This is a genomic window from Geovibrio thiophilus (assembly GCF_004087915.1).
Lineage (GTDB): Bacteria > Chrysiogenota > Deferribacteres > Deferribacterales > Geovibrionaceae > Geovibrio > Geovibrio thiophilus.
In genome coordinates, this window is sequence record NZ_CP035108.1 from 2,241,935 (window position 1) to 2,299,605 (window position 57,671).

At 48.3% G+C, this 57,671-nt stretch carries 43 protein-coding genes, 2 tRNA genes and 3 rRNA genes (2 of these 48 running past the window's edge); 20 read left to right on the plus strand and 28 right to left on the minus strand.

All coding sequences use genetic code 11. The features are described 5' to 3' along the window. Positions 1 to 1,233, minus strand: the 5' portion of a protein-coding gene (locus tag EP073_RS10425; RefSeq protein WP_164885340.1) for a LuxR C-terminal-related transcriptional regulator. The gene continues 423 nt to the left of window position 1, outside the view; only the first 1,233 of its 1,656 coding nucleotides appear in the window; it begins with the start codon at positions 1,231 to 1,233; the stop codon falls past the left edge of the window. A 196-nt stretch (positions 1,234 to 1,429) separates the two neighbouring features. Further along, the gene (locus tag EP073_RS10430) at positions 1,430 to 2,317 is read right to left on the minus strand and encodes a LysR substrate-binding domain-containing protein (protein WP_128467091.1); all 888 of its coding nucleotides are present in this window, start codon (positions 2,315 to 2,317) and stop codon (positions 1,430 to 1,432) included. A 94-nt stretch (positions 2,318 to 2,411) separates the two neighbouring features. On the opposite strand from EP073_RS10430, the gene EP073_RS10435 reads away from it, so the two are divergent. The 4 genes from EP073_RS10435 to EP073_RS10450 all read left to right on the plus strand — a co-directional run bounded on the left by EP073_RS10435 (position 2,412) and on the right by EP073_RS10450 (position 8,459). After that, complete coding sequence (locus tag EP073_RS10435) at positions 2,412 to 3,410, plus strand: YeiH family protein (RefSeq protein WP_128467092.1); 999 nt, start codon at positions 2,412 to 2,414, stop codon at positions 3,408 to 3,410. Positions 3,411 to 3,630: 220 nt separating this feature from the next. Then, complete coding sequence (locus tag EP073_RS10440; protein ID WP_128467093.1) at positions 3,631 to 6,120, plus strand: ATP-binding protein; 2,490 nt, start codon at positions 3,631 to 3,633, stop codon at positions 6,118 to 6,120. A 4-nt stretch (positions 6,121 to 6,124) separates the two neighbouring features. Further along, on the plus strand, positions 6,125 to 7,342 hold the full coding sequence (locus EP073_RS10445) for a response regulator (RefSeq protein WP_128467094.1): 1,218 nt from the start codon (positions 6,125 to 6,127) through the stop codon (positions 7,340 to 7,342). Beyond that, positions 7,335 to 8,459, plus strand: coding sequence for an HD domain-containing phosphohydrolase (locus EP073_RS10450; protein ID WP_164885341.1), 1,125 nt, complete (start codon positions 7,335 to 7,337; stop codon positions 8,457 to 8,459). The genes EP073_RS10445 and EP073_RS10450 overlap by 8 nt, the downstream gene beginning before the upstream one ends. Before the next feature lie 62 nt (positions 8,460 to 8,521). On the opposite strand, the gene EP073_RS10455 is transcribed toward EP073_RS10450, so the two are convergent. Then, positions 8,522 to 10,174, minus strand: a complete 1,653-nt coding sequence (locus EP073_RS10455; protein ID WP_128467096.1) for an AMP-binding protein — start codon at positions 10,172 to 10,174, stop codon at positions 8,522 to 8,524. A 120-nt stretch (positions 10,175 to 10,294) separates the two neighbouring features. Further along, positions 10,295 to 11,602 carry an MFS transporter gene (locus tag EP073_RS10460; RefSeq protein ID WP_128467097.1) on the minus strand — a complete coding sequence of 436 codons (1,308 nt, stop codon included), beginning with the start codon at positions 11,600 to 11,602 and terminating at the stop codon, positions 10,295 to 10,297. Between the two features lie 179 nt (positions 11,603 to 11,781). On the opposite strand from EP073_RS10460, the gene EP073_RS10465 reads away from it, so the two are divergent. The 6 genes from EP073_RS10465 to EP073_RS10490 all read left to right on the plus strand — a co-directional run bounded on the left by EP073_RS10465 (position 11,782) and on the right by EP073_RS10490 (position 15,946). Then, positions 11,782 to 13,332 (plus strand): sensor domain-containing diguanylate cyclase, encoded by a 1,551-nt coding sequence (locus EP073_RS10465; RefSeq protein WP_128467098.1) that lies wholly within the window; start codon positions 11,782 to 11,784, stop codon positions 13,330 to 13,332. Positions 13,333 to 13,380: 48 nt separating this feature from the next. After that, positions 13,381 to 13,725, plus strand: coding sequence for a hypothetical protein (locus EP073_RS10470; RefSeq protein ID WP_128467099.1), 345 nt, complete (start codon positions 13,381 to 13,383; stop codon positions 13,723 to 13,725). A gap of 64 nt (positions 13,726 to 13,789) precedes the next feature. Next, positions 13,790 to 14,272 carry an RNA polymerase sigma factor gene (locus tag EP073_RS10475; protein WP_128467100.1) on the plus strand — a complete coding sequence of 161 codons (483 nt, stop codon included), beginning with the start codon at positions 13,790 to 13,792 and terminating at the stop codon, positions 14,270 to 14,272. Next, complete coding sequence (locus EP073_RS10480) at positions 14,269 to 14,838, plus strand: glycogen-binding domain-containing protein (RefSeq protein ID WP_128467101.1); 570 nt, start codon at positions 14,269 to 14,271, stop codon at positions 14,836 to 14,838. The genes EP073_RS10475 and EP073_RS10480 overlap by 4 nt, the downstream gene beginning before the upstream one ends. After that, positions 14,835 to 15,149 carry a hypothetical protein gene (locus EP073_RS10485; protein WP_128467102.1) on the plus strand — a complete coding sequence of 105 codons (315 nt, stop codon included), beginning with the start codon at positions 14,835 to 14,837 and terminating at the stop codon, positions 15,147 to 15,149. Before EP073_RS10480 ends, EP073_RS10485 begins: the two co-directional genes overlap by 4 nt. Then, positions 15,146 to 15,946, plus strand: coding sequence for a hypothetical protein (locus EP073_RS10490; protein ID WP_128467103.1), 801 nt, complete (start codon positions 15,146 to 15,148; stop codon positions 15,944 to 15,946). Before EP073_RS10485 ends, EP073_RS10490 begins: the two co-directional genes overlap by 4 nt. A gap of 313 nt (positions 15,947 to 16,259) precedes the next feature. On the opposite strand, the gene EP073_RS10495 is transcribed toward EP073_RS10490, so the two are convergent. From EP073_RS10495 to EP073_RS10505, 3 genes are read right to left on the minus strand one after another with little or no spacing between them, the layout of a single operon-like run. Next, positions 16,260 to 17,048 (minus strand): ABC transporter ATP-binding protein, encoded by a 789-nt coding sequence (locus EP073_RS10495; protein WP_128467104.1) that lies wholly within the window; start codon positions 17,046 to 17,048, stop codon positions 16,260 to 16,262. Further along, positions 17,045 to 17,938 (minus strand): ABC transporter permease, encoded by an 894-nt coding sequence (locus EP073_RS10500; RefSeq protein WP_128467105.1) that lies wholly within the window; start codon positions 17,936 to 17,938, stop codon positions 17,045 to 17,047. Before EP073_RS10500 ends, EP073_RS10495 begins: the two co-directional genes overlap by 4 nt. Further along, on the minus strand, positions 17,935 to 18,897 hold the full coding sequence (locus EP073_RS10505) for an ABC transporter substrate-binding protein (RefSeq protein WP_128467106.1): 963 nt from the start codon (positions 18,895 to 18,897) through the stop codon (positions 17,935 to 17,937). Before EP073_RS10505 ends, EP073_RS10500 begins: the two co-directional genes overlap by 4 nt. 129 nt (positions 18,898 to 19,026) lie before the next feature. On the opposite strand from EP073_RS10505, the gene EP073_RS10510 reads away from it, so the two are divergent. Genes EP073_RS10510 through EP073_RS10520 form a run of 3 tightly spaced genes read left to right on the plus strand, consistent with a single transcriptional unit; the run spans position 19,027 to position 21,468 of the window. Then, complete coding sequence (locus EP073_RS10510) at positions 19,027 to 19,551, plus strand: aminodeoxychorismate/anthranilate synthase component II (protein ID WP_128467107.1); 525 nt, start codon at positions 19,027 to 19,029, stop codon at positions 19,549 to 19,551. Beyond that, on the plus strand, positions 19,535 to 20,710 hold the full coding sequence (locus tag EP073_RS10515) for a chorismate-binding protein (protein ID WP_128467108.1): 1,176 nt from the start codon (positions 19,535 to 19,537) through the stop codon (positions 20,708 to 20,710). Before EP073_RS10510 ends, EP073_RS10515 begins: the two co-directional genes overlap by 17 nt. Beyond that, positions 20,707 to 21,468: an aminotransferase class IV gene (locus EP073_RS10520; RefSeq protein ID WP_128467109.1), complete on the plus strand. Its 762-nt coding sequence runs from the start codon at positions 20,707 to 20,709 to the stop codon at positions 21,466 to 21,468. Before EP073_RS10515 ends, EP073_RS10520 begins: the two co-directional genes overlap by 4 nt. Here EP073_RS10520 and EP073_RS10525 read toward each other — a convergent pair. After that, entirely contained in the window at positions 21,465 to 22,517 is a 1,053-nt protein-coding gene (locus EP073_RS10525; RefSeq protein ID WP_128467110.1) for a hypothetical protein, read from the minus strand. The genes EP073_RS10520 and EP073_RS10525 overlap by 4 nt on opposite strands. Positions 22,518 to 22,844: 327 nt before the next feature. Here EP073_RS10525 and EP073_RS10530 point away from each other — a divergent pair, with 327 nt between their 5' ends. From EP073_RS10530 to EP073_RS10540, 3 genes are all read left to right on the plus strand, one after another. Next, a complete protein-coding gene (locus EP073_RS10530; RefSeq protein ID WP_128467111.1) occupies positions 22,845 to 23,885 on the plus strand; it encodes a cytochrome-c peroxidase in 1,041 nt (346 codons plus the stop codon). Between the two features lie 184 nt (positions 23,886 to 24,069). Further along, positions 24,070 to 27,462, plus strand: coding sequence for a chemotaxis protein CheB (locus EP073_RS10535; protein WP_128467112.1), 3,393 nt, complete (start codon positions 24,070 to 24,072; stop codon positions 27,460 to 27,462). A 63-nt stretch (positions 27,463 to 27,525) separates the two neighbouring features. Then, a complete protein-coding gene (locus EP073_RS10540; protein WP_128467113.1) occupies positions 27,526 to 28,383 on the plus strand; it encodes an epoxyqueuosine reductase in 858 nt (285 codons plus the stop codon). On the opposite strand, the gene phnE (EP073_RS10545) is transcribed toward EP073_RS10540, so the two are convergent. From phnE (EP073_RS10545) to phnD, 4 genes are all read right to left on the minus strand, one after another. Then, positions 28,376 to 29,191, minus strand: a complete 816-nt coding sequence (phnE, locus tag EP073_RS10545) for a phosphonate ABC transporter, permease protein PhnE (protein ID WP_128467114.1) — start codon at positions 29,189 to 29,191, stop codon at positions 28,376 to 28,378. The two genes, EP073_RS10540 and phnE (EP073_RS10545), sit on opposite strands and share 8 nt — an antisense overlap. Position 29,192: 1 nt before the next feature. Continuing rightward, positions 29,193 to 30,002, minus strand: a complete 810-nt coding sequence (phnE, locus tag EP073_RS10550; protein ID WP_128467115.1) for a phosphonate ABC transporter, permease protein PhnE — start codon at positions 30,000 to 30,002, stop codon at positions 29,193 to 29,195. Between the two features lie 3 nt (positions 30,003 to 30,005). Next, positions 30,006 to 30,839, minus strand: a complete 834-nt coding sequence (gene phnC, locus EP073_RS10555; protein ID WP_128467116.1) for a phosphonate ABC transporter ATP-binding protein — start codon at positions 30,837 to 30,839, stop codon at positions 30,006 to 30,008. Positions 30,840 to 30,908: 69 nt separating this feature from the next. Then, positions 30,909 to 31,874, minus strand: coding sequence for a phosphate/phosphite/phosphonate ABC transporter substrate-binding protein (phnD, locus tag EP073_RS10560; protein ID WP_128467117.1), 966 nt, complete (start codon positions 31,872 to 31,874; stop codon positions 30,909 to 30,911). Positions 31,875 to 32,065: 191 nt separating this feature from the next. Here phnD and EP073_RS10565 point away from each other — a divergent pair, with 191 nt between their 5' ends. Further along, on the plus strand, positions 32,066 to 32,683 hold the full coding sequence (locus EP073_RS10565; RefSeq protein ID WP_128467118.1) for a class I SAM-dependent methyltransferase: 618 nt from the start codon (positions 32,066 to 32,068) through the stop codon (positions 32,681 to 32,683). Positions 32,684 to 32,969: 286 nt separating this feature from the next. On the opposite strand, the gene EP073_RS10570 is transcribed toward EP073_RS10565, so the two are convergent. The 4 genes from EP073_RS10570 to EP073_RS10585 all read right to left on the minus strand — a co-directional run bounded on the left by EP073_RS10570 (position 32,970) and on the right by EP073_RS10585 (position 38,982). Beyond that, positions 32,970 to 34,679, minus strand: a complete 1,710-nt coding sequence (locus EP073_RS10570) for a GMC family oxidoreductase (protein ID WP_128467119.1) — start codon at positions 34,677 to 34,679, stop codon at positions 32,970 to 32,972. An 18-nt stretch (positions 34,680 to 34,697) separates the two neighbouring features. Then, positions 34,698 to 35,438 carry a gluconate 2-dehydrogenase subunit 3 family protein gene (locus EP073_RS10575; protein WP_128467120.1) on the minus strand — a complete coding sequence of 247 codons (741 nt, stop codon included), beginning with the start codon at positions 35,436 to 35,438 and terminating at the stop codon, positions 34,698 to 34,700. A gap of 299 nt (positions 35,439 to 35,737) precedes the next feature. Then, positions 35,738 to 37,087 carry a sigma-54-dependent transcriptional regulator gene (locus tag EP073_RS10580; RefSeq protein ID WP_128467121.1) on the minus strand — a complete coding sequence of 450 codons (1,350 nt, stop codon included), beginning with the start codon at positions 37,085 to 37,087 and terminating at the stop codon, positions 35,738 to 35,740. Continuing rightward, entirely contained in the window at positions 37,084 to 38,982 is a 1,899-nt protein-coding gene (locus tag EP073_RS10585; protein WP_164885342.1) for an ATP-binding protein, read from the minus strand. The genes EP073_RS10580 and EP073_RS10585 overlap by 4 nt, the downstream gene beginning before the upstream one ends. Positions 38,983 to 39,160: 178 nt before the next feature. On the opposite strand from EP073_RS10585, the gene EP073_RS10590 reads away from it, so the two are divergent. Together EP073_RS10590 and EP073_RS10595 are read left to right on the plus strand one after the other, a co-directional pair. Beyond that, positions 39,161 to 39,721 carry a cytochrome c3 family protein gene (locus tag EP073_RS10590; RefSeq protein ID WP_128467123.1) on the plus strand — a complete coding sequence of 187 codons (561 nt, stop codon included), beginning with the start codon at positions 39,161 to 39,163 and terminating at the stop codon, positions 39,719 to 39,721. Next, positions 39,700 to 41,490: an FAD-dependent oxidoreductase gene (locus EP073_RS10595; protein ID WP_241653993.1), complete on the plus strand. Its 1,791-nt coding sequence runs from the start codon at positions 39,700 to 39,702 to the stop codon at positions 41,488 to 41,490. The genes EP073_RS10590 and EP073_RS10595 overlap by 22 nt, the downstream gene beginning before the upstream one ends. A 570-nt stretch (positions 41,491 to 42,060) precedes the next feature. Here EP073_RS10595 and rrf read toward each other — a convergent pair. The 12 genes from rrf to pheS form a co-directional block, all read right to left on the minus strand. Further along, positions 42,061 to 42,178: ribosomal RNA gene (gene rrf, locus EP073_RS10600) — 5S ribosomal RNA — on the minus strand. Positions 42,179 to 42,257: 79 nt separating this feature from the next. Further along, positions 42,258 to 45,148, minus strand: a 23S ribosomal RNA gene (locus tag EP073_RS10605). 424 nt (positions 45,149 to 45,572) lie between these two features. Continuing rightward, positions 45,573 to 45,645, minus strand: a tRNA-Ala gene (locus EP073_RS10610). A 62-nt stretch (positions 45,646 to 45,707) separates the two neighbouring features. After that, a tRNA-Ile gene (locus tag EP073_RS10615) sits at positions 45,708 to 45,781 on the minus strand. 300 nt (positions 45,782 to 46,081) lie between these two features. Continuing rightward, positions 46,082 to 47,633 (minus strand): 16S ribosomal RNA (locus tag EP073_RS10620). Together the 16S, 23S and 5S rRNA genes with 2 tRNA genes alongside form the textbook arrangement of a ribosomal RNA operon. Before the next feature lie 428 nt (positions 47,634 to 48,061). Next, positions 48,062 to 49,123, minus strand: a complete 1,062-nt coding sequence (gene aroC, locus EP073_RS10625; protein ID WP_128467124.1) for a chorismate synthase — start codon at positions 49,121 to 49,123, stop codon at positions 48,062 to 48,064. Positions 49,124 to 49,133: 10 nt separating this feature from the next. Beyond that, a complete protein-coding gene (gene crcB / locus EP073_RS10630; RefSeq protein WP_128467816.1) occupies positions 49,134 to 49,502 on the minus strand; it encodes a fluoride efflux transporter CrcB in 369 nt (122 codons plus the stop codon). Between the two features lie 385 nt (positions 49,503 to 49,887). Beyond that, positions 49,888 to 50,742 (minus strand): tRNA (adenine-N1)-methyltransferase, encoded by an 855-nt coding sequence (locus tag EP073_RS10640; protein ID WP_128467126.1) that lies wholly within the window; start codon positions 50,740 to 50,742, stop codon positions 49,888 to 49,890. Continuing rightward, positions 50,739 to 51,632: a PP-loop family protein gene (locus EP073_RS10645; RefSeq protein ID WP_128467127.1), complete on the minus strand. Its 894-nt coding sequence runs from the start codon at positions 51,630 to 51,632 to the stop codon at positions 50,739 to 50,741. The genes EP073_RS10640 and EP073_RS10645 overlap by 4 nt, the downstream gene beginning before the upstream one ends. Continuing rightward, positions 51,632 to 51,823, minus strand: coding sequence for a MoaD/ThiS family protein (locus tag EP073_RS10650; RefSeq protein ID WP_128467128.1), 192 nt, complete (start codon positions 51,821 to 51,823; stop codon positions 51,632 to 51,634). Before EP073_RS10650 ends, EP073_RS10645 begins: the two co-directional genes overlap by 1 nt. Before the next feature lie 320 nt (positions 51,824 to 52,143). Further along, positions 52,144 to 54,519: a phenylalanine--tRNA ligase subunit beta gene (gene pheT / locus EP073_RS10655; protein ID WP_128467129.1), complete on the minus strand. Its 2,376-nt coding sequence runs from the start codon at positions 54,517 to 54,519 to the stop codon at positions 52,144 to 52,146. A 294-nt stretch (positions 54,520 to 54,813) separates the two neighbouring features. Further along, positions 54,814 to 55,830, minus strand: a complete 1,017-nt coding sequence (pheS, locus tag EP073_RS10660; RefSeq protein ID WP_128467130.1) for a phenylalanine--tRNA ligase subunit alpha — start codon at positions 55,828 to 55,830, stop codon at positions 54,814 to 54,816. A 214-nt stretch (positions 55,831 to 56,044) separates the two neighbouring features. Here pheS and EP073_RS10665 point away from each other — a divergent pair, with 214 nt between their 5' ends. Then, on the plus strand, positions 56,045 to 57,671 hold the 5' portion of the coding sequence (locus EP073_RS10665; protein WP_128467131.1) for a metallophosphoesterase family protein. 284 nt of this gene lie beyond the right edge of the window; the window shows 1,627 of its 1,911 coding nt (coding positions 1–1,627); it begins with the start codon at positions 56,045 to 56,047; the stop codon falls past the right edge of the window.

Consider the following 57,671-nt stretch of genomic DNA (forward strand, 5'->3'; position numbering starts at 1 on the left):
GTTCTTTTCCTCCACATGCTTCTTCTCATCCACAAGCTCCCGCTCCATATCCTTGAGAAACGATATATCGCGGACTATCAGAGAGTAGTAGACTTTTTCATCCACATCAAACCTGTTGAGCGTCACAAGCGCTGAAAATCTGCCGCTCATTCCGGTCATCTCCATTTCTCCGTCCCAAGTTTCGGATTCCTTAAGCTGGCGGGTTATACTGAAGAGTATTTTCTGATTTCCAGTAAGGAAAAGATCAGTAACGTTGTTTATACATGACTGGCTGTCCTTGACTCCGAACATAAAACAGGCTTTTTTGTTGACCTTAACCAGCCTGTTTTCAAAATCAAATATGATTATTCCGTCACCGGCGGAGGAGAAAACCGATTCAAAGAATTTTTTTGAGCCTTCCAGCTCTTCCATTCTCCGTATAACTTCTTCCTCAAGGTATTTTCTTTCATCCACCATGCCCGTTATATTATGGAAGATGAACATGTATTCGATGACACCCGTATTTGCGTTGCCCAAAGGTACAAGTCTCACGGAGAAATACTGCCCGTCCATGAGGATTTCGTGTCTGGCTTCGCCGTATTTTCTTATGAATGACTGAAGATCTCTTTCGTTTATACCCAAAAACTCCATAACATTGTATCCGGAGGGATCTTCACCGAAGGCGTATTTCGCCCTGAAATTTGAATCTGTGATTATGCCGTTTTCACCGAAAAAAATGATTATACTGCCGTCTGCTTCCATGATTTTTTCATATCTGCTCTGAGCTATGGTGAGTCTTCTGTTGGCATCCATGAGCGCTGTGTTCATAGTCCTGCTTCCGGCGTTGGTCCACTCTGCAACTACAGCCTGCTCAAGCAGATCTGCCTTTTTTCTGAAATGCCGCAGAAACTCGGCAGACGCACATTCAAGACCTGCAACCGATTCAAAGCATCCGAAGGTGATTTTAAGCATTCCGAGAAAAGCGTTAAGCGCAACACCTTCAGCGCGGAGAGATGAAGCAGTTTTCAGTATGTCCGAATAAACAGGGTTGGTGTATGAACCGCCCGCAGCGAGAGTGTTTTCAGATGCTGCGGGAGAATCGAAATAGTCAAGCAGTTCGTTTATGTATCTCAGACGTTCGGAAATCTTCTTTGAAGCATGTTCCGGATAGCCGGCTGCAAAAAACGCTTTTTCAAGCTCCGCCATAATTTTTTCCGATTCGCTGAGGATGAAGTCTTTTAAGTTGAATTCCATATTAACCGGTACGCTCCGCATATATAATAAAAACGGTTCAAAGCCCTTTAATGTCAACTGTCAATCTGTGGTCAGACATTTTTACGAAAAAAATTGAAAAAATATCCGAACTAAAATATTATAAAAATATCAACATAGAAAGGACAAGCTTTAGCAACTTGTTCTCTCTCCCCTTACATACAAAACAGCCGGGCACTTAATCGGGGTACCCGGCTGTTTTTATGTCCTCTTTTAAACAGTAATCTATGAAGGCTTTCATGGAAGCCGTAAGGTATTTATCTTTTCTGATGATGATGTTCAGGCTTCTTGAAAAGTCAGCGTTTCTGAAATGAACACGCCGGAAAACTCCGCGGCTTATCTCGCCGCTTACCGCGAGCTCCGACAGACAGCCTATCCCGAGCCCTGCTTCTACAGCCTTTTTGATGGCTTCGGTGTGCCCCAGTTCCATTTTAATTTTAAATCCTATGCCGGCCTTTGACATTGCTGCCTCAAAAACCTCTCTGGTTCCCGAGCCCTTTTCACGCATGATCCATGCGGACTTATCAGATTTATAGCTTTCTTCAATAAAACTCTTCGGAGAAAAAACCGTAAGCCTGTCTTTACGCCAAAAAAACTCCGTTAATTCTTCTTCATTTACAGGCCCTTCGGTAAAGCCAAGGTCAAGATCATGCTCCAGAACGCCTCTGGCTATGACGGCAGTATTCGCCACCTCCATCACAGCCTCCGTATCCGGAAACTTCTCCGCGAAGCCGCCTATGACAAACGGCATAAGATAATTGCCTATTGTTGTGCTGGCGCCTATTCTGAGCCTGCCCTTCACTTTTCCGTCACTCCTGAAGTTCTCAACCTCACTTGCCGCCTCAAATGCCTTTCTGGCATAAGGAAGAAGCTTTTTACCCGCGTCATTCAGAAAAATCTTTCTGGAAGACCTGTCGAAAAGCCTTTCATTCACAGCGTCCTCAAACTGGCTCAGAGCCATGCTCACCGCAGACTGAGAGATTCTCAGAAACTCCGCGGCCCTGCCGACGTGGGAGAACTGAGCAACGCTGAGAAACACTTCAATCTGCCGCAATGTGATATTCATTCAATTTTCCTTATCAAAATAATCAAATCATTATATTTTACTTATATGTATTTCCGGCTATATTTCAAGCATAATCTTCTGCACGGAGCATACAATGAAAACAATCACAAGTGAAGGATTCATAAAAGGTGTCGGCTTCACAGCCTTGTTAAGCACGGCAGCATATATCGCTGCGGAAATTCCGCCGGTAAAAAACGCGGGGCTCTCACCGGTGGTGATAGCCATAATTTTGGGAATGCTCGCGGGCAATACCGCAGGCAGATTCATTCCTGCATCGTGGAACGGCGGATTTGCCTTCTGCCAGAAAAAAATATTAAGGCTGGCGGTGATTCTGTTCGGATTCCGCATAACATTCACTCAGATAGCGGAGATAGGCGCAGCAGGCATAGCGGCGGATGTGATAATGCTCACCTCAACCTTCGCCGTGGGGATAATGATCGCAAAAGTCCTCAAAATGGACAGAGACACAGCGATTCTCTGCGCGGCGGGAAGCTCAATATGCGGCGCTGCCGCGGTGATGGCGGCAGAAGCGGTTATTAAGCCTGAGGCTCACAAAACTGCCGCGGCAGTAGGTACAGTGGTTCTCTTCGGCACCCTTGCCATGTTCCTTTACCCGTTGTTTTTCGGCTTTTCGGGCATGAACTCAGGTGAATTCGGCATATACATAGGCTCGACTATACATGAGGTAGCGCAGGCGGTGGCAGCCGGAGAAGCCGTTCAGTCCCCTGAAACCGCAGTGATTACAAAGCTCGGGAGGGTGATGCTTCTGGCGCCATTTCTCCTGCTTCTCAGCGCAATGATAAACAGAGAAAAAAGCGGTTCAAAAATACAGATTCCGTGGTTTGCGTTCATGTTTGCGGCGGCGGCGGCTTTTCATACATTTGTCAGCCTTCCGCAGGGGCTTATCAATGCCGTCAATACGGCAGACACTTTCATGCTTGCCGCTTCAATGGCAGCACTGGGCATAGAGACAAGGACAGATAAAATAAAAAGTGTCGGTGCCGCTCCGCTGATATGTGCAGCCGTTATGTTCATATGGCTGTCGCTGGGCGGGTATTTTATAAATCTGTATCTGTTTAAAACAATCGGATAAAAATGCACCCAATGTGACGGAATACATCTTCTGCCGACTCTTAATATATTGATAATCAGGCTTTTTATGATGCCTGCGAAACTGTTTGTTTACATGCCGTGCCGATTTCGCCTTGAAAATTCCATGTATTTCAGTAGAATATGGATGTTGCTGCTAAAAAAAACACAATACGGATTTAGAAGCAGTCTAGCGGTCATTTACCGTTTTCAGGCGGTGTGCAGTGGTCAATGAATACAAACTCGCCGTGTTCACGGATGCGGCAGGGAAAAATGATTTTATCTCTCTGATAAGAGAGGCAGGCTTTGAGCCTGACAACATCTTTTCGTCGGTCGGTGAAATTGAGCGGATTTTCAGGAAAACTCTGCCTTATATTATTATCTACCATTACACATCATGCAGTTCAAAGGAAAGCCTCGCCGAAGTTCTCAATTTCTGCGAACACCGCTCTTTGCCTGTAGTTGTTGCCGACAGCTGCGGAAAATACCCCATCCCGGGGGAGCTGGAAATTAACCCGAACTACTATATACGCCTGCCCATGACGGCGGATGTGCTAAAGGTTCATCTCGGGCTTGCCTTCTCCGCCATAAACAGGGAAAAGCTCCACGAAAGTCACAAAAACAAGCTCCAGCTTGCCATACAGATTCTTGAGCTTCTCAACCAGCAGGAATCGTTCAAAAATATCACAAGCGACATTCTCTTTATTGTAAAGGAATATACAGGCTATGACGAAGTCGCCATCAGGGTTCTGGATAATGAGGGCTTCTCCTTTTTTGAATCAGTAAACCCCGAGGACACTCTCAGCAGCAGATGTGAGGTTGCCAGCGAAAATGAGCAGGGAACCCCGCCGGACAGCCGCTGCTCATCCTGTATCTGTGAAATAGTGCTGAACAAAAGGCAGGAGCTGAAAGGCTACCCGTTCATGACATACGGCGGCAGCTTCTGGAGCAACGATCTGCCGGAAACTGTAAAGGAATACAATGACATTTTTGCGAGTCTCGGTCTTCTGCACATAGATCTCAACAGCAAATACCGCTCCCTCGCGCTCATTCCGCTCTCCGCTCAGGACAAGGTGATCGGCGCTATGCAGATCTGCTCCAGAGACAAAGGAACCTTCACCGAAGAGATCATCCGCTTCTTCGAGCGCATAAGCGTGAGTATCGGCATCACCCTGTCAAATAAGAAAATGCAGATGAAGCTGGAGGAGAGCGAAAGGCTCCTCACCAAGTCACAGAACATCGCCAAAGTGGGAAGCTGGATTCATAAAATCGGCACGGACACCTACCACATGTCTGCGGAAGCGATGAACATAACCGAATTTACAACAAATTTCGTTGCTCTGGAAAACCTCCTCAAGATTGTACACGAAGAGGACAGATCCAAGCTTCTGGAAAGAAGGGATAAGAGCAGACAGGATTTTCAGCCCTATTCGATAGATGTGCGCTTCGTGCTCAGGGATTCTGTCAAATACGTAAATATCTCCGCCGAGCCGGTTTTCATCAACGGCAAGTTCACCGAGATCAACGGCATTATTCAGGACATAACAGAGCGCACTCTCGCCGTGCTGGAGCTTGATGAGAACAGACTCTTCCTTGACTCCATACTCACAGGAATTCAGGCGGCTATAGTCCTTGTTGATCCTGACACTCAGACGATAGTCTATTCCAACTCCACCGCAGACAAGCTCCTTAAGAAGGGCGTAGGTCCTCTCATGGGGAAAAACTGCGAACAGTTTATATGCAGCACAAGAGACACACCCGACACTCACACAGACTATATAATAACTCTGGACGACAATACCTTCATACCTGTCAGCAAATCCGTTCTTAAGGTTCGGTGGAAGGGCAAACTCCATCACGCTATCATCTTTTTTGACCTCACGGAAAAGAAAATGCTGGAACGCCAACTCGCCATAGCGCAAAAAATGGAGTCCATAGGTCAGCTCGCGGCGGGTGTGGCTCACGAGATAAACACGCCGATCCAGTACATAGGCGATAACACTCACTTCATCAAAGACGTGATGGAAAGCTTCCTGAAGTTTTACAGCGCATTTGAGGCAACGCTGGAAGAAACCGATCCGGTGACAAAGCAGAAGTTTGACATACTAAAACCCATGCTTGAGATAGACTTCATCAAAGAGGAGGTTCCCCTAGCCCTTGAACAGACTCTGGAAGGGATCGAAAGGGTTTCGTCCATAGTGCGCGCCATGAAAATGTTCTCCCACCCGGGAGCGGAGGAACAGTCCATAATAGATATAAACATATCTGTCCAGAATACAGTCACAGTTGCCAGAAACGAATGGAAATATGACGCAGAGGTTGTGCAGGAGCTTTCTCCCATAAACCCCAAAATACTGGGCAACCCTGTGGACTTTAATCAGGTACTTTTGAATCTTTTGGTAAACGCCGCCCATGCAATCAAGGAAACCAACAGGGAAACGGGAAGCAAAGGAACAATAACCATATCCACCGGCATAGAGAACGGACTTGCGGTTATCAAAGTCAAAGACACCGGCTGCGGTATACCGCCCTCCATTGCGGATAAGGTGTTCGATCCGTTTTTCACCACCAAGGAGGTCGGCAAGGGCACAGGGCAGGGACTGTCAATATGTCATACCATAATCACGGAAAAGCACGGCGGACAGATCTACTTTGAATCCGTCGCGGGTGAAGGAACAACCTTCTATATCAAAATAAAAGCTACAGAGGCATAAGCTTATGGAAAAATACAGGCTGCTTTTTGTGGATGATGAGCCTAATGTCCTTCAGGGGCTGAAACGAATGCTCTTTAAAATGAAAGATCAATGGGACATGCAGTTCGCCTCCGGCGGTAAGGAGGCTCTTGAGATACTTGAGAAAAGCAGGATTCAGGTTATAATAACCGATATGCTGATGCCCGGTATGAACGGACTTGAACTGCTGAAAGAAGTATGCAGCAGTTATCCCAAGGTTTTCAGGGTCGTTCTTTCCGGGCACTCAGAGCACGGAATGCTTGTCGAAGCAGCCAAACTGGCGCACCAGTTTCTCACAAAACCCTGCAACGCAGACACGGTTGTTGAAACCATAGAGCAGGCGCTGAAGTTCCGTCAGATCCTCCACAATGAAGAGGCAAAAAGGATCGTGTCACGCATATCCATGCTCCCCACTATGCCCGTAACCTTCCAGAGAATAAGCGATGAGATGGCAAACCCTGACTACTCCGTTGCGGCAATTGCCCGTATAGTGGCAGAGGACAGCTCCATGAGCGCGAACATTCTCAAGCTGGTGAACTCCTCCTTCTTCGGGCTCATAAACAGAATAACCAGCCCCGAAAAAGCCATAGCGCTTCTCGGCGCTGATACCATCAAAAGCTTCATAGTAAATGAGCACATATTCACAGAAATCAAGACAGGGCAGATAAAATACTTCAACCTTGACCTGCTGCGCAATCACACCCTACTTGCGGCGAGACTTTCAAAGACAATCTCGAAACTGATAGGTCAGAGCAAGCAGTACACGGATATGTCCTCTATCGCAGGACTTCTGCACGACATAGGCAAGGTGGTTCTCATCACCAACTTCAACAAAACCTACAAAGTGGTTGTGGAAGAAGCAAGAGCGCAGAACAAGTCGATCTGGGAAATGGAAAAGGAGATAATAGGCACCTCCCATGCGGAGGTAGGGGCTTATCTCCTCAGCCTCTGGGGTTTTGATGAGGAAGTAATTCAGGCGGTGCACCTGCACCACTGTCCGAACCTCTCCGTTGACGAAGGAACCAGCGTACTCACCTCCGTCTATCTCGGCAATGTTCTGGAACACCGGCTTGTGAAGCTTAACGAAAACTACGCGGTGCGTCCGCTGGATGATATATACGTCGGCAGAATGAACCTCACGGGCAAGATGGCTGAAATAGAAAATACATGCAGAAAAATCTGCATGGAGGTTTACGGTGAATAATAAAATCCTCTTTGTAGATGACGACCTGAATATTCTCTCATCCTATAAACGCTCTTTCCGTCTTAAGTATGACGTTCACACCGCTTCACTACCGAGCGAGGCGCTTCAGATGATAAAGGAAAATGCGTCAAAACCTTTTGCCGCAATAATTTCCGATTTTAAAATGCCTGAGATGAACGGCGTTCAGTTTCTCACCAAGGCCTATGAAATGAGCAAAAACACTGTACGCATGCTGATTACTGGCTATGCGGATGTGGAAACGGCAATATCCGCCGTGAACGACGGAAATGTGTTCCGCTTCCTCACAAAACCCTGCCCGCCGGATGTGCTTTCCAAAAATATTGACGCCTGCCTTGAGCATTACCAGCTTATTGTCGCTGAGAAGGAGCTTCTGAGAGGCACGCTTCAGGGAAGCATAAAGGTTCTCACCGATGTGCTCTCCATAACAAACCCTGTGGCTTTCGGTCAGAGCGAGCGGATCAAAAGAATAGTCCATATGGTGCTGAGAAACCTGAATGTGGAGAATAAGTGGCAGATCGAAGTAGGCGCGATGCTCTCAAAACTCGGCTGCGCCGCCGTCCCTGCGGAAACCCTTGAAAAAGTCTATTCAGGCAAGCCTCTCACGCCGAATGAGGAAGCAGCGTACGCCGAAGTGCCTAAGGTCGGCGCACAGCTCATAAAAAATATTCCCAGAATGGAAGTGGTAGCGGAGCTCATTGAGAAACAGGCATACACTGAGGCGGAAAGAAGCAAGATGCCCATCGGTGCGAGAATCATCCGTATCATAAATGATTTCGACATTCTATCCAAGGGCGGTACTGATATTTACGAGGCAATACGCCTCCTCAAGGAGAAGCCCGCTCTCTATGACATCAAGCTTATTGAGATACTCGAAAAAGTGGTCTCGCCGAAAGATAATTTCGTACAGAGATCGCTCTTTATAAGAGACCTGCGTGAGGGCATGGTGGTGATGGACGACATAGAAACCACAGACCGGATCCTGCTGATCAAGAAAGGGCAGGTTCTCAGCGAAGCAAGCATATACCGCCTGAACAACTACGGAAAATCCGTGGGGGTGAAGGAGCCTGTCAGCGTTCTGATAGAAATTAAACAGTAGGAGAATGCTGCACTAAACTTCGCTTTGTCAACAACCTAAGCCGCGCTGAAGGCGGTTTTTTTCTATCCGAGGTTCAGCTTCTCCACCGCAAGCTCACGGAGCTTGTATTTCTGTATCTTTCCGCTGGCAGTCATAGGGTAGTCGGCTACCATCTCAACATATCTGGGAATTTTGTAGTCCGCTATACGCCCCTTGCAGAATGCGTGTATCTCTTCTTTGGTGAGACGTTTGTCCGGAGTCTTAGGACGGATGAATGCCATTGTCTCCTCACCGTATTTTTTATCCGGCACTCCCACAACCTGCACATCCTCAATATCCGGATGCAGGTAGAGGAACTCTTCTATCTCTCTGGGATATATGTTCTCCCCGCCTCTGATAATCATATCCTTTATTCTTCCGGTTATCTTGTAGTAGCCGTCTTCGGTTTTCACCCCGAGGTCTCCGGTCTTAAGCCATCCGTCAGGGCTGTAGGCGTTTCTCGTGGCTTCGTCCATTTTGTAGTAGCCCTTCATAACGTTGTAGCCCCTGCCCCATATCTCGCCTTGAACATTTGCCGGGCATTCCAGCCCTGTTTCGGGGTCGACAACCATAACTTCCGCCCCGGGGAGCTCCCTGCCTACGGTTTCGCAGCGTTTGTCCACATTGTCCGAATACATTGTCTGAGTCATGCCCGGTGAGGCTTCTGTCTGCCCGTAAACTATGGTTATGTCAGTCATGTTCATTCTGTCTATGACCTGACGCATGACCTCCACAGGGCACGGAGAACCGGCCATTATCCCGGTGCGCAGCGTGCTCACATCGAACTTCTGATCCTCAAGGAGCTGGAGCATGGATATGAACATGGTAGGAACGCCGTGAACGGCGGTGCATCTTTCTTTTTCGACGGACTCAAGAACATTGACGGGATTGAACGCCTCTACGGGGATCATAGCCGCGCCGTGGCTTATACAGACCATAATTCCAAGAACCACGCCGAAGCAGTGGAAGAACGGAACGGGAATGCAGAGCCTGTCAGCGTTGGTAAAGTTCATCCCCTGCCCTATGGCGTAAGCGTTGTTGAGTATGTTGAAGTGGGAGAGCATCACTCCCTTCGGGAAGCCGGTGGTTCCGGAGGTGTACTGCATGTTGATTACATCGTGTATGTTCAGAGTTTTCTTAACCGCCTCAAGTGCCTCGAAGCTGACGCCGGCGCCGAGTTCGTAGACTTTTTCATAAGGCATCATCCCTTGGCGGCTGTCCTCGCCGATGTAGACAATCCTTTTGAGAAACGGGAGCTTATCGAACATAAACTCTCTGTCCGGATCGCAGCTTTTCAGCTCCGGCAGAATTTCGTAAACAGTATCGGTGTAGTTTATATTTTTAAAGCCGTCCATCACGAAAAGATGTGTGGAATCAGACTGTTTGAGCAGATACTCAAGCTCGCTTGTTCTGTAGAGCGTGTTCACGGTAACAAGCACGGCGCCTATCTTCGCACAGGCAAAGAGCATGTCTATCCATTCGGGTATATTAGTTGACCATACCGCAACATGGTCGCCCTTTTTGATGCCCATCGCCATGAGTCCCTTTGCGAGAAGATCCGTTTTGTCGTCAAGCTGTCTGTAGGTGAGCCTTATGCCCCGCAGCGGGTAGATAACCGCTTCGTTATCGGGCTGAGTACGGGCTTTTTCATTAAGAAAATCTCCGAATGTTTTGGTGATCATCTCGAAAGTTGACATTATAAATCTCCTGCGATGTGGGTAATTTCCAATAAATTTAGTCCAGTTTTACCAAATTCAGTTTACCTGTACAACAGGAAATTTAATATCATTCCGAAATAGAACAGCAGGATGCGGTGCTCACCTTTGAATAATGATGTCAGATCCGCTTCCGGCAGGCTTTCCGGAAGTGCCTTCCGTTTTATTCATGATGAAAACAAGCCTTCCCGATTCAAAACGAAAACGAAGCCCTCTGTGCTTAATAAGATAATACAGCCCAACTCCAGCGGCGGAAAAGCCTGAAAACGCTCCGACAAACATTGCGGCGCGGGCTCCGAAGCGGTCGGCAATATAGCCCACCAGAGGCGCCCCCAGCGGAGTTCCGCCCCATGCGAGGGCAAAGACAATAGCCATGACACGCCCCCTCATTGCTGGCTCGGTGGAAAGCTGCACTGTGCTGTTCGCCGTGGTAGTGAAGGTCTGCGCGGCGATGCCTATTACCCCCAAAGCTATGCCGAAGAGGATAAAATGCGGCATCAGGGCGGCGATGACAAACCCCAGACCGAAAACAAATGTGCCTGCAATAAGAAAGCTTATGCGGGGCTTCTCCCTGCGTGCGGAAAGCAGAGCGCCCGCAACGGAACCCACAGCCATCATTGAAGTGAGCATTCCGAACTCGTGCGCGTCAGTGTTGAAAACCATCACAGACATAGCGGATATGTAGATTGGAAAATTAAGCCCGAAGGTGCCTATGAGAAAAAACATAAACATCAGTGTTTTGAGATCCGGTCTTCCTCTGATATACGCAAAACCGCCGGAAAGACTTCCTTTAGCGTAGCGTGCCCTCACACTCTCCAGCAGTTCATTCTTTCTTATCACGCCGAGAGACAGAAGCACGGCGCTGAACGTTGCCGCATTAATAAGAAACACCCAGCCGGAACCCACGGAAGCTATGAGAAAACCCGCCACAGCAGGACCTATCATCCTTGCGGCGTTGAAAGAGGTGGAGTTCAGAGCGACAGCGTTTGAAAGATCCTCTTCAGGAACAAGTTCCGATACGAAGGTTTGTCTCGCCGGAGTGTCAAAGGCGGTGACGCACCCGAGAAGAAAAGCGAAGATATACACATGCCACAGCCTGACCAGACCAGAGAGGGTAAGAAGCCCTAATCCCAGAGCCAGAACGCCCATTGCCGCCTGAGTGGCAATGAGCAGCTTCCGCCTGTCAAAATAATCGACCGCAAAGCCGTTAACCGGCAGAAGCAGAAGCTGGGGTCCGAACTGGAGCGCCATGACTATCCCCAGCGCTGTGGCGTTGTTGGCAGTGAGCCCCGTGAGCACCAGCCAGTCCTGCCCCACACGCTGCATCCATGTGCCGATATTGGACACAAGGGCGCCGATAGCCCATACTTTATAATTGAACACACGAAGTGAACGGAACGTACCTTTCAAACGAGCCCTGCCCTTCAACCTGCCTGAATAATCCATATAAAAATAATTGTTTAAAGCGGTTAATTGTTCAGAATAATCCCTATGGGAGGAAACATCAAAGTTTTCTTTCAGAACCACGTACCGAATTGAGTTCAAAATACAGCTTTTTTAATGTATTATACACTCATCGGAGATACACAATGCGTCTGAAAACGATTACTGCCGCTGTTCTTGTTTTACTTACCGTCTTTCCTGTTCTGTTTATGACTTTTCCTGTGCGGCTTATTCACTCCGTTTCCGTTAACGCGGAGCTGAGAGGCTATGCCGACGCCGCCGGAGTATTGTCCGGAGTATTGGAACAAAAAGGCGCCTACTACCATTCCTTTGCCGCGGACTGGGGCAGCAGGGACGAAACACATGAATTTCTCACGGGAAATGACAGGCAGTTCAGTCAGACAGGATTCACAGATTCCGCTTTCAGAAAGATAGGAACACAGTTCATCATTTTACTGGGCAGAGACTACACAGAACACTATTCCTCCTATTCGGAAAGATGCGGAAAATACGCGGAAGAGATTGTGCGCGTCATACGCAAAAATAAAAGTGAAATAGAAAAGCTCGCGTTCAGCGGCAGAAAATTTATGATTCTCAGCATGCCCACCGCCGGCAGACCTCTACTGCTGAGCGTCAGCCCCGTAAAACCGGCAAACCCCGAAAAGCAGGCGGACGGCTTCATTTTCATGGGACACATACTCGACAAGGAATTTCTGTCAGAGCTTTACTCCGGCTACGGCTTTGAAGCAGGAACAACAAGGGTGAACCTCACCTCATCATCGGTTTACGCCAAGGAAGGAGTAAACAGCATAAGCTCAGTTGAATTTCTGTCATCCGATACGGCAAAGATAGTTCTGACCCTTAAGGAGCTCAGCGGAAAACCGATGCTCAGCCTGTTGTTCCCTGTTAAAAGAACAGCCAATACAGAAATTCTGTCCATCATTAAAGCTTCATTCGCCCTTTCCGCTTTTTTCGCCCTGACACTGCTGACAGCCGCCGCCTTCGCTTTCAGAAAGCTGGTGATAAAATCCGCTGAGGAACTTGCGGTCTGTTCTGCGAAAACCGCCGAAGGAAAACGCACGCAGAGGGAGAAAGCAACGTACTATCCGGCGGAATTCCGCATCATTGACTCTTCATTGAGAAAAATGGCGGATAAAAACGATTCCATGGAGAAAAACCTCACGGAAATATCCAAGACCGACAAGCTCACCGGCATAGCAAACAGAAGATTCTTTGATGAGATATTTCTATATGAGTGGAACCTGTCTAAAAGGATTAAACGCCCTCTCGGTCTGCTCATTGTGGATCTGGACGATTTCAAGCTGTACAATGACGAATATGGCTACAGCGCCGGCGATAAATGTATTACCCGCATGGCTGATATAACAAAATCGGCACTCAAACGCAATACGGACATAATAGCCCGCTACGGAGGAGAGGAGTTTATTATTCTCCTTCCGGATACTGATCAGACCGGCTCCGAGAAAATAGCCGACGACATTCTCGCGGTGGTGCGTGACGCGGCAGTGCCTCACGCCGCCGCTTACGGGGATAAAATCCTCACAGTCAGCATAGGACTCTGCTCCATGATCCCTGAAAACGGCGACACTAAGGAAAAACTGCTTCTGGAGGCGGATAAGGCTCTGTACGAAGCGAAAAAAAAGAAAAACTGCGCATTTTCATTCAATAATCTGTAACCTTCCTCCCTCCTTCCCGTTATGAAGACATCAGACAAGGAGGCAGACATGAAAAAATTAGTCTCAGTATTTGCGGCACTTATGCTGGTGTTTTCAGCAGCGGGCATAAGCTACGCCAAAGCGGGCGGCAGTAACGGCAAAGGCGGTTCCTCACACGAAACAGGTTCATCCGGCAGCGGTAATGGCGGCTCAACCCATGAGTCAGGCTCAGCCGGCAGCGCAGGCTCAAAAAGCGGTTCGGGCGACTGTGACGGAACAGGAAGCTCCGGCGAAACAGGCAAAGGTTACGGCGACGGCACAGGAACTCACGCTAAAGACGGAACAGGCTCAGGTCCCGGTGACGGAACACAGCCCATGCCTCAGGACGGAACAGGCTTCGGTGCGGCAGAATAGGCATTGACACGGGAAACGGGCGGTGAGGAGCATTCCCCGCCCTTTTACCCATTCAGGGAAAAATATGAACTCAAACAGTTTGCTGAGGAATTTTTTTGAAGAGAACTCAGGAAGGCTTTTCGGCTATCTCCTCAAGCTTTCAGGATGCAGAGAGGATGCGGAAGATCTTCATCAGGAATGCTTTCTTAAATATGCCCGAAACTATCCGGACAATTACTCCCTTCCACTGCTTTACACCGTGGCGAAAAGCCTTTTCATAGACCTGAAGAGAAAAAGCAGAGATCATGACGAATTATCCGGAAACGAAAGCGGACATACGGCAAACCCTGAAGAAATTTACAGCGGAAAAGAGGAAACCGACATGCTGATGAGGGCTCTCGCCATGCTTGACGACGATGAAAGAGAACTCATATCTCTCTGTTCATCAGGCGGAATGAAGTATTCGGAAGTTTCATCGGTAACAGGATTGAGCGAGGCGAATATTAAGGTTAAAATACACAGGGCAAGGAAAAAGCTGAAAGAAATAATCTCGGAGAGCAGAAAATGAACGGTGAAAAAGAGGTTCTGATCAGCCAGTTCATTGATAATGAACTGAGCTTGGATGAAAAAATAACCTTTGTGCATGAGATAAGGACTGACAGAGCTTTTTCAGACGAAGCAATCGAGCTGCTGGAAACTGAAAAGCTGTTGAGAACGGAAGATATTAAAGTGCCGCCTGTTCCGATCTTCAGCGAAAAACGAAGAAGCTTCCTTATCCCCTTCGGCATATCCACAGCATTTGCTGCGGCTGCCGTATTCATGCTGTTTTTCAGACTGACGGCTCCCACGCCCGAACCTGCCGCCGTCAGTGCGGAACACAGATTTATACTCCACATGCCGGAGGCTCAGAAAGTGGAACTTGCAGGCAGCTTCAACGGCTGGAAAACCATAGAAATGAACAAAACAGATTCCTCCGGCTACTGGCAGGTTTCCCTGCCCCTGAATAAAGGAGAATATGCTTATTCATTTATAATAAACGGAGATGAGCGCATCACCGATCCCACTATAAAGGCTAAACAGGCTGATGATTTCGGCGGTGAAAACTCTGTGATCAGTATAGGAGACAGAATTTGAAAAAGACCGTAATGCTGATGCTCCTGTTATGCGCCGGATGCTCTCAGCACAGTTTCAGTCCTAAAAACGGAATGCTGCTGGCGGCTTTTAAAATAAAAGATGCCGGACAGGTAAGCCTTTATCACTCCTCTGACGGCTTTGAAGAAAAAAAAGCCGAGCAAAAGGACGGAAAGTGGGAAGCAATAATAAATCAGGAGGAGTATTTTACCTACTTTCTCACTGTTGACGGAAAAGTTTTTCTGCCGGACTGCGGAATGAAACAGCAGGATGATTTCGGCGGAGAGATATGTATTTACGAGAGGAAAAAATGAAAAAGCTAATATTCTTCATAATGCTTATCTTTTACGGATTTTCGTCCGCAGGGGCTTCGGATGTTTATGACACGCTGGCTCAGACTGCACAGAATATGCGTGTGGAGAAAAGCATAGCCGAAAAACTCGCAGCGGAAACGAAAAAAAACGGATATTCAGAAGAATCGGTCAGAACTCTTGCCGGAATAGTTTCAGCGGGGAAATACGGCGCACCGGCAAAATATGCGGAAAAAGTTCTGGAAGGCATTGCCAAGAAAGCTCCGGAAAAAGCAGTGCTCAGGGCTGTTGAGCAGATACGCTCACGGTATGAGACAGCCTCGCGCATAGCCCGCAAAACAGGTATTTCAGGCAGTGCGGAAGAAAGCGTTACAGACACCATAGCGGATGCGATGACCGCTGGAGCAGGTGAACAGGGGCTGATGAAAACTGCCGCTGTGATAGCCGCCAGAAAAACTGACAGAGACGAAACTGCAAAAGCTTCCATGATGCTTTACAGGGAAATGGTGCGTTACGGAGTCTCTGATCTCAGGGCTTCGGAAATAGCCGAAAAATCGGCACAGTCACTGGAAAGCGGAGAAATATACAGATACAGAAAACATTTCATGCAGCAGGCAGCACACGCCGATGCGGAATCTCTGGCGGAGAGCATGGGACATGAAATGAGCGGAAGCGGCTCTCACGGGAGCGAAAACAGTAAACACGGCGGAAGCTCCGAAGGCGGCAGTTCAGGAGGCGGTCACGACGGCGGTTCAGGCGGTGGCGGAGGACACGGAGGCAACGGCAAAGGCGGCGGCTGATTTGATAACATCAATCCGAGCGTCCTGCCGGATTGATGTACACGCTCGCGCCGTGATAAACACGGCTTCACTGCGCACGGCGGGCTCCTGTCTGTCTTTACAATCCAAAATTTGCCGTCCATGGAAATTTTGGATACACGCTCGCGCCGTGATAAACACGGCTTCGCTCCGCACGGCGGGCTCCTGTCTGTCTTTACAATCCAAAATTTGCCGTCCATAGAAATTTTGGATACACGCTCGCGCCGTGATAAACACGGCTTCGCTCCGCACGGCGGGCTCCCATCCTTGGGAGCCGGAGCCCCGAAGTATAAATCTAAAGCATTCCCGCGTCGTAGGCTTCATCGCCCAATTCACGGCTGAATAGTTCGAGAAGATCGGTGACGGTGAGCTTCTTTCTCTCCTCTCCGTCCACATCAAGAACCTTTTTACCGAGCTGCATCATAACTGTGCGTTCGCCAAGGCTCAGCGCCTGCTTCATGTTGTGCGTAACCATCATGGCGGTGAGACTGTTTTCCTTCACCAGCTTCACGGTGAGCTTGAGTATTTTATCCGCGGTTTTCGGGTCAAGAGCCGCCGTATGTTCATCCAGAAGAAGGATCTTCGGCTTCACAAGTGTAGCCATCAGCAGTGTAAGCGCCTGACGCTGACCTCCGGAGAGCAGCCCCGCCTTATCCTTCAGCCTGTTTTCCAGACCAAGGTCAAGCATTCTGAGCTGTTCACGGTAGAACTCCCTGTCACGGCTCTTAACACCCATGCCGAACATGCGCTTCTGACCCCGTTTCATTGCTATGGCTAGGTTCTCTTCAATGCTTAAGGATTTCGCCGTTCCGCTGAGCGGATCCTGAAAAACTATGCCGATGTATGATGCCCTTTTATAGTCTGTGACGTTTGAAACGTCTTCATCGTCAATGAGTATTCTGCCTTCATCAGGCTTGAGGTAGCCCGCAACAAGGTTGAGCAGGGTGGATTTCCCTGAACCGTTGCCGCCGATCACGGTGACGAAGCTTCCCTGTTTTATATCAACCGAAACGCCCTTCACAGCCCAGTTTTCGTTAACCGTGCCCCTGTTGAAGACCTTTTTAACATTATCTATCTTTATCATCTGCCCACCGCCCCGATTTTGCTTCTGAGCCCGGGGAACATCAAGGCCACAACCACAAGGATCGCGGTAATGAGGTTAAGATCACTGGGAGAAAGGCTCACTCCGCCGATATTTACCGTAAGAGCCACGGCAATCGCCAGCCTGTAGGCTATGGAGCCGAGAATAACGCCGATTACCGCGCGAAAAACGCCCAAGGAGCTTATAAGCGCCTCGCCCAGAATGACAGAGGCAAGCCCCGCCACGATGGTCCCGATCCCCATGCTCACATCAGCGAACCCCTGCACCTGAGCAGCAAGAGCTCCCGCAAGAGCCACCAGACCGTTGGAGAGGGCTACACCTATAAGTATCATCCTGCTTGTGCTTGCGCCCTGCGCCTTCACCATCTTCATATTGTCGCCTGTGGCACGCAGAGCAAGCCCCACTTCCGTATGGAAGAACCATATGAGGAATATCCCCACCAGAACGGCAACGCTGCCGAGAATAATGACATTAGCCACATATGCGGGAATGCCCGTATTCTCAAGGGAGGTAAAAACCGTGTCAAACCCCAGAAGAGGCACGTTCGGCATGCCCATAATGCGAAGGTTTACCGAGTAAAGGGCAATCATAGTCAGAATCCCCGCAAGGAGATTCAGTATCTTAAGCCGTGTGTTGAGAATGGCTGTAACGGCTCCCGCCGCCGCGCCGCCCGCCACGGCTATCGCGATTGTAAGCCAAGGATTGACGCCGTTGAAAATCAGGATCGCGGAAATTGCCGCCCCCATGGGGAATGTGCCGTCCACCGAGAGATCCGGAAAGTCAAGGGCTCTGAAGGTGATGAACACCCCCAGAGCCATTATAGAGAACAGGAGCCCCTGTTCAACCGCGCCGAAGAAGGCGTATAAACTCATTCGATAACCTTGTCAGCCGATTTGATAACCGATTCGGGAACATTGACGCCCATTTCCTTAGCAGCCTTGAGGTTCACATAAAACTCAAGCTCATTCTGAAACTGAACAGGAATGTTTTCCGCTTTTTCGCCCTTAAGCACACGGCAGACTATTTTGCCTGTCTGAACGCCGTGCTTGTAATAGTTAAAGCCTTTGGCGGCGAGCGCTCCCCTTACTACAGAGTCGGTATCGCCCATTATGAGGGGTATGTTTGCTTCGTATGCTACCTGAACCGCTGATTCCAGTGCGGAAACAACAGTGTTGTCAGTGGGAACATACATAGCGTCTGCCCTGCCCACAAGGGATTTGGCTGCCATATAAACACCGCTTGAGTTTGTCACTGTAGCGTCAATTATATTAATGCCGAGCTCTTTGGAAGCTGCCTTTGCGAGATCTACAAGGGCGCGGCTGTTTTGTTCGCCGGGATTGTAGAGTATGCCCACATTTTTGACATTGAGTCCGAATTCCTTAAAAACTTCCAACTGAGCTTTAACGGGAGTAAGATCGGAAACACCTGTGATGTTGCCGCCTGATTTTTCTATGGATTTGACAAGCTTCGCTCCAACAGGATCTGTAACGGCGGAGAAAATAACGGGGATGTTAAGTCCTGATTTTTCCACTACCTGTTTCAGCGACTGAGAGTTTGGCGTGGCGATGCCTATTACGATGTTATCTTTATCGCCCACAAACTTTTTCGCGATCTGGTTGGCTGTGGCGACATTGCCCTGAGCTATCTGTACATCGTAAACAATGTCTTTGCCTTCAACATAGCCGCAGGCTGTTACAGCGTCTATTATACCTTTTCTTGTTGCGTCAAGTGCGGGGTGTTCCACTATCTGGGAAATACCCACCTTAACGGGAGCCGCGTAAGCGGAAGCCGCGCAGATTACGGCAAGGAGTGTGACGAGCATCTTTTTCATTTTAAAACCCTCAATATGAATTGTGCCGGAAACTGAAATTTTACAGCGGGGGCGGAAAATATCAAGAACAAACCTGCGATGTGCGGAAAATATTGATTTTTGCGGTAATATCGTTCATTTATTTCAGCAATGAAAATAATAATATCCGACAACAATGACAGCTTCACACATAATCTCGCCCATCTGGTATTCCGCACATCGGGCTTCAAGCCTGAGGTTATGCCGTGGACAGAGCTCACGGCGGCAAGGGCTGCGGAGGCGGATCACCTGTTCATTTCCCCGGGTCCCGGCTGTCCTGCGGAATATCCGCTTTACTCGTTCATTAAGGATATTACGGCTCACGTCACGGGGATATGCCTCGGCATGCAGATCCTCAACGAAATCCACGGCGGAACGACAACGCGCGCACCTCTGCCGGTTCACGGTAAAACAGACGTAATAGAATGGCAGGGCGGATCACGCAGGGTCGCCAGATACCACTCGCTGTACTGCGGCAAAGTGGCGTCCTGCTTTGACATTGAGTCCGCCAACGCTGACGGGCTGCCGATGATTATACGCCACAAAACCAATCCGTTCACCGGGTTTCAGTTTCATCCGGAATCATTCCTGACGGAAAACGGCGGGGAGTTCATAGCCTATGCGCTGGGAAAATGAGCTTATACGCCGCTTAGCGGCAAAATACAGAACAGACATAATCTGCTCCAATGATGAATGCGCATGCTGTATTGAGCCTTGCGCCGTGCTTGAAATAACCGAGAGCACAGGCATAAACGAAATAAAGGATTTCGCCTTCTCAGGTGAAGCCGCAGGCTTTCTCTCCTATGATTACGGAATGATTCTGCGGGGAGTGAAATCCGCCAAAGAGCGCAGCTTCCCCTTGGGGATGCTGAAAAAGTATTCAGCAAAAATTGTATTTGCGCAAAACGGTATCACAGGCGATACAGATCTGCTGAAAGACCTTCCCCCTTCGCCTCAGCATAAGCACATAAGCCTAGGGAACAGAATCACCTCATCCGCTGATAAAAACGTATATATGCAGAGATGCGAGCGAACGCTTGAAGAGATACGAAGCGGCAACACCTACCAACTTAATTACGCCGTTGCCCACTCCTTCCGTGATCCTCTGTTTGAACCGCTGAATGAATTTTTCAGACTCACAGGGGACTCACCCGCCGCATTTGCCGCTTACTTTGATGCGGGCAGATACAAAATACTCAGCAGCTCGCCGGAGCGGTTCATAAAAGCGGATAACGGGCTGATCCTCAGCCAGCCGATAAAAGGCACGCTCAGAACAGAAAACGAAGGACTCACGGATGCTCACCGACTGACGGAAAACCCAAAGGAATGCGCAGAGCTTGCCATGATAATAGACATGATACGCAATGACATAGGAATCAGTTCCCGCCTCGGCTCGGTGGAGGTGAGCGGCTTCAAATCAGTGTTCCGCATAAACAGCCTGCTCCAGATGTACGGCAATGTTACAGGGGAGCTGAGGGAAGATGCGGATGTCATAGACCTTCTACTGGACGCCTTCCCCGGAGGCTCCGTAACAGGATGCCCTAAAAAAAGGAGCATGGAAATAATCGACTCACTTGAGCCGTTCATGCGGGGAATATACTGCGGGAGCATATTCAGAATCGGCGGCGAAAAGAACATGGACTCCTCAATCTGCATCCGGACAGGGGTATATGACACAAGTGAAAAGACATTCACTTTTTATTCCGGCAGCGGTATAGTCACGGATTCCGAACCGCCCTCGGAGTATAATGAAACCATGAGCAAGACGGAAAAATTCATGGAGGTTTTCGGATGATAATCTGGAAAAACGGTGAACTGACAACAGCGGATGAAAGATTTGGTCTCCCCGCTTTCAAATACGGCTTCGGTTTTTTTGAATCAATTCTCTACAACGGTAAAAAAATATGCCACCTCGACAGACACCTGAAAAGGCTTCAGGGCTCCCTAGAGGAATACGGCTGCATATTCGGCGGAATCGACTATGAAAAGGCGATCAACGACGTGATCGAAGCCAACTCACTGGGCGGCAAGAGAGCGAAGATCAATATCTATTCCTTTGAAGTCAACCCCGAAGGGGAGACGCAGACAGACATAAGCGCTCATGAATACACAACGGATATAAGCGAATACAGGCTGAACATACATGACCGCCACCAAATTTCCCATCTGAACAGACATAAATCCATGAACTGGGCACACCAGTTTCTCGCACTGAAAAGAGCGATCAGAGGCGGCTACGACAACTCTCTACTGATAAGTGAGGAGAACGAAATTTTTGAGGCTGCTTCCGGTGCGGTGCTTTTCAGGCACGGGAACAAATTTGTAACCGCTCCCGCCGGCAACCGCCTGCCGAGCATAAGCCTTGAGATAGCCAAGGAGCTTCTCCCCATAGAGGAGAGGGGGATTCATTTGTGGGATCTGGAAGACTTTGAAAACTGCTGGTTTCTGAACTCCATGATAGGCGCTAAGCCTGTTTCCTGCATATCTGTGTTTACTTTTGAGCCTGATCATGAAACAGCGGCGAAAATTACCGCCGCTGTATGCGGAAGCTAGTTATCCGCGAACATTGCATGAATGACATCATGGTTTGAGAATACCGCATCGGGGTTGTGCCCCGTTCTGTCGAGTATCAGCCATGTATGGCTCAAGCAGGCGCCGCCGTTGATTTTTTCAAGGTGGTGCTTATACAGAAGAGCCCTCTCAATCCTGTTTTTCCCCTGAAGCTCGGCTCCGCAGGAATTATCAAGAGACAGCGAACGCCCCACATTCTGCCTGCCCACAACAAACACCATGTGCCTGTGCAGCAGGTTGTTTTTTATATCCGGAGACTGCATGCTGCTGCCGTAACCGTATATGCTGTCCAGCCCGTATTTATATGAATTGTATGAAAAACAGCCTGTTATCTGTGACTGACTGAGGGGCGTTATGCGTCCGTTTTCATCTCTGAATCGTTCTTTATTAAGATAAAGATAGCTGGAAGGATTCGCAGCGACATAAGTAAACTCTACCCCTCTCGGTGCAAGCCTGCTCTCCGTGGAGTTCATTGCGGCAAACTGTATGACGAACTGCGCTCCGCCGCCGTGTCCGGCTATTATCACTTTTTTCAGCGAGCCTTTGTTTCTGCGGTACACATCATTTATAATTCGCTCAAGCACGGCAAAGGAGCTCACCGAGGGGTATCCCTTGTTAAGTCCGCTGCTGAGGGAGTAGCCGCCGCCCCGCCACCTTCTGTCCCAGAAAAGCATGCCCTTTTCTCTTCCGGCTACGCGTCTTTCAAGAAACTGCGGAGCAATTACAGCAGTTTTTCCGCCGCCCGCAACGTCAGCGGCATAAAGTCCCTTACTCATGAAGGACACAGGGTTCAAGGAATCATCATGAATCATGATCAGGAGAGCTTCAGCATTTTCAGCCTTAATATCACCTTCATAGGGGATGGACACTTCGATGTTATCCGCCTTGAAAACGAACCTTTCTCCGGCGATGGGAATATTGCCGCTGTACAGCTTTTTCATCTCCCCGCAGCCGGAAGCGGTAAAAAGTACAAAAACAGCAAACAAAAAAAGACGTAAAAAAGCGGCGGAAGAAAAATTCCCTGAAAACATTCACTGACCTCCGGAGCCCAGTCCGCTCCACAGACTGATTAATATACAGCTTCATAGGTTATATAACCACGGTAATCTTCACAGAAACGGCTGATTCTTATAAGATTATGAAATTTAAGGGAAAAATCGCTTCTGATTAATTTCCTGCAAAATCTGTGCATTAATTATTACAAAAAAGTGTTAAAATTTTTTTGAAGCGATCTTTCTTCACTATTAACAATTAAAATTAACACAATTTTAGTCGAAATTTTTTACTGTAAAATAATTATTATCATTTAAAAAATATTGTGCTATAGTTCCCATTATCAACTACGGAGGTTTATTTTTATGAGAACAAAACTACTGTCAATGCTTGTGTTAATGGCGGCACTCGTGGTATCCGGTCCTGCTTTCGCGGAAAAGCTTCAGGATGATGCCAACCAGCTTTTTAAACCTATCCCTTATGCGCCCCCTGCGCTTAAAGACAACCCCATGACTCTGGACAAAGTTGAGCTTGGCAAAATGCTTTTCTTTGAGCCCAGACTCTCAAAAAGCAGCCTTCTCAGCTGTAACACCTGTCATAACCTCAGCTTCGGCGGTGACGACTATCAGGAAACTTCCATAGGTCACGGCTGGCAGAAAGGTCCAAGAAACGCTCCCACAGTTCTTAACTCGGTTTTCAACCTTGCTCAGTTCTGGGACGGCAGAGCGGCTGACCTTAAAGAACAGGCTAAGGGTCCCGTTCAGGCTTCAGTTGAAATGAACAGCACACCCGACAGAGTCGTGGTTGTTCTTAAAAGCATGCCCGAGTACACTGCTCTGTTCAAAAAAGCGTTCCCCGGCGATAAAGACCCCATCAGCTTTGACAACATGGCAAAAGCCATCGAAGCTTTTGAAGCCACTCTTCTTACTCCCGATTCAAGATTCGACCTTTACCTTAAAGGCGACATGAACGCTCTCAGCAAAGACGAAAAGAAAGGTCTTGAACTTTTCATCAACAAAGGCTGTGCTGACTGCCACGCAGGCGTCAACATGGGCGGCGAGGACTACTACACATTCGGAGTTGTTGAAAGACCCGACGCAAAAATAGTTTCAGGCGACAAGGGCAGATTCGCAGTAACAAACACCGCGGCTGATGAATATGTTTTCAAATCACCCAGCCTCAGAAACATAGAGTACACCGCACCCTACTTCCATTCCGGCAAGGTATGGGGACTTCAGGAAGCGGTTGCTGTAATGAGCTCAGCTCAGCTCGGCATATCCCTTACGGATTCCGACACTAAGTTCATCACTGCTTTCCTTAAAACACTTACAGGCGTTCAGCCGAAAGTGGCTTACCCCGTTCTTCCTCCTTCAACGGATGCCACTCCTCAGCCTGAATGGAAATAAGAGTTAAATTCTGAAATAATCCTGAAAGCCGCTCTGCAAAGGGCGGCTTTTCTATTTAAATACTGTTTTATATTACTCCGACTTTACCGAACTAATATTATTTTTTATTTAATTAAATATAGCCGTGAATTTTTTTCAACTATGATGTTATAATATATGAAACCTGTCAGGATGTGCTGATTTTATGAAAGATGACAAACTTATTCTTGTCGGTATTGGTGCCAGTGCGGGAGGGCTTGAAGCTCTTAAACTTTTCATACCCAACATTGAGCCGAACGGCAGAATAGCCTATGTCGTTGTTCAGCACCTCAGCCCGTCTCACAAAAGCATGCTCACCTCTCTCCTTTCCAAGGACAGTAAACTTGAGATCGCAGAAATTAAAGACAAAACACCGCTTAAGCCCGATATTGTTTACATCACTCCGCCTAACTTCAATGTCAGAGTCAGCAGCGGCGTTCTCCGCCTTACCCGCCCAAATGAATTTATAGGACCCAAGCCGTCTGTCGATCAGTTTTTTATTTCCATGTCCGAGGATGAAACAATCACCCCATGCGGAGTTATCCTCTCCGGCACAGGCTCTGACGGTTCCACTGGAATACGTGCCATAAAAGCGTCCGGCGGTATAACAATAGCTCAGGAAACGGAATCCGCAAAATATGACGGAATGCCCCACTCGGCGATAGAAACCGGAAACGTGGACATAACTCTCACTCCTGAAAAGATAGCGCCGGAAATAGCTGAAATTTTTCTCAACAGCGCCATACCTGAGGTAACAATCCCCGAACAGAAAGAGTCTGAGGATCACCTGAAAACTATTCTGACTCTGATTAAGCGAAAAAAAGGCACCGATTTCAGAGATTACAAGGAAAACACCATCAAACGCCGCATACAGCGGAGAATGGCGGCAAGAAAGTTTGTTAAAATAACCGACTATATTGAATTTCTCAAGAGCAATACGGAGGAGATAGAGCATCTCTTCTTTGATATACTGATAAACGTCACAGCCTTTTTCAGGGATCAGGAAGCCTTTACCGAGCTTAAAAACGAGCTGACAAAATACATCGGCTCTGACAGGTTTCAGGATTCGCTGAGGTTCTGGATAGTCGGATGCAGCACGGGGGAAGAGGTCTACTCCGTTACTATACTTATAGCGGAAATTCTGGGTGATAAGCTCTCAGGAGCGGACATACAGATATTCGCCACTGATATAGACACGGCGGCGCTCAATATCGCCCGCAAGGGGTTTTATCCGGAATCCGCCATCGCCGACATTGATCCTGCGCTGGTGAAAAAATACTTCATAAAGCACGGCAGCACCTACGAAGTTGTCAAGACCCTGCGGGAGATGGTAATATTCTCCCGCCATGACATAGCCTCAGACCCGCCCTTTATCAGGATAGACTTCATAAGCTGCCGTAATCTTCTCATTTACTTCAATTCCGACCTTCAGAAAAAGGTTTTTTACTCTTTCTATTATTCTCTCAACCCGGGCGGGATACTCATGCTCGGCAAATCCGAATCCACAGGGAATATAGATACTCATTTTGAAACAGTGGATAAAAAAAACAAAATCTACCGTCTGCCGATGCACAGAAAGAAGGTATCAAAACCTTCCTTCCCAAGAATTTCCGTTCCCAAGCACCACGAAAGAATGGAGGTTCAGTCCGAAAATGATTTTGACTCATATCTCAGAAAAAGCAGGCTTGAAGAATTTTTCGACGCCTTCGCGGTGACGGATATTCAAATGAACATCTTCTACCTGCACGGGAAAATTGCCGAGTATGTCCAGCTTCCCACCGGAAAGCCTAAGATGAACCTCAGCACCATGATATGCAAAATGTTCCGCTCCGATGTCCGTGTGATGGTTCAGAAAATTAAAAACGGCGCGTCGCATTCCTTTTCACCCTTCAGAAAATCGGACGGGTTCTTTGTGCGCTGCAATATGCGTAAAATGACCGATGACGGACATGACACAGGGTTCATCCTGCTTTACTTTGAAAACATACCGGAGAAGGAACTCCCCGGCGTATCCTATCTGGATGACAGCTGCGACATGCGCATCACTGAAATACAGACGGAGCTTGCCAGTACCAAGCAGGATCTCCAGACAGTTATAGAAGAGCTTGAAACATCCAATGAGGAGCTTCAGTCGCTCAATGAGGAGCTGCATTCATCAAATGAGGAGCTCCAGTCCTCCAATGAAGAGCTTGAAACCACAAACGAGGAGCTTCAGGCGACAAACGAAGAGCTGAACATAGCCTACAACGAGCTGAAAGCTCTGTACGAAGAGCGTGAACAGCGAGAAAAACTGCTTCTTGAGAAAACCGCTCTCCTTGTGGAATCTGAGAATACGCTGAGAACACTGAACAAAAACCTTGAAATACGGGTTGAGAAAGAAGTGGCTCAAAGGCTTCAGAGCGAGCTCTTTATCACAAAAATATTTGAAACAGCAGAGGTAGGCATCTGTCTCACGGACAGTAAGGGCTGCTTCGTAAAAGTCAATAAAGCCTACCTGAACATATACGGCTACGAAGAAGACGAGCTTCTCGGAAAGAGCTTCACCCTCATGGTACCCGAAAATTTCAGGGAAACAGCCATGCACATGCACAACGATTTCATAAGCGGCAAGGTGTCTGAAATCCCAGCCGAGTGGGAGGTTGTTAACAAAAGCGGAAAGCTGATGAAGGTGATCTCAACCGCCAGCAGAGTTGAAATGGGCGGAAAACTGTACAAAATAACGTCCGTGACCGACATTACAAACATAAAGCGGATAGAGGAGGAGCAGAAGCAGCGTGAATATCTCCTCATTCAGCAGAGCAAGCTTGCGGCAATCGGCGAAATGGTTGCCTCCATCAACCACCAGTGGAAGCAGCCGCTTAACTCCCTTTACCAGATTTTCCAGTATATTGAAACAGTTCTGGATACGGAATCACCCGATGAAGCTCTGAAATCCATTCGTGATGTCGCCGTTGAAAGCAGGCAGATCATATCCTTCATGGACGACACTATCAACACCTTCAAAAACTTCTTCAAGCTCAAGTCTTCCATATCCAGCTTCAGCATTCTTGAGGCGGTTAAGCAGACCCTCCATATTCTGGACGCCAAAATATCCAAAAACTTCGTGGACATTTCCTTCAAATATAAATTAAGCGAATCCAAATCTTACACCAAAGTCACAAACGGGGCTGCGGCAGGTCTGAGCAAAATAGCCGACTTCTACACCACAGGCTCAATGAACGACTTCCAGCAGGTGGTAATGAACCTTGTGAGCAACGCTGTTGACGCTGTGGGAGAGAAGAAGAATCAGGACAAAGACTTCAAAACCGGAAAAGTGACCGTGAATGTCATAAACCGCAGGGAATTTTTTGAAATCCACGTGGAGGACAACGGAACCGGAATACCGGATGAGATAAAGCCAAAGCTCTTCAACCCTTACTTCACCACCAAAAAGGATGAAGGAACAGGAATCGGACTTTATATATGCAGACTGATACTGGAAAACAAGTTTTTCGGCAGGGTTTCGGTCAGCAGAAAAAAACAGGGAGCAAAGTTTGTTGTAGAGATCCCGAAGTACTGATCCTCTCTCGGTTTGACATACGGAAACACCTGTACTAAGATGAACCGCAGGAAGGAAACACAAATGGACAGAGCGGATCTCAAGACAAACATTATTAAATTTATAGAAAAATATACGGCGACATCCGGCGAAAACCACCTCCACGCCATAAATGAAAAAGCGTGGGCAGCACCTCTCGTCGGGTTTGCTTCCGGCGCCGATCCCCTCTTTGAAAAATACCGTAAAATGATAGGCGACTTTTACTGGACCCCTGCGGATGTGATGAAGCAGGTTTATCCCGATATATCATTTGACCCCGCCGGACTCACTGTAGTCTGCTGGGTTCTGCCGCAGACCGATGAAACCGTCGAAGAGCAGAGAAAAGCAACCCTCCTGCCGTCCAGAAGATGGATTTTCTCCAGACTGCACGGCGAAAATTTCAATAATCAGCTCAGAGAGGATATTGAAAAATTTTTCAGGGAATGCGGTATAAAATCCGCCTCTCCTTCCATAGCCGAAGGCTGGGGATACAGACAGTCAGCCTCCGCGGGAATATGCTCCAACTGGTCTGAACGCCACGCCGCATACGCAGCGGGGCTTGGAACCTTCAGCCTGTCGGACGGCTTCATAACCGAAGCGGGCATAGCCGTGCGCATAGGCTCCGTTATAATTCAGGCTGAGATTGAGCCGGATGAAAGGCTTTATGACCATCACATGGGCAACTGCCTTTTTCACGCCAAGGGCAAATGCAGCGTATGTATGAAGCGCTGCCCCGCCGGAGCCATCACAGAGGAAGGACACAACAAGGAAGTCTGCATGAAATACATCCGTGAGATAACCGTAAAATACACAGAGAAGGTAACAGGGTTCAAGGTCAATGCCTGCGGTCTGTGTCAGGCGGGCGTCCCCTGTGAGAGACGCAACCCCGTGAAGTCTAAATAAGCATCTTCCTTATTTTTGCGGAGATCCACTCACTCGCCACAACAGTCACGAGAACTGAAAGCAGAATAACAGAAACCTGAGACCATGCGAGAACGCTCAGCGACGAGCTGAGGTTAAGCCCTATTCCTCCTGCTCCCACATAGCCGAGGATTGTCGATTCACGGATGTTTATATCCCACCTGTAGAGGCTGATCCCTGCGAAAGCGGGCATAATCTGAGGCACAACGCCGTATGAAAAAACCTGTGCCGAAGCTGCGCCTGTAGCCGTTACCGCCTCAAGCTGAGCATGGTCTATCTCCTCAATAGCCTCATAAAGCAGCTTGCCCACAAACCCCACGGAGCGCAGGGCAATGGCTATTATCCCCGCAAGAATCCCGGGTCCCACTATGGTAACCAGAAGCAGAGCCCATATAAGCGAATTTACCGATCTGCTGGAGACAAGAATCAGCATGGCAAACGGACGGACAAATCTCACGCTGGGCGTTGTATTTGAAGCGGCGAGAAACGCCACGGGAACCGCAAATATTATACCCAGAACTGTCCCCAGAGTGGCTATATTCAGTGTATCCCACAGCGGCTTCCAGAGCTTGTTCATGTATGCGATCTTCGGTGGGAACATCCTCATCAGCATAAGCCCGAGCTGCTCCGGCGCATCCGCCGCAAAAACCCAGAGAGTGTTTGCCGAGATACTCCGCCAGCTCAGATAAACAAGCATAAGTCCGATAAACCAGCCGAACCATATCACCAGTTGTTTTTTTGAATCACGCGGGATCCAGAAAACAGCCCCGTCCTTTTTGATAAGCGGCATATTACTGAAGCCTCTTTCTTATTATTCCTGACATATATTCGGCAAGCATCACAATCATTATTATCACGATGAGAATAGCCGCTGTAGTGTCGTATTCGTATCTGTCTATGGAGGTATTGAGCGTTGCGCCTATCCCGCCGGCACCGACTATGCCTATCACTGCGGATTCACGGAAGTTTATATCAAGCCTGTAGACGGAAAGCCCTATGAGCCTTGGCATCACCTGAGGCTGGATGCTCCACGTAAGTATCTGAAAAAAACCCGCCCCCGTTGAGCGTATGGCTTCGGTCTGCACGGGATCCGCATCTTCAATATCCTCCGCGAGCAGCTTCGCCATAAAGCCTATGGTGGCAAACATCAGTGTCAGCATTCCGGCAAGGGCGCCGAAGCCGAACATAGCGACGAAGAAAATGGCTATTATCACCTCAGGAAAGGTTCTTGAAGCGGCAATGACGCTTCTGCACAGAAAATAGACGGGAAAGGGGGCAATATTGCCCGCAGCGCCCACACCGACCGGAACAGAGAGAATAATCCCCGCTGCCGTAGCGACCGCGGTCATGGTAAGACTTTCGAGTATGCCGTCAAATATCTCATCCCATCTGGAAAAAAAATCCGGTCTGAGGAATGAGCCAAGAAAGGCAAGCCCTCTGCCCATCCCTTCCTGCACCCTTGCCCAGTTTACATCAACGGATGATAAAGCAAGAGCAAGATATATTACCGCTGAAAAAACAATGACGATACGCAGGTATGGGTTCGCTATGAGGTTTTTCTTCTTCCACCGGACTCCGCCCGCAGTCTGTATCAGCGGCATGGATTAATCATTCGCGAGAGCGTATTCCATGCTCTCTATATGAGTTTTATGTTCGCAGGCTGCCGCAGCGGGCTTCCTTTTTTCAGCTCCGCCGCTCCAGTCCTCCTCACCGTAAATTTCAGTGAGTATGCCGTCAGTGAGCATTTCCGGCGTACCGTCAAAAACAACGCACCCCTTGCGCAGACCGATGATCCTGTCGGCAAACATCTTCGCAAGCCCTACATCATGCAGGTTGATAACAGCAAGGAGCTCCCGCTCCTCACACAGTTCCCTGATCAGGCGCATTATCTGCCTTGCCGTTTTCGGGTCAAGGCTTGCCGTGGGTTCATCCACAAGGAGAAGATCCGGCTCCTGAAGCAGCGCACGGGCGATGCCCACCCTCTGGCGCTGTCCGCCTGAAAGAGCGTCCGCTCTTTTGTCAAAATGTTCCGAAAGCCCCACCCGCTCCAATAAGTTCAGAGCCTTTGAAACATCTTCTGACGAAAACTTCCTGAACCAGCTTTTCCAGAATCCGATATAGCCCAGTCTGCCGGAAAGAACATTCTCCATAACAGTCAGGCGCTCCACAAGGGCGTATTCCTGAAATATCATCCCGATTCTGCGTCTTGCCCTGCGCAGGGAAGCTCCCCTGAGAGATGCTATATCGTTTCCGTTAACCAGTATGCGTCCGGAGGTCGGCTCCACAAGGCGGTTGACACAGCGTATCAGCGTGCTTTTCCCTGCTCCGGAAGGGCCTATGAGAGCGATTATCTCGCCCTTTGCCAGCTCAAGGCTCACTCCGTTCAGAGCAAGATCCCCTGTTCCGTATTTTTTCACAAGATTGTCAAGTTTCAGCATTATTTTTACCGCATAAAAAACAGGCGGCAAGGGTAAGTCCCGATGCCGCCGTATTTTTCCCTGTTGGTGCTATTTGCAGTCGTAGGTAACGCCCATTGCGGCGTCGATTTTTCTTATTACATCCCAATGCTCTTTAAAGCTGATGGGCAGGAATTTATCTTCGGCTTTGAATTCAGCCTTAAGAGGAGAGTTAGTCCAGTTGTAGCTGAAGAAGGCTTTCTTAATTTTTTCCGCAAGCTCAGGTTTCAGGTTGTAAACATGTCCGTAGCCTGTGGTGGGGAAAGTCTGCGATTTATAAACAGTGCGGATTTTGCTTCCGTCAACTACCTTTCTATCGATCATCCTTTTCATTACGGAGTTGGCAACCGCAGCAGCATCATAATCCTTATTAGCAACTCCGAGCACAGAATTGTCATGCTTTCCGCTGAAGGCTGTTTTAAAATCCTTATCAGCTTCAAGTCCGAACTCACTTTTAAGAAGAGCTGACGGCGCCTTGAAGCCGGAGTTTGACGTGGGGGAGGTAAACGCAAGGGTTCTGCCTTTCAGATCGCTTACGACCTTTATTCCGCTGTCAACGTGAGTAATGATCTCCATCTCGTATCCGAACGAGCTGTCGGCGGCAGCCATCATCGTGAAGGGCACGAAGCCTGCGCAGTTTACCGCTATAGGGTTGGAGCCTGTGTTAAAACCGGCGACATGAAGCCTGCCTGATCTCATAGCCTCAAGCTGCGCGGCGTTTGACTGAACAGGGAAAAACTGCACTTTTTTGCCTGTAACCTTTTCCATGTGCTTAAGGAAATCGTCCCATACGCCCCTGTAAACTTCGGGATCTTCAACAGGAGTATAGCTGAAAACGATCACAGCGGGATCCACCCACTCTTTCCTGTCGGCGGGCGCGTCGGCAACCATATCGCCGTTGCGGTCGCAGAATTGTTTGTCAAGCTGCCCTCTGGGGCAGTCCTCGGCCACAGCGGCGGAGAAAGACATAAGCAGCAGACCTGCCAATATAAGCATTTTCGTGATAATCTTCTTCATAATACTCTCCTCCTGACTAAGCGGATAATTAAGAAATCATCAGTTAATGATACTGATATTTATCCTGTCACTGTCAGACGGATGTCATAAACTTTTAAAAAATGTTTTCAATAATCTCTGACTTTTCTGTTTGCATTTGCCGCCGATGCGCTATATAAAAATGTATATAACGATGAAAAAGAAGGTTAAATATGAACAAAGCACAGGAATTTGACAGAATCGCCACGGAAATATTCGCTCCTCTTTATCCGGCCGTTGCCGGACAGATAATTGAAAGATGCGGCATCACAAAAGGAACCTGTCTTGACATAGGCTCAGGGGGCGGAATGCTGGGCTTCTCCATGCTTGAGCAGGCGGAAGATATGAAGATGATATTCGCAGACATCAACCCCGATGCCATTGAGATAGCCATAAACAGGGCAGAGGAAAGGGGCGTTTCCCACTGTGTTAAGGGGATCGTATGCGCAGCCGAGGATATTCCGGTGGATAACGCAAGCGTGGATCTCATCATCAGCCGCGGTTCCGTCTGGTTCTGGGATGATTATGAAAAAGGATTCGCCGAACTGCTAAGAATCCTCTCAACTGGCGGGAAAATATATATCGGCGGCGGCTTCGGAACAAAAGAAATTTTTGAACAAGTTGACGCTGAAATGTCCAAGGAAAACCCTGCGTGGAAAGAGAAGGTCAGCCAGAAATTTAAGCAGAAGCTTACTCCCGCGGTTATGGCGGAGTCATTTGAAAAACTCGGCTGTACATGCACGATAATAGATGATGATTCAGGACACTGGGTAATAGCGGAAAGGGGGTAAAACCCTTTTCTGCCGTCATAATATGCTGAAACACCTTCCTTATAAGCCTTTTCAGCGGCAGAATAACCAAGGCTCCAGTCATAGGCATCCATATCGCTTTAGTGATAAGGACTTTTCTTAAACTTACCGTAATAGGTGAAGGCTTCTGCGCCTTCGGCAAATGCGGATTTTGTTTCCATATGTCAATTTATCAGATAATTAATCTGCCAAAAAGTGAAGTTGCACATTAAAGCAACAAAGAGCCCCGGAGAATTCCGGGGCTCTTTGCATCAATACAGTTGTTATCTTAAACCAGCGAACCGCTCTTTTTGGAATACTTCAGCACGCCGTCGGCGCATCTGTAGGCGAGTGCGCCCACTGTTCCCGTTGGATTGCAGCCGCCGTTGTGGGGGAAGTTGCCCGCGCCCACGACAAACAGATTTTCAGCGTCCCAATGCTGGAGATATGTGTTCACTACGCTTTCCTCAGGATCACTGCCCATGATTGTGCCGCCTGTATTGTGGGTGGTCTGGTAAGGCACAATGTTGTAATCCTTGCTGTTGGATTTCAGTCCGACTGATTTGGCGCCCATATTTTTCACTATCATATCTATCTTCCCTGTAAGGAAATCGAACATTGCCCTGTCCTGCTCTGTGAAGTTGTATGTCATCCTGAGCAGCGGCAGACCGTAAGCATCCTTATAAGTATCATCAAGTGAAAGATAATTTTCCCTATGGGGCATTGATGCCCCCTGAGCGCCCACACCCAGCGAACGTGTGAAACTGTTGATAGAAGCTTTTTTAAACGCTGCGCCCCATGAAGGAGTGCCGGCAGGAACAGCGTTGGTCTCTATGGGGCGTTTACCGCTCTGGAGCATTGATATGAGCCCCCCGTGAATGAAGTTAAGCCCTGAATGATCGAAGTTGTCTCCGTTGAAATCATCCACACCTATAGCCAGTGCGCCTGCCCCGGCGAATAAATTCATCTGATCATCAAAAAATCCGGTAGCGCCCGGGGTGATTTGATAACAGTAGTTTTTGCCCAGAGTGCCTTTGCCCGTCATAGGATCATACATTTCACCGATGCCGGAAACCATGAGAAGCTTGGCGTTGTTCATTACATAGCTGCCGAGAACAACCACATCCGCTGGCTGTATAAATTCTTCCAGTGTAAGAGTGTTTATGTATCGTACACCTGTGACCATGTTTCCTTTTTTCAGCACTTCCACAACATTAGCGTTGCAGCGCAGCTCGAAATTACCTGTCTTCTGAGCAACGGGGATCACTGTATTTATGGGGCTTGCCTTGGCGTTGTACTCGCAGCCGAACCTTTCACAGTAGCCGCAGTATTCGCAGGGGTTAAGCTCAGCGCCGTCAGGGTTTGTATAAGCCTGCGAGGCTATACCCGCCGGAAGCACATAAGGGTGACAGCCGGATTTTTTTGCGCCGTTTTCAAAGATCTCCATGACAGAAGTCTTCACAAGAGGCGGCAGCGGATAGGGTGAGGATCTTTTTCCGTCAAACGGGCTGACTGATTCGCCTGAAACACCTATGATGTTCTCGAATTTAGTGTAATACGGTTCAAGCTGTTCATAGCTCAGCCCCCAGTCCTGAATAAGGTAGTCTCCGGACAGCTTGCTGCCATAGCGTTCTTTCGTCATGGTTTTGATTTTGAAATCATACGGAAAAAACCTGAAATTCAGCCCGTTCCAATGCACTCCTGCTCCGCCGAGACCATCGCCCAGCAGGAAGGAGCCAAGCTTTCTCATTGGCAGAGCTTTCATGTTGCGGTCGTTTCTGAAGGTTATTGTCTCCTTTGAGAGATCCTGCATCAAGCCGTAATTCACTGCGTAACGCCATTCGTCATGTATTTCCATGAAGTCTTCAACTGTCCTGTAGCCGCCCCTTTCAAGCCCGACAACGCTTAAGCCCGCTTTTGCGCATTCGGAAGCGACTATGCCGCCTGTAAAACCGACGCCGACAGTAACCACATTCACTTTTTTAAGTTCTGCTGCCATATCAATATCCTTCCGCTCTTAATACATATCCGCAAGGGAAACGGGTTCAATCTTCTCAAAATTCCTGCTTTTTATGATGTCGAAATAGCTCATCTGAGCGCCCGGATACTGCTTCATTCGCCAGCCGTTCATATTGCTGTTGCCGCTGTAGATAGGATCAGCATACACGCCCGCCAGCACAGCCCCCCGCAGGAGAGAAAAAAAGTACGCTGAGGTAAAGCCTTCTGTAGGAATAGCGCCGGATTCGCACATTTTGAGAATCACGTCTTTGTCAGCATCTTTAAGTTCAGGGAAATTCTTTTGGAATGTCATCTGCGAATAGCTGTTAAGAGCACTCAACCCTTTAGAAAAAATATCACGTTTGGGAAGAGGTGTCTGGTAGCCCTGTGTTGGAGCCCCTTTAAAGAAGGGTCCCGACATGTATTCACGAGCGTTGTATCCGTAGGCTCCGGCAAGCTGGTTATCGATGAAAAAGGGAACGCCCAGTTCCTTGGCTCCGGGTCCGTTCTCATCCTTTGGAAAAATCCTTTCGGAAGCTTCGGACAGAGTGGCAAATTCCAGTTCATTAGTGAAAAACATCTTGCCCTTCGGCGAAATTCTTGTGTTTTCGGAGGGTAGTTGAGCCGAATGCTTCATTTCAGCAGCATGGGTTTCAGCAGTTGTAACACTCAGTATGCTCCCGCTCAGAGCCGCAGCGCCTGCTGCAACGCCCGTTGCCTTCAAAAAATTTCTGCGTGTCATGTCAGACTTTTTTGACATAATAGCCTCCTAGTGATTTGTGTGCTGTTCATACACATATACTAGGATATACCTGCAAAGGGGCAAATTGCAAGGCATGACTAATCAATAATTATCACTATCATCGGCTTAATAAATATCAGGCATCGTCAATAGACAGATTAACTGTAGAACAGAGGAGATCCACATCCTCTGTACAGTTTTTAGACTGAAACAGAGAAGAATGCGGTCTTTCGGTGTCGTGGAAATTTATCCGATCCGCCAGTCCCCGCCTCAGTTTCTGCCGTATACTTTGTTGATAATTCAGTTTTTTTTAAAAGTTACTTCCTTAAGCGTCTGCTTAAAGTTGACTGGGATATTCCAATCATTGCGGCGGCTTTGGTTTGGTTATTGCCTGCAAGTTTCATGGCATCACTGATAAGCTTATCTATGACTTCGTCAACTTTTGGCAGCTGCTTTTCATTAAAATCAGTTTTGGCTTCATTGGATGTCAGATAATTCCGCAGATCTTTTGCCTGAATTTTATTTTGAGCCCGTGCGAGCAGATCAAAGCAGATCGCCCGTAATTGGCGGGTGTTTCCGGGAAAAGAATAGGCGTTTATTAAGTTAAGGGCATCCTGAGTTATTTCAGGGACACTTCTTTGAAACTCTTTAGATGCTTGATTGATGAAGTGGTGAAATAAAACGGCGATGTCCTCCGGTCTTTCCCTGAGCGGCGGTATGTGCACAAAGTGGGTATTCAATCTGTAGTAGAGATCCTGCCGAAACTCTCCGGCTCTGCATTTGTTTTCCAGATTTTGATTTGTGGCAAAAATCAGTCTTGCGCGAGATTTACCTGCCACATCCGATCCAAGCTGCTGATATTCCCCATCCTGTGCGAGATACAGGAGTTTTAGCTGAAGCGCATTCGGAAGATCACCAATTTCATCAAGAAACAGTGTTCCGTCATCTGCCTGCTGTATGGCTCCCATACGGCTTGAATCAGCCCCGGTAAAGGCGCCTTTTTTATGCCCGAACAGGGTGTCTGAAAAGGCGTGCGCATCAAGACCGCTTACATTTATAGATACAAAAGGTCTGCCGGGGCGGGAAAGCTCTGCGGTGGCTTTGGCAAGCACGCCTTTCCCAACGCCGCTTTCGCCGGTGATCAGGATTGGGTATGGACTTACGGCTAAGGCAGTCAGATATTTGAATACCGAATGTATGCGGCTGCTCTTAGTGATGAAATCCTTAAATACCAGAAATTCTTCATCCATAGAAAACAGTCCGTCTTTCAGCGCGTTATTTTCTCTTTCAAGCTGATGTATTTTAATAATGCGTTTAATATTACTTATCAGTTCTTCTATAAGGGATGTTTTTACCATATAATCCATGGCGCCCAGTTTCCCGCAATCCAGCGCCATATGAATATCGTTTACCCCTGTCATTATGATAACAGGCAGTCGGGGATATTTCTGTTTGATCCTGTGCAGTACATCTTTTCCGGATATATCACCAAGCATTAAATCCAGAAAAACAAGATCCGTATCCGCCTGCTTTAAAATGTTAAAAACTTCATCCTCGTTTTGAGCCGTGCGGATCTTTTCAGATGAAGTCACGTCATACTGCAAAAGCGTCCGCCTGAAAGAGACAAGCCAATCCCTTTCGTCATCTATCAGAAGGATTGATGTCATAATGTCTCCTTGGGGAAAAATATCCTGATACACGTGCCTTCCCCTTCAACAGAATCTATGGCATAGTGCCCACGGTGCTCTTTAACAATGCTCGCGACGATTGATAACCCCAACCCCGTGCCGTTTTTGCGGGTAGTGTAAAATGCTTCAAATGCTTTCTTTTTTACTGCGGGGCTCATGCCGCAGCCTTCGTCTTCTATGTAAAATACGACATACTTGCCGTCTTCAGATTCACTCAGACTGCATGTTATCGCCTGTGAATTATCTGTAAGTGCGTAGCATGCGTTCTGAATAAGGTTGATTATGATCTGCTCTATATGTTGGGAGTGCCCTTTAATGAGAGCAACCGGTTCATCAATTCGGCAGGTGAAATTTTTGGTGAAACTTTTGACGAAATAGCTTATAAAGCGAACGGAATTATTAAGGATAAGTTTTAAATCCACCAGAGCATAGGCGTCATCGCGTTTTTTGCTGAATGTTTTGAGATCGTTAACAGTGTTTATGATACGCCGTATATTTTCTGTAATGATTGTATGTGCGGAGATCTCTTCCTGACGCGCATCAATCCAGTTAAGCCCGGCAAAGCGTTTTGCTGATTCAGGCGTGTCCGCATATATATGTATATCATTTGAAAGCTTTTGCAAAAAATCGATATTGTGCATGATAATACTCGCGGGATTATTGATCTCATGTGCAATGTTTGCCGCCATATTGCCAAGGGCGGTCATTCTGTCAATGACGAGCAATTCATCGCGCTGGCGCACCTTTTCTGTGATGTTGGACGCAATAATCAACAGCGGATCCTCGCCTTTTTCCAGAATAATGCCGGATACCTCCCATGTTTCGGTATTGTCGAGAAAGCGTTTTGTTTCAAACGATTTGTTTGTCGCTATTGCCTGTTCAATCTCATTTCTTATAAGCTCAATGGAAAAATCTGAACTGGAGGACGCGGCGTTTGACCATACAGGCAGACCTTTCACATTAATCAGATAGATTTGTTCAGGCAAGACATCCAGAAGCATTTGCAGTAACCCTGTCAGAGTGTTCAGAGACGCTGTTTTCTGCTGTACACGCATATGGAGGGATTTGTTCCATAAAAGAATAAGGATGATCATCAGCATAACAGTCAATACGATTGGTATGATATATTTATGCCACAAAGGCGTATCCTGCGAACGCGACCACTTTTTCATTATTTCAAAGTAGTCTCCGGATGCTTTCAGATCCTCCATGGCATTGTTCAGTCTGGCGTATAGGGCGGTATTGGTTTTATTTATGGCAAAGCCGTATATCGTGGGCATCATGGGGTAACCGCAGATCTTTATCTCATACTGCCTTGGCAGGCTCAGTATGGACGGGAGACTAGCCACAAAAAAATCTCCTTTCCCCGCCAGAAAATCCTTCACCATATCCTCATGGTTTTGATACCCCGTAAGCTCCAGATTATATCCATCCTTGTGTTGCTGGAGATAGCTGTCTGTATAGCTTCCTTTCATAAAAAGGACATTTTTGTCTCGCCAGTCTTCCATATCGTCTATGGGAGGATCAGCTATCCTGTTCACCGCATAGCGGTATATTACAACTGACTGCTCTATATATGCGGCAAACTGATCGGATTGCGGTATCGGTGACATGCTCATCATTGTGATCTCATTGTTCTTCAATTTATCAAGCAGTTCATCCCGTTCTCCTGTGATGATGCTGTATGTACAGCCGGCTTTTTTGGACATTTGTTTAAGAAGATCCACATTCATGCCGTGAGGCTTGCCCTGTTCATCAATCCATTCATAGGGTTTATACGGATCAGATCTCAGTCCGTAAATAATATTACAGCTTTCCTGTGCGTATACCGGAGCGGAAAATAGAATAAAAATTAAGATAATTAAATATTTCATAAGCATTTATAACACACAAAAAGCTAACATGCAATTTGCATTGTCTATGCATATTGCAGTGCATAATGCATAGAAACGATCGCTCTTGAATTATAAACAACTGATAGATAATGCTCTTTCTATTTGGCAATAAACTTGCTTTATATTTATCAGAAATATTTCTAATTAGGAGTTAGTTATGCTGAGTTTGAAAAAAAGCATAGTGCCTTTGGTTTTGATTTTTATCCTGACGGTATGCGATGTTGCCGTATCAAAGAGTGGCATACCTGCTGAATGGAGCATGGATACGGATTGCGCGCTATGCCACACTCATGAGGCGGATACATTGACAAATGAAAAATGCCTGATTTACGCTCACAGTGAAGAAAGCTGTACATCTTGCCATTCACAGGAAGATAGGCTTGCTGTTGCGCACAGAAAAATGTCCACTGATACCTCAAAGCTGAAGCGCCTTAAAAGAACCAAAATGGGTGAGGAGAATTGTATTGCCTGCCATGGCGGGTGGGAAGACCTAAGCGAGCGCACAAAAGATACGGTTTTAGTTCAAGACTCTGAGGGAACTATTGTCAATCCGCATATTGTAAGAACAGAGATCAACAAGAGCAAGCAGCATAATCTGGTTACATGCACCTCCTGTCACCGGATGCATACAGAAACAAATCTTGCGGAAGCTGCAAACGAGGCATGTCGCACCTGTCACCACGCCGGTGTATATAAATGCGGTACTTGCCACAACTAAACGAATTTAAAAGAGAAATAGACCTGATAGGTTTTATTTTTACAGAAATTGTAAAGGAGATAATCATGGCTGAAAAGAAAGGCGGTCTTGGAAGTAAAATGTTAACCAAGAGGGATTTTATGAAGGTGTCCGGTTTGACCGTCGGCGCTGCGATACTGGCTGTCGGCGGTGCGTCAACATCGCTTGCGACAACGGGTTCGGTATCGGTGAAAAAGTGGGATTACGAGGCGGATGTTATTGTAATCGGCACCGGTCCTGCCGGGCTGAGCTGCGCGGCGGCTGCGGCTGAAAGCGGTGCATCTGTTATTGCTATCGACGCAAATAACAAGATAGGAGGCAAAGGTATTCTTTCGGGCGGCAATCTGGGTATTGGCGGCGGAACGCGTATGCAAAAGGATCTCGGATATGTTGAAACAGCAGACATTATCTATGAAGATCGTACTGTTCCGAATCTGCGTACGGATGCCACCATGAAAGTTGATACTGTTGACAACCGGAAGGTAACAATGGGCATGTGGCGTAAGATCTCCGGCGCTGAAGACGGCGAGGGCATGGCGCGTGCTTTTGCAGATAACAGTCTGGATACATGGAACTGGCTGGATAAGATGGGCTGCGCATTTATCAAAGCCAACGTCAGCAAAATGTCTCAGGTTTACCGTGGCTCCCGTTACTTTACAACCACTGCTCAGACTCTTGTAGATCGCGACAACGGCAAACCCGGTGATTTGACATCCGGAGGAGCAGGTATTATATGGCCTCTCTACGATAAAGCGGAAGAAGGCGGTGTTGAGTTCATGCTTAGCTGCAAAATGACCAAAATCATCCGTGAGGATAATGGCGGGCGTGTTGTGGGTATAGAAGCTACTTACAACGGCAAAACAATATATATGAAAGGCAAGAAAGCCGTATTTCTCGGCACAGGCAGCTGGAACGGCAACGACAACCTCAAGCAGCTCTTTTTACCTTGGCTTACAAGGTATCCCCACATCACCGGCGAGCCCTATGTAAAGAATGACGGAAAAGGCATTGAGGCTGCAATTGCGATTGGCGCATCGCTGTCTACTGATCGCGGAAGTGACTGGCACGGCTGGCACCGTCACCCGGGTTCGCTCTGGCACCGCTCAGGGGCACCATTCGGAATCAGCGGGTTTGAAGATGGCTTTCTCGACAGCGAAAGTATCTACGTCAATGCAGAAGGAAACCGCTTTATGAATGAAGAGATTGGTGAAGACAACCCCGCATGGGTAGGAGGGTCAAAACCATTCTATTTTGCACAGATCTGCGCCACACAAACCACGGATAAAGATGGTCCCGTTGTGTGGATTATTATGGACGAAACATCACGTATGAAGCAAAAACTTGAGTTTAAACCCGGTGAGAATGTTGAAACCTTCATGTACGGTAAGGGCAATACTCTGGAAGAGCTGGCGTCTGCCATAAAGGTTCCCGGCGCGAATCTGGCTGCCTCTGTTAAACGCTACAACGAGCTGGTTGCAAAAGGAAAAGATGAAGATTTCGGTAAGCAGGAAATAACGGCACAAATTATTAAACCGCCTTTCCATGCCATTAAATGGGGTATCCAAAAGCACAATACTCTTGGCGGAGTAACTATCAACCCTAAAGCACGGGTGCTTGACTGGAACCGCAAGCCTATCCCCGGTCTGTATGCCGCCGGAGAGAGTGCGGGCGCTATGGATCTTATCGGTCTGGCACGACCTATAGTTTTCGGCCGTATTGCCGGTTTGACAATCGCAAAAGAAGAAAAATAAACATATCAACTGTATTGACAAGCTGGGACGGCATTTTGCATGCCGTCTCCAGACTGTCATTTCCGCAACGGCGAGTTCCTTCCTTGGAACTGTTTACGTCGGTATATTTAGAGACTGCCGCATCGCTTCGCTCCTCGCAGTGACATAAACTGCTGTCATTGCGAACCCTCAAAGGGTGAAGCAATCTCTCTCTTCATAACACCAAACTGCACATCCTGTCCGGTTTACTCACACGCTTAAGGCACAGTGAATGTGCCTACGCTTCTAAAGCACACACTTCCTGTGTGCGGGGGAGAGCAGGTCACTGTATTTGTCCCTTAAACGCAGGAAAGCCCGACATCTTTCGACATCGGGCTTTCATATTTTTAATCTCTGGCAGTGACCTACGTCTGACTTAACGGAGTAAACCGCTACGTCCTGTCCGGTTTACTCACACGCTTAAGGCACAGTGAATGTGCCTACGCTTCTAAAGCACACACTTCCTGTGTGCGGGAGAGCAGGTCACTGTATTTGTCCCTTAAACGCAGGAAAGCCCGACATCTTTCGACATCGGGCTTTCATATTTTTAATCTCTGGCAGTGACCTACTCTCCCAAGCTCTCTCTTAGCTAAGTATCATCGGCGCTGGAGGACTTAACTTCTGTGTTCGGAATGGGTACAGGTGTAACCCCTCCGCTAAGACCACCAGAGAAACCTTAAACATATTCTCTCATGTAAAACATCTTCATAAATAGGCTGTAAGATATAAGGGAAACTCTTTCGACATGCTGCGCTAAGCCCATCGCGCGATTAGTACTGGTTAGCTCAACACCTCACAGTGCTTACACACCCAGCCTATCAATCTTGTAGTCTTCAAGTGCGCTCAGGGGAGATCTTATCTTTAGGTTAGTTTCCCGCTTAGATGCTTTCAGCGGTTATCTAGTCCAGACTTGGCTACTGGACCATGCTCCTGGCGGAACAATCCACGCACCAGAGGTCTGTCCAACCCGGTCCTCTCGTACTAGGGTCAGATCCCATCAAATCTCCTGCGCCCGCAGCGGATAAGGACCGAACTGTCTCACGACGTTCTGAACCCAGCTCGCGTACCACTTTAAACGGCGAACAGCCGTACCCTTGGGACCTACTTCAGCCCCAGGATGTGATGAGCCGACATCGAGGTGCCAAACCTCCCCGTCGATGTGAACTCTTGGGGGAGATCAGCCTGTTATCCCCGGCGTACCTTTTATCCGTTGAGCGATGGCCCTTCCATGCGGAACCACCGGATCACTAAAGCCTGCTTTCGCACCTGCTCGACTTGTAGGTCTCGCAGTCAAGCACCCTTATACTTTTACGCTCGACAGTTGGTTTCCGACCAACCTGAGGGTACCTTCGCGCGCCTCTGTTACTCTTTCGGAGGCGACCGCCCCAGTCAAACTACCCGCCAGACAATGTCCCTACGGCTACACACCGTCCAGGTTAGATATTCAGCACCAAAAGGGTGGTATTTCAAGGGCGACTCCACGCAAACTAGCGTCCACGTCTCATAGTCTCCCACCTATCCTACACATTTAATACCAAATATCATTGCCAAGCTGTAGTAAAGGTGCACGGGGTCTTTCCGTCCTGCTGCGGGTAAACGGCATTTTCACCGCTAATGCAACTTCGCCGAGATTCCAGTTGAGACAGCGCCCAGATCGTTACGCCATTCGTGCAGGTCGGAACTTACCCGACAAGGAATTTCGCTACCTTAGGACCGTTATAGTTACGGCCGCCGTTTACTGGGGCTTCAATTCAATGCTTCGCTTGCGCTGACATCTCCTATTAACCTTCCAGCACCGGGCAGGCGTCACACCCTATACATCCTGTTGCCAGTTAGCAGAGTGCTGTGTTTTTGATAAACAGTCGCCTGGGCCTCTCATCTGCAACTCCTTTCACCTACAGGAGCTAGTCCTTTCAATTACTCGGAGCCCACCTTATCCCTAAGTTACGGTGGCATTTTGCCGAGTTCCTTAACTGGAGTTATCTCGAACGCCTTGGGATTCTCTCCCTACCTACCTGTGTCGGTTTGCGGTACGGTCTGTTATGTACTCCTTAGAGGTTTTTCTCGGAAGCATGGTATCAACAGCTTCATCTTCATTACGAAGACTCGTCATCAGTTCTCAGAATTATTCCAGCGGATTTGCCTACCGGAACTCCCTACTACCTTAAACCGGGACGTCCAACACCCGGACTGCCTAACCTTCTCCGTCACCACATCGTCAAACGCACATATACAGGTACAGGAATGTTGACCTGTTTCCCATCGACTACGGATTTCTCCCTCGCCTTAGGGGCCGACTGACCCACCGCGGATTACCCTGCCGGTGGAAACCTTAGGTTTTCGGCGAAAGGGTTTCTCACCCTTTTTATCGCTACTAATGCCTGCATTATCTCTTCAACACGCTCCAGCAATGCTTGCCGCATTACCTTCAAAGCTGTGCAGAATGCTCCTCTACCACTCGTATAAAATACGAGTCCGCGGCTTCGGTGGTATGCTTAGCCCCGCTATATCTTCGGCGCAAAAACACTAGACCAGTGAGCTGTTACGCTTTCTTTAAAGGATGGCTGCTTCTAAGCCAACCTCCTGGCTGTTTCAGTATCTTCACATCCTTTACCACTTAGCATACACTCCGGGACCTTAGCCGGCGGTCTGGGCTCTTACCCTCTCGACAATGGACCTTCTCACCCACTGTCTCACTCCCATGCTCTGGGTTGCTGGTATTCGGAGTTTGTCAAGGTTCGGTAAGCGGTATGCCCCCTAGCCAAAACAGTGCTCTACCCCCAACAACTAACGCATGAGGCTGCACCTAAATGCATTTCGAGGAGAACCAGCTATCACCAAACTTGATTGGCCTTTCACCCCTATCCACAGGTCATCCGAAAACTTTTCAACGTTTACCGGTTCGGGCCTCCATAACCTATTACGGTTACTTCACCCTGCCCATGGATAGATCGTCTGGCTTCGGGTCTACCGCACGCAACTTGCGCCCTATTAAGACTCGGTTTCCCTACGGCTGCGCATAACTGCTTAACCTTGCTGCATACGGTAACTCGCAGGCTCATTATGCAAAAGGCACGACATTACATCATTAGATGCTTTGACGGCTTGTAGGCAAATGGTTTCAGGTTCTATTTCACTCCCTTAACAAGGGTTCTTTTCACCTTTCCCTCACGGTACTGGTTCACTATCGGTCGATGACTCGTATTTAGCCTTAGGAGATGGTCCTCCCAGATTCCCACAAAGCTTCTCATTCTCCGTGGTACTCGGGGACACCGCTAGCCGCAATTCACTTTCGCATACCGGACTCTCACCTTCTCTGGTCAGCCTTTCCAGACTGTTCTGCTAGATTCATGCGTACATATTGCAGGCCCCACAACCCCAAGCCCGAAAGCTTGGTTTAGGCTCTTCCGGTTTCGCTCACCGCTACTTACGGAATCGTTATTACTTTCTCTTCCTTCAGGTACTGAGATGTTTCACTTCCCTGAGTTCGCTCCCTCATAAAGGGTATATAGGGTTTCCCCATTCGGAAATCTGCGCCTCAAAGCCTGTTAGCGGCTCCGCGCAGCTTATCGCAGCTTGCCACGTCCTTCTTCGCCGGTCATCGCCTAGGCATCCACCATTTGCCCTTAGTAGCTTAACTTTTTTAATTATGCATCGTCTACTCGAGCTTCCCTTATCTCTTACAGCCTATTCAATTTTCAAACACTATAGTTCCTAAAAAATTCGTCCTGAACTTTTTACTCACTCGCAGCATGCGGAGCAAAGCTCCTTTCTGCTCTCACTTCGCCTGCGCTCCTCGCATTCGCTACCGTGCGCGCTCCGTGGGGTACATCGTGTACCCTATAACCCGTTTCCAAGTTACTCAATGAGACTATGAATTAACTTCATAACCTTACTAAACAACTTTCAAACAACATCACCTACCCATCGCCATCTAACTTAACAGACTCGGCTTAACTAAAGTTTCCAAAAAAGGAAACTCACCGTGTGTAGCGAAGGATTGCTTCGCAATCCGCGAGCATGTATCCAAAATTTCCATGGATGGTAAATTTTGGATTGTTAAATGGAGGTGAGGAGGATCGAACTCCTGACCCCCGCCTTGCAAGGGCGGTGCTCTCCCAGCTGAGCTACACCCCCGGGTAAGACTTACAACTAATACCAACTCTCTAAGCCAGCATTAGCTTTAAACCTTAATAACATGGGCCTAGGTGGACTCGAACCACCGACCTCACGCTTATCAGGCGTGCGCTCTAACCGTCTGAGCTATAGGCCCCTACTAACTAAAAGATGCTCGAAAAAAGGTTCTTCATGAACTTTTTTCTCACTCGCAGCCTGCGGAGCAAAGCTCCTTGCTGCTCTCGTTTCGCTTGCGCTCCTCGCATTCGCTGCGGTGCGCGCTCCACGGGACACATCCTGTGTCCTGAAGTACTTCGGCAAAGTCTCTTCAAGCACCTTTCAGTTAGCAGGCCTACTTACGCCTTATATAAATAATTAAGGCCGGTCCGAGATAGTTATCTTAGAAACCTAATACCCAATGGAGAGGGTTTTAGGATTTTTTTGATTCTTTCCTTAAAAAGGAGGTGATCCAGCCACACCTTCCGGTACGGCTACCTTGTTACGACTTCACCCCAGTTACCAACTATACCATAGACGGCTCCCTCCTAAAAGGTTAGGCCACCGGCTTCAGGTACGGTCGACTCCCGTGGTGTGACGGGCGGTGTGTACAAGGCCCGGGAACGTATTCACCGCAGTTTTGCTGACCTGCGATTACTAGCGATTCCGACTTCATGTAGTCGAGTTGCAGACTACAATCTGAACTGAGGCGTACTTTCTGGGATTCGCTTAACATCACTGTCTCGCTGCCCTCTGTATACGCCATTGTAGCACGTGTGTAGCCCCGGACATAAGGGCCATGATGACTTGACGTCGTCCCCACCTTCCTCCGCCTTGTCGACGGCTGTTCCTCTAGAGTGCCCGGCTTGACCCGATGGCAACTAAAAGCAGGGGTTGCGCTCGTTGCGGGACTTAACCCAACACCTCACGGCACGAGCTGACGACAGCCATGCAGCACCTGTCATTCAATTCTTACTGAAAGTAAGCACTACAATATCTCTATCGTATTTTGAAGATGTCAAACCCGGGTAAGGTTCTGCGGTTAGCATCGAATTAAACCACGTGCTCCACCGCTTGTGCGGGCCCCCGTCAATTCCTTTGAGTTTCAGTCTTGCGACCGTACTCCCCAGGCGGGATGCTTAATGCGTTAGCTTCGGCACTGAATGTGGTTACATCCAACACCTAGCATCCATCGTTTACAGCGTGGACTACCAGGGTATCTAATCCTGTTTGCTACCCACGCTTTCGCTCCTCAGCGTCAGTTACCAGCCAGTATGCCGCCTTCGCAACCGGTGTTCCTCCCTATATCTACGCATTTCACCGCTACACAGGGAATTCCGCATACCTCTCTGGTACTCTAGCAATGTAGTTTCAGAAGCCCTACAACAGTTGAGCTGTTGCCTTTAACTCCCGACTTACATCGCCGCCTACGAGCTCTTTACGCCCAGTGACTCCGAACAACGCTTGCCCCCTCCGTATTACCGCGGCTGCTGGCACGGAGTTAGCCGGGGCTGCTTCTGTGGGTACCGTCAATCACAAGGCAGTTACTCCTCATGCCATTCTTCCCCACTGAAAGTACTTTACGACCCGAAAGCCTTCATCATACACGCGGCGTTGCTGCGTCAACCTTTCGGTCATTGCGCAAAATTCCCCACTGCTGCCTCCCGTAGGAGTCTGGACCGTGTCTCAGTTCCAGTGTGGGCGGCCACCCTCTCAGGCCGCCTAGCCATCGTAGCCTTGGTAGGCCATTACCCTACCAACTAGCTAATGGCACGCGAGGCCATCCCAAAGCGACAGGTTACCCCGTCTTTTCCCACACACAACTAAGTACGTGGGCTTATCCGGTATTAGCACAAATTTCTCTGTGTTGTCCCAATCTTCAGGGTAGGTTCCTCACGCGTTACTCACCCGTTCGCCAGTGTACTATCGCCCGAAAGCGAATTCCCCTAGACTTGCATGTGTTAAGCACGCCGCCAGCGTTCGTTCTGAGCCAGGATCAAACTCTCCATCCAAACTCATGTTATTCTCTTTATCCTTTTCTCGGACCGGCCTATTCTAATGTCAAACAACTGCTTTTTCTCCCCGCCCTCTCAGGCGGCGGAAGAACTTTATAAAGAATCCCGCTCAGATTGTCAACCACTTTTTTCTAAAAGTTTTTAACCGAAACCCTAAACGAAATATCCTGCTTTCTAACACTCTCCCCTCTCACCTCGAAACATCCAAGCTCAACGCTCAGGGGAAGGTAGTTATAAGAAATTCCGCTTAGGAAGTCAACAACTTTTTTTAAAAAATTTGTTAACAGCCTTAACAAGTTATTCTTCTGTCAAACACTCTCGTAATCTCTCACCCGCTCTCGCCCGCAGCAATCAAGCCCGGCTCTCAGCGGAAGATTGTTATACGAAAACGGCAGAGTTAAGTCAACATCTTTTTTAATAAATTTTTAAAAAAGATTACGTCCCGCATTGTCAGCCATTATCATATCCACCAGAACCATTGCCGACATTGCCTCCGCAACGGGAACGACCCTCGGAGCGACACAGGCATCATGTCTGCCTCTGGTGACGATCTCCTTCTCATTGCCGAAGAGATCGATGGTTTTCTTGGGTACGGTTATTGATGACGCAGGCTTTACAGGGAAGCGGAAGATAATATCCTGCCCTGTGGTGATACCGCCGAGAGTTCCGCCCGCATTATTTGAAAGGAAGCCGTATTTGGAGATTTCATCGTTATTTTCGCTTCCCCTGAGCGTCGCCGCCTCAAACCCGCTGCCGAATTCTATACCCTTTACGGCGGGTATTGAGAGGATCGCCTTTGCCAGCTCCGCCTCGATACGATCAAAGACAGGCTCGCCTATTCCCACGGGTACACCCTTTATAATAACTTCGACAACCGCTCCTATGGAGTCACCTTGTTCCGAAATACTTAATATAAGACTTCTCATCTTTTCCGCAACGTTTCTGTCGGCGCATCTCACAGGATTTTTCTCTATATATTCCGCGTCAAACTCCAACGCCTTAATGCTGCCCACCTGTTTGACGTGAGCTATGACGCTTACCCCTTTTCCTGAGAGCAGCTTTTTAGCCACAGCACCGGCGCACACTCTGCCTATGGTCTCTCTTGCGGAGCTTCTGCCGCCGCCTCTGTAGTCCCTGAAGCCGTATTTTGAGGTATATGTGAAGTCCGCATGCCCGGGGCGAAAGAGATCCTTCACCTCGCTGTAGTCCTTAGACCGCTGGTTCTCATTATATACAAGCATCATTATAGGGTGTCCGGTGGTTTTGCCTTCAAATATGCCGCTGTGGAACTCCACCTTATCCTTTTCGTCTCTGGGAGTGCTGACATCACTCTGCCCGGGACGGCGGCGGTTGAGCTCAAGCTGAACATCATCCTCCGTGAGTTCCAGTCCCGCCGGACATCCGTCCAGCACCACGCCGACCGATTTCCCGTGGCTTTCGCCGAAGGTGGCTATTCTGAAATTTCTGCCGAATATGCTTCCGCCCATTGTTATGCTCCTATTGCTTCACAAGCCACATGCCGATGAGAGCGGCAGCAAGGCTTAAGAAAAGATTTGCGAATACGTTTGCCGAGCCTGCGAGGTATCTGCCTTCGTCAAAAAGCAGAATTGTTTCCACGCTGAATGTTGAAAAGGTTGTGAACGCCCCGAGAAAGCCCATACCGACTAGCAGACGCAGGTTTTCTCCGGACGTGCTGCGGAAGAACAGAGAACCCATGACGCAGCCCAGAAGGAATGAACCGGACACGTTTACAAAGAAGGTTCCGAGAGGGAACCTGCCGCCCATTATAAAGAGAGAAGCCTTTGACACCCCGTATCTCGCTACGGCTCCGAAGAAACCGCCCAGACCTATGAGGAGAATTTTCATCTGCATCCGCCCTGCCGCCCGTTTAGAGGCTACATTTATTTACAACATTTCCGTTTACTTATCCGTATTATGCACATATATATTAACCATGACAGACATTCAAGGCATAATAGTTCTGATATGTATCGCGGCGGTGATTCTGAACCTTCCGTTCGGTTATTTGAGGCGTTTCACCAAAAGGTTTTCCCTAGCTTGGTTCGCCTGTATTCATATACCGATTGTTTTTATTGCTGTTATAAGGATAAGCACACACACGCCGTGGGCGTTTGCTCCTTTATTTCTGGCAATGGGAATTTTAGGGCAGATGATAGGCTACAGGATAAACTTCCGCAGGAGAGAGCAGCAGGAGGAGCGGTAAGATATTTCACCGCCCCTTTGGTTAAATCTATTCTTCTTCAGGCATTTCGTAAGTTTCTTCAAGCTCCTCCGGAGTTTCCGCCTTTTCGGGCTTCACTTTCGGCAGCATTTTTTCCACCTTGCGGCAGGTTATAAGGAATGCGCTGTGGTTGAATGTCCACATCTCCGGTCTTACAGACCTTCCGTCCACCTTCCACGGACGCTTAATCAGCTCAAAGGAGCTTATCTCGTCATAGTACCCCGCCTCGCGCAGAGCATCCACGCATGACTTCACCTGTAAAATCGTAGGCAGATAGCATACAAGCAGCCCGCCCTGACGGAGTCCCTTCTCAAGATGAGGCACAACCTGCCAAGGTTCGGGCAGGTCAAGCAGCACTCTGTCATATTCGCCGTCTATACTTTCATATATATTGCGTACCTGAATATCGTGGTTGGGCGCTTCGCCGTAAAATTCGGCTATGAACCTTGCCGCATCACCAGCGAAATCCTCACGGAGCTCATAGCTTGTAAGAGTTCCTTTACCGCCGAGAGCACGGAGGATGGCTATCGAAAGCGCACCCTGCCCCACTCCCGCCTCAAGAACATTAAGACCGGGGTAAACATCGCCCTCCATGAGCATAGCTGCCGTATCCTTGGGATAGATTATCTGCGCGCGGCGCTTGATATTCATGATGTAGTCGATATAAGTGGGTTTAAGCACTCTGTAGCGCACACCTTTTGAGGCGGTGATTATTCCGCCGTCAAGAATCTTAACTATCTCGTCATGCTCTATGAAGCCGTACTGCGTTGTGAAGCGCAGCCCCTCACGCAGTTTGGTCATGTGGCGTTTGCCTCTTTCCTCGTCAATCAAAATGACGTTGGTTCCATATTCTATTTTATTCATTTAACTTTCTCCACCAGACGGCAGAATGTGCATTTGTCCATAAAGGACTCCATTCCGCAGGTCTGACATATTTTCATTTCGTCCGAATCTGTTTTTGAGCGGTCTTTATCCTTAACCCTTTCGAGAAATTTTGTATAAAAGAAAATCTCCGTTCCAGCCATTTTATCTTCTATAGTGCTGAGCGCTTCCTTGAAAATAAGGCTTGTGGCGCCTTTGCTCATCGGACACTCTTCCATCACGTAGTCTATTCCGTTGAGGATGGCAAACGCCGCTGTCTCCCTTTCTGTGAGGCGCACAAGGGGCTTGACCTTCTTTTTCAGCATTTTCCCGCCTGCGGGGAGAACCGGATAGGTGTTGTCCATGTATTCATCGTTCCAGTGCATTATGTTGGCTAACAGGCGGGATGCCTCGTCATCCAGATTGTGCCCCGTGGCGACAACATCAAAACCGCCGTCATAGGCTGCCCTGTTGAAGTAATATCTTTTTATGGTGCCGCAGACAGCGCAGTCCTCTCTTTTGGCTCGTCTTGCCACAAAAGGGATCGGATAGCCTTTTTCACGAAGATCCACTATGATTGTTTTCAGTCCGAATTTATCAGCAAATGCCGTCACTTTCTCCTTCGAGCGGTCGGAATAGCCGTTTATACCAAGATCGATATACATTCCCGTTACATCACAGCCGAGATTATGCAGCACATGCCAGAGGACAAGGCTGTCCTTTCCGCCGGAGACACAGACCATTATTTTATCTGTCTTGCGGAACATGCGGAACTGTTTGATGGATTTCAATGTCTGCTCAGTGAAATACTCATTGAAATGCTCTTTGCAGAAGGCGGCGTTGGCACGGCGGATATTAATTACCGCATTGCCGTTACATTTAACACATTTCATCAGCCGCCGCTCACCACGTTTATGATTTTTATATCCTGACCGTCATATACGTGAATATCATGTGTCAGAAGCTCTCCATCCCTTGTGACAAGGGTTGTAGTCTCTTTCAGATTAAGCTTTTTCAATATATCTTTCACTGAAGCGGGGGATATTTCCTCAATCCTGCCGTCGGTGAATTCGACTTTAACCAATTATAATCCTCCGAAATTAACTTCGCCGAACCAACGTCCTGTGGTTCGGCTGAAACCGCTCGCGCCTTGCAAAGCAAGGCTCCGCACGGCGCAGGCTCTTTATCAGATTATCCAAAATTTACCCTCCATGGAAATTTTGGATACACGCTCGCGCCCTGCAAAGCAAGGCTTCGCTCCGCACGGCGCAAGTCCATCCATGGACTTGTTTAGCATATGCGGTGTACAAAGATCCAGTTTCTTGGGGAGAGAGTTTGAGAGAACCCTTTCTTTACTGTAAAAGAAAGGGTTCTCTCAATTTAAGAATCCTTATAAGAAAGAAATCAGCGCAGTCTTGCGCCGAAGTCTTTTTCCAGTTTTGCTATGGCGTTTCTGAGAACGGCGTTGGTTTCTTCATCCGTGAGTGTTTTCTCAGGGTCGGAGAAAAAGATTCTGAACGCAAGGCTTATCTCATCATCAGCCAGCCCTTTGCCGGAGTAAGTATCGAAGAGGGTGACGCTCTCAATGAGTTTGCTCTCTTTTGACACGGCGTCGGTTATATCCGCCGAGCGGACTGACTTTGAAACAGCAATAGAGAAATCCTTAAACACTGTGGGGAGTTTGGAAAATTTGGAATATTTCTTCTTCTCAAGCTCTTTTTCAAGGAGCCTTTCAAGGAATATTTCGCATACGCAGATCGGCTGGTCGGAATCCACTGCCTCAAGGGTATCGGGGTGAAGCTCTCCGAAGAAGCCGAGAGATTCGCCGTCCAGCATGATTTCCGCGGATTTGCCCGGGTGCATGAACGCTCTTTCCGAGCGGGTGTAGCTTACTTTACCGAGATTGTAGCCCGCAAGAATGTTTTCAACCACACCCTTTAAAGCGTAGAAGGCTTCCTCAACAGGCTTAGTGTTCCATGAGAGCCCCCAGTAGCCGCCGTACACGGCAAAGGCGAGCCTTGTTTCCTGAAGAGGGATGCCTTCGCCTTCTTTTATATAAACTGATGATGTCTCAAAGATATTCGCCGCTTTTGCTCCGCGGTTTACGTTGTAGAGTATAGTTGATACAACGCCGGGGAAAACGTATGTGCGAAGAGCGTTCATGTCCTCTGAAATGGGGTTTTTGAGGATTACGAAGCGCTCTCTATCGTCAAATATGCCTAAATATTTGTCGTTCATGAAGGAATAGTTCACCGCCTCTGAAAAGCCCAGTGAGGCGAGCTTATTCTGGAGCAGCCTTTTGTGAGTGAGCAGCGGCATGAGCCTGTCACTGTCAGCGGGGATGAGAGGCACGGTTGCCCTGATGTTGTCATAGCCGTAAAGCCTTGCAACCTCTTCCGCCACATCCTGCCATCTCTCTATGTCCACCCTCCATGAAGGGGAGGTAACCTTATAGCCTTCTGCGCATTCCTCAGCATCCATTCCCACGGATGCGAGAATTTTCAGCATTTTTTCCGTGCTTATGTCAGTTCCGAGGAGGGCATTCACTTTTTCAGGGGTGAACATCACTTCGGGTTTTGTAACTCTTTTATAGTCATTGGAAAGAACGCCTCTGCAAACTGAGCCTCCGGCAAATGAAGCAAGCAGGCTTGCCGCGTAGTCTACCATGCGGATTGTGTTTACCGGGTCAATTCCCCTTTCGTATCTGTAGGATGAGTCTGTCTGCATGCCGAGTCTTCTGGCGGTGAGGCGTGTGCTCTCCGGCTTGAAGTATGCGCACTCAAGGAAAACATCCGTGGTGTCGTCACTGATTCCCGAATGCTCGCCGCCCATGATTCCGGCGACTGCGAGCGCTTTTTCCTCATCACAGATGAGAAGCATGTAATCTTTAAGGGTTCTTTCTTTTTCATCAAGGGTGAGAAGCTTTTCGCCTTCGGCGGCGTTTCGGACTACTATGCCGTTTCTGATCATGCGCAGATCAAATGTATGGAGCGGCTGACCATACTCAAACATCACATAGTTTGTAACATCCACCACATTGTTTATAGGGCGCACACCTGCGGCACGCAGCCTGTTCTGCACCCAGAGAGGCGAGGGGGCGATTTTCACGCCTTTTATCACCCTGCCGAGGTAGACAGGGCATTTTTCTTCGTCATTAACTTTTACATATGAATAGTTTGAAGCGGCATCCGCCGTTTCCTCAAGTTTAAATTCCTTTGCTTTCAGCGGAAGGCTGTATATTGCGGCTATTTCACGGGCAACGCCTATAACACTAAGACAGTCTGACCTGTTGGGAGTTATGGACACCTCAAGCACAGTGTCGCCGAGTCCGAGAATCTCGTTTATGTCCGCACCGAGGGGGAGAGATTCAGGCAGGGGCATTATTCCGTCAGACTTTTCGGCAAGACCGAGCTCCGCTTCGGAGCAGATCATCCCGCAGGATTCGATTCCCCTGATTTTTGCTCTTTTGATTTTGAAATTGCCGGGGAGCACAGCGTCAATTTTGGCAAAAGGCACTGTCTGCCCCGCCGCGACGTTCGGCGCACCGCACACAACCTGATATTCCTCTGTCCCGTCCGTAACTCTGCAAAGGGAGAGCTTGTCGGCATCGGGATGTTTCTCACGGTGGAGAACCTTTGCCACGACAGTGTTTTCGGCTCTCTCTGATTTATGTACGCCTTCGATCTCAAGCCCCGCCATTGTGAGCCTGTGGCAGAGGTCGTTTATGCCTATGCCTGATATATCTACAAATTCGTTTAACCAGCTGATACATACCTTCATTACATTAACTCCTAGAACTGCTTCAAAAAGAGGTGATTCTCTTATCTTATAATAGTTCGTAAAAACCTACATCCTGTGGTTGTTACTCACACGCTCGCGCCGCACTGAGTGCGCCTTCGCTCCGCACGGCGGAATCCCTTCCGTGGGATTCCTAGAACTGCTTCAAAAATTTGAGGTGATTCTCTTATCTTATAATAGTTCGTAAAAACCTACATCCTGTGGTTGTTACTCACACGCTCGCGCCGCACTGAGTGCGTCTTCGCTCCGCACGGCGGAATCCCTTCCGTGGGATTCCTAGAACTGCTTCAAAAATTTGAGGTGATTCTCAAAAAACAGACGAAGGTCGTCTATGCCGTATTTCAGCATGGCGATACGCTCTATACCCATACCGAAGGCGAAGCCTCTGTATTTCTCCGCATCGTAGTCCACGTGTTTGAACACGGCGGGGTCAACCATTCCGCAGCCGAGAATCTCAAGCCAGCCGGTCTGTTTGCACACACGGCACCCTTTGCTTCCGCAGATTACGCAGCCCATGTCCACCTCTGCGCTGGGTTCGGTGAAGGGAAAGAAGCTGGGGCGGAAACGCACAGGCACGTTATCGCCGAACATTTTCTGTATGAACACAGTGAGAATCCCTTTCAGGTCGCCGAAGGTGGTTCTTTCATCCACAAGGAGCCCTTCCACCTGATGGAACATCGGCGTGTGGGTTATGTCGCTGTCACAGCGGTAAACCTTTCCGGGGGCTATTATCTTCACAGGAGGTTTGTTTTTCAGCATAGTACGCACCTGCACAGGGGATGTGTGAGTGCGCATAAGTATCTCATCTGTTATGTAAAACGTGTCCTGCATGTCTCTTGCGGGGTGCTCTTTGGGTATGTTGAGCGCCTCAAAGTTATAGAAATCGTGTTCAACCTCGGGACCTATAGCCACCTCAAAGCCCATGGCGCTGAAAATATCCACTATCTCGTCAAAGACCTTTGTGACAGGATGAATGCTTCCGGCGGTGAAAGGAAGTCCGGGAAGAGTTATATCCAGAGATTCTCCCGTGAGCTTGGCGTTTTTTTCCGCGCCTTTGAGCTCAAGCTCCTTCGCATCGTGCAGAGCTTCAAAATCCGCACGGAGGGAGCCTATTTTCATTCCCGCCTCTTTCTTATCCTCATGTGAGGATATGTCCTTGAGCTGTCTGTTAAGGTTGCTTATAAGCCCGTTTTTACCGAGATACTTCACTTTCACCTGATACAGGGCATCAAGAGAGCCTGCCTGAGCAATCTCCGTCCTGTAGCCTTCGAGTCCGCTTATGTCGAGCTGCATTTATCGTTCTCCGCTTTCTTTCACAAATTCAGTTAAGCAAGCATGATATTAAAAACAGGTGCAAAATGGCAAGGAATTATTTGAAAAATGCTGATTTAAGACATCAACTAAACTTGACATTTTTTGACACTTATTATCAATAAGTACAACATTTTCTTGATTTTTTAGTTTCATAGTGCCTCTGTAAATTTTTTTTTGCGGAGGATATAATAATATGTCACATGATAACGACAACAAGACCAGACTTGGAAGACGCCAGTTCCTTAAGCTTTCAGCAACGGCAATGAGCGCCGCCGCTGTGGGAATGACAGTCGGCTGCGGCAGTTCTTCCAGTTCGGACAGCGCTGAGACTGCGGCTCCCAGAGCAGTTCTTCCCACCTCTACGGCATGGAAATTCGGAGTTATCTCAGATACTCAGTGGACAAAGAATGATGACGGTGAAAACCCCGCTTCAACCGCAGTTGACATAATCAACAATGTAAATGACGAATTTGTAAGACACGGCGTTAAGCTTGTTGTCGCAGTGGGAGACCTCACTGATGACGCAAGACAAAACTTCACCGCTACCCACACTCCCACCGGCACGGTAATCAGCTACACAGCCGAAGACGGTTTCGGGATAAGAGCCCGTTACACGCAGAGACTGTACAATGAAGGAATAGGCTTTTTCCCTCTGAGAGGCAATCACGATGACTCCGCTGCTGCTGCTACACAGTTCCTCCGTTTTTTTCCGCAGACACGCACAGGAGAGCAGAACAACCAGAGCATTCAATCCACAGCTTACTCTGTCCAGAACCCCGATGTTCAGTGGCTTCCCGAAATCCCCAGAACAAACACGGCAGCATTTACCATGGGTTCAAACTTTTCAAGCCCGGTTTCAGCAAACATCAGTGACATGACAGGACTTTCGTACTCATTCGATTACAGCAACGTGCGCTTTGTGCTCCTTGACCACTTCACTGCTGAAGACGGAGCATACAACGACACAACCCCCGTTGAGAATGCTGTTGAAACCACCGCAAACCCTATCATGCACCAGCAGGACTGGATAAGCGGCAGGCTTTCAGGACGCTCGGCGAATACGCATGCCTTCTGTTTTGCTCACAAGGGGCTGCTGACTCAGGATCACTCTGATGTCATGTTCGGCTACACTGTTGACAATATTCTGGCTCCGGATTTCAGCACGTTTGCAGCCCCCGGACTGGATGAATACATAACAAGTCTTGAAGAGAACGGCGTCCGCTACCATATAAACGGACACGATCACATGCACGACCGCAGCCTTGTAAAATCTTTAAACGGTTCAGAAGCAAAGGTTATGCAGATTGTAACCGCTTCTGACAGCTCCAAGTTTTATACTCCGGGCAGTGATGTTGAAGATACGGCGGCAGATTATGGTATCACACTTGTCAACAAATCAAACGATGCGCTCCTCTGGGGCGGACAGCGTCAGGAACTCGTTGCTCAGGAGCTCTATACTGTCGGCTACTATATTTTTACAGTTGACGGTCCTGTGGTCACTGTGGATTTCTACTCTGCCCCCGCATATGCGGAAGACAGTTTCTCGACCACACCCACACTCAACTTCTCAAAGAGAGAAACCTTCGGCTACAGCCTTAACGGCGAATCCTACACCATCGCTCAGGGCGGAGACCTCACAGTAGTTGATTCCACAAGCACCGGCGGAACGAACGCAAAAATAATCAACGGCAAAAACGGCAACCTCCAGCAGGAATCAGCTTCCGGACGCAGGTTTAATATTCATGTGAACACAGGCTGGCTTGACGCACAGGATTCTTTAAGTGAAATATTCTTCCTTAACGGTATGGCATACACCATGG

Excerpts from the sequence above, each read along its gene's own strand:
- EP073_RS10430 (WP_128467091.1), bottom strand. The coding sequence starts at position 2,317 with ATGAATATCACATTGCGGCAGATTGAAGTGTTTCTCAGCGTTGCTCAG.
- EP073_RS10435 (WP_128467092.1), top strand. The coding sequence starts at position 2,412 with ATGAAAACAATCACAAGTGAAGGATTCATAAAAGGTGTCGGCTTCACA.
- EP073_RS10445 (WP_128467094.1), top strand. The coding sequence starts at position 6,125 with ATGGAAAAATACAGGCTGCTTTTTGTGGATGATGAGCCTAATGTCCTT.
- EP073_RS10455 (WP_128467096.1), bottom strand. The coding sequence starts at position 10,174 with ATGTCAACTTTCGAGATGATCACCAAAACATTCGGAGATTTTCTTAAT.
- EP073_RS10465 (WP_128467098.1), top strand. The coding sequence starts at position 11,782 with ATGCGTCTGAAAACGATTACTGCCGCTGTTCTTGTTTTACTTACCGTC.
- EP073_RS10470 (WP_128467099.1), top strand. The coding sequence starts at position 13,381 with ATGAAAAAATTAGTCTCAGTATTTGCGGCACTTATGCTGGTGTTTTCA.
- EP073_RS10475 (WP_128467100.1), top strand. The coding sequence starts at position 13,790 with ATGAACTCAAACAGTTTGCTGAGGAATTTTTTTGAAGAGAACTCAGGA.
- EP073_RS10480 (WP_128467101.1), top strand. The coding sequence starts at position 14,269 with ATGAACGGTGAAAAAGAGGTTCTGATCAGCCAGTTCATTGATAATGAA.
- EP073_RS10490 (WP_128467103.1), top strand. The coding sequence starts at position 15,146 with ATGAAAAAGCTAATATTCTTCATAATGCTTATCTTTTACGGATTTTCG.
- EP073_RS10495 (WP_128467104.1), bottom strand. The coding sequence starts at position 17,048 with ATGATAAAGATAGATAATGTTAAAAAGGTCTTCAACAGGGGCACGGTT.
- EP073_RS10500 (WP_128467105.1), bottom strand. The coding sequence starts at position 17,938 with ATGAGTTTATACGCCTTCTTCGGCGCGGTTGAACAGGGGCTCCTGTTC.
- EP073_RS10505 (WP_128467106.1), bottom strand. The coding sequence starts at position 18,897 with ATGAAAAAGATGCTCGTCACACTCCTTGCCGTAATCTGCGCGGCTTCC.
- EP073_RS10510 (WP_128467107.1), top strand. The coding sequence starts at position 19,027 with ATGAAAATAATAATATCCGACAACAATGACAGCTTCACACATAATCTC.
- EP073_RS10515 (WP_128467108.1), top strand. The coding sequence starts at position 19,535 with ATGCGCTGGGAAAATGAGCTTATACGCCGCTTAGCGGCAAAATACAGA.
- EP073_RS10520 (WP_128467109.1), top strand. The coding sequence starts at position 20,707 with ATGATAATCTGGAAAAACGGTGAACTGACAACAGCGGATGAAAGATTT.
- EP073_RS10525 (WP_128467110.1), bottom strand. The coding sequence starts at position 22,517 with ATGTTTTCAGGGAATTTTTCTTCCGCCGCTTTTTTACGTCTTTTTTTG.
- EP073_RS10530 (WP_128467111.1), top strand. The coding sequence starts at position 22,845 with ATGAGAACAAAACTACTGTCAATGCTTGTGTTAATGGCGGCACTCGTG.
- EP073_RS10535 (WP_128467112.1), top strand. The coding sequence starts at position 24,070 with ATGAAAGATGACAAACTTATTCTTGTCGGTATTGGTGCCAGTGCGGGA.
- EP073_RS10540 (WP_128467113.1), top strand. The coding sequence starts at position 27,526 with ATGGACAGAGCGGATCTCAAGACAAACATTATTAAATTTATAGAAAAA.
- phnE (WP_128467114.1), bottom strand. The coding sequence starts at position 29,191 with ATGCCGCTTATCAAAAAGGACGGGGCTGTTTTCTGGATCCCGCGTGAT.
- phnE (WP_128467115.1), bottom strand. The coding sequence starts at position 30,002 with ATGCCGCTGATACAGACTGCGGGCGGAGTCCGGTGGAAGAAGAAAAAC.
- phnC (WP_128467116.1), bottom strand. The coding sequence starts at position 30,839 with ATGCTGAAACTTGACAATCTTGTGAAAAAATACGGAACAGGGGATCTT.
- phnD (WP_128467117.1), bottom strand. The coding sequence starts at position 31,874 with ATGAAGAAGATTATCACGAAAATGCTTATATTGGCAGGTCTGCTGCTT.
- EP073_RS10565 (WP_128467118.1), top strand. The coding sequence starts at position 32,066 with ATGAACAAAGCACAGGAATTTGACAGAATCGCCACGGAAATATTCGCT.
- EP073_RS10570 (WP_128467119.1), bottom strand. The coding sequence starts at position 34,679 with ATGGCAGCAGAACTTAAAAAAGTGAATGTGGTTACTGTCGGCGTCGGT.
- EP073_RS10575 (WP_128467120.1), bottom strand. The coding sequence starts at position 35,438 with ATGTCAAAAAAGTCTGACATGACACGCAGAAATTTTTTGAAGGCAACG.
- EP073_RS10580 (WP_128467121.1), bottom strand. The coding sequence starts at position 37,087 with ATGACATCAATCCTTCTGATAGATGACGAAAGGGATTGGCTTGTCTCT.
- EP073_RS10585 (WP_164885342.1), bottom strand. The coding sequence starts at position 38,982 with ATGAAATATTTAATTATCTTAATTTTTATTCTATTTTCCGCTCCGGTA.
- EP073_RS10590 (WP_128467123.1), top strand. The coding sequence starts at position 39,161 with ATGCTGAGTTTGAAAAAAAGCATAGTGCCTTTGGTTTTGATTTTTATC.
- EP073_RS10595 (WP_241653993.1), top strand. The coding sequence starts at position 39,700 with ATGCGGTACTTGCCACAACTAAACGAATTTAAAAGAGAAATAGACCTG.
- aroC (WP_128467124.1), bottom strand. The coding sequence starts at position 49,123 with ATGGGCGGAAGCATATTCGGCAGAAATTTCAGAATAGCCACCTTCGGC.
- crcB (WP_128467816.1), bottom strand. The coding sequence starts at position 49,502 with ATGAAAATTCTCCTCATAGGTCTGGGCGGTTTCTTCGGAGCCGTAGCG.
- EP073_RS10640 (WP_128467126.1), bottom strand. The coding sequence starts at position 50,742 with ATGAATAAAATAGAATATGGAACCAACGTCATTTTGATTGACGAGGAA.
- EP073_RS10645 (WP_128467127.1), bottom strand. The coding sequence starts at position 51,632 with ATGAAATGTGTTAAATGTAACGGCAATGCGGTAATTAATATCCGCCGT.
- pheT (WP_128467129.1), bottom strand. The coding sequence starts at position 54,519 with ATGAAGGTATGTATCAGCTGGTTAAACGAATTTGTAGATATATCAGGC.
- pheS (WP_128467130.1), bottom strand. The coding sequence starts at position 55,830 with ATGCAGCTCGACATAAGCGGACTCGAAGGCTACAGGACGGAGATTGCT.